The sequence below is a fragment of the Mesorhizobium sp. M5C.F.Cr.IN.023.01.1.1 genome, from assembly GCF_003997585.1.
Lineage (GTDB): Bacteria > Pseudomonadota > Alphaproteobacteria > Rhizobiales > Rhizobiaceae > Mesorhizobium > Mesorhizobium wenxiniae.
Genome location: NZ_RZSU01000014.1, coordinates 1 through 54878, shown reverse-complemented (window position 1 = coordinate 54878; position 54878 = coordinate 1). Strand labels below are relative to the sequence as shown.

The window sequence follows — 54878 nt, the reverse complement described above, 5'->3', positions numbered from 1 at the left end:
GGTCGATTGAAATGCGAGATGCTGAAGAACTTGTCGTTTGGAGTTATCCAGCTATCCAAATCCTCCCAGACAAGCTGCTTCTGGATACCGACCGGATCGGGATTTTCGGTCGGCTGATCCAGCCACGGAATAACTTCCTCGCTCGGCCGTGTTGGAAAAGCGTAAGCCCGACGCGAGGTATAGAGAGCAGCAATTGCGGCAAGAGCCGCGCTTCCTTGGACAAGAAGTTCTCTGCGCTGAAAATCAGGCATGTTGATTACCTCCCAATTGATCCGGAACGGGCTGCAACGTGCCTTAGGCCGTAGCCTGATCACGGATGGGCGACACAATGTGAGGTCTGCCCAGCCGGAAGTATCCGGACAGGTCAGACAATCACCGACGCAAGTCAAGCATGTGAAGCATTGGACGAAACACTAGCTCGCGTTTCGCACGCTAAGAGTGCGCCTTTGAGAAGGAAGTGTCCACAACCTGGACGGGACATGTGATGATTGTAGCATTCGAGACCGATTTTTCCAGTCCTGCCAAAATCGTGGCCGCTCGGATCGTTATCGAAACGACCGCTTTCGGGGACGTTTCCGGACCTTCGCGGGTGCGATCGGAAAGGCCCGGTCCGACCGCATTTCTCCGTTCCAATGTTGGCCTCACGATCTCCAAGGCGCACGTTCACCCATTATTCAGCGAGAAGGCGCGATGGGCTGCCGTCTTCCATGGCGCGACAGGATGGCGGTGAGGCCGGCGCAGGTGTATGTTGATGGTCTAATATTTCGATATCAGGGAGGACAGCATGACGTCTTGGGAAATCAAGGGACGCGAACTCGTCAATTGCACCTGCGAATATGGCTGCAACTGTCAATTCAATGCGCTGCCCGACAAAGGCCATTGCCATGCGGTGGCGGGCATCCAGATCGACGAGGGTCATCATGGCGAGACCGCTCTCGATGGCCTCCGGATCGCCGCGATCTTCAAATGGCCTGGCGCGATCCACGAAGGCAATGGCGAAGCCATCGCCTTCGTCGACGAGAATGCAACCGAGCGGCAGCGTAACGCGCTGCTGCGCATCATGACCGGCCAGGACACCGACCCGTTCGCGACGATGTTCGCCGTCTACGCCTCAACCGTGACAAAAATGAATGAGCCGGTTTTCACCAAGATCGATCTCGACCTCGATGTCGACGGCCGCAGGGGCCGCATCTTCGTCAAGGACTACATCGAAACCGTCGGCGAACCGATCCGCAACAAGGTGACGGGCGCGGACTCGCGCGCCCAGATCGTGTTGCCGAACGGCTTCGAATATGCCGTCGCCGAGATCGGCAGCGCTTCGAGCACAACCAGCGGGCCGGTTCAGGTGAACATGAAGGACAGTTACGGCCAGTTTGCCCGGCTGCATCTCAACAATCACGGGGTGGTGCGCGCCTGAAGCGCCACATGGACGGCGGGTCGCCACTGGAACGGCTGCTCAGACGCGACCGCGTCATCACGATTGCGGGCGTGGTGGCGCTGTGCCTGCTGGCCTGGCTTTATATCGTCGCCGGTGCAGGGCTCGGCATGAATGCGTGGGAGATGACGAGGCTCGCGCTATTCCCCCACCAGCAAACTGCCGACGTGACCTCCGATATGTCTGGCATGGATATGTCTGGCATGGATATGCCCGGCATGGACATGAGCGCGACGGCCATGGCAGCCGAACCGCGGGCCTGGGGGCCGGCGATCTGGACGCTGATGATCGCCATGTGGTGGGTCATGATGGTTGCCATGATGTCCCCGAGTGCGGCGCCGACTATCCTGCTCTATGCGCGCGTGCATCGCCATGCGCTCGCACAGGGTCAGATCCAGGACAAGCTCGCGCCCACCGGCGTATTTATGGCAGGCTACCTCCTGGTTTGGCTGGGGTTTGCCGTCGCGGCCACCGCGTTGCATTGGCTGCTCGAACGCGAGGCCTTCGTTTCCGCGACGATGATGAGTTCGCAGAGCCGCTGGCTTTCCGGCATCGTCCTGATCGCCGCGGGCCTGTATCAGCTCTCGCCGCTCAAGAACGCCTGCCTGTCGCATTGCCGGGCACCGACGGCGTTCCTTGCCCGCCACTGGCGTCCCCACGCAGTTGGCGCGCTGCGTTTGGGCGCATTGCACGGGGCGTTTTGTGTCGGATGCTGCTGGATGCTGATGGCGTTGTTGTTCGTGGGCGGCATCATGAATCTGGTGTGGGTTGCCGGGCTCGCTATTCTGGTGCTGGCTGAAAAGCTGTTTCCTGCCGGCCAGTGGGTTGGCCGGGCAGCCGGCATCGCCCTGATCGCCTGGGGCAGCGCAACGCTTTTGGTCTGACGACCAGGGCCGCCTATGTCGGCATTCAAAGGCGTGAGGAACTTTGAATCCTCGCATTCGTTTACCCGAATGTTGGGGATGGGAGGTTCCGCCAATGAATGTCAGCGACGAAAGGACTGTATCCCTCTGGGCGGCGACCGAAGTAGCGCCCGACGCGGTGCCGCTCGGGCAGAGCGAACAGGTCGATGTCGTCGTCGTCGGGTCTGGAATTGCCGGACTGTCGGTCGCCTACGAACTGGCCGTGGCCGGGCAAAAGGTGGCCGTCGTCGATCGCGGTCGGATTGGAAGCGGCATGACGGCTCGCACCACTGCGCACCTGTCATCCGTCTGCGATGACTATTTTTCGGAACTGGTCAAATTGCGCGGTGAGGATCTGGCGCGGATTTTTTATCAAAGCCAATCGGCCGCTATCGACCGGATCCAATCAATCCAGGAGACGGAGAGTATCGCGTGCGATTTCCGACGCCTCTACGGCTTTCTGTTTCCGGCTTCCGGCAGGCAGGAATCCGACATCAGGCGCGAGCTGGACGCCGCTCTGAAAATCGGGGTCGACGTCGAGAAGATCAGGAGTGTGCCGTTTGCAGGCTTTTCGGATGCGCAGGCCCTTCGATACGCCAATCAGGCAACCTTCCACCCGCTCAAATATCTCCGCGGGCTGGTCGCAGGCATCCGTGCGCGCGGCGGCGCGCTTTATGCCAACACCATTGTCGAAAACGTCGAGGAGATTGACGGCGGCGTGCGCGTAACCACGGTTTCGGGCTTAACCGTGTCTGCCAAATCGGCCGTTGTCGCCACCAATTCGCCGATCAACGATCGGGTCGCGCTCCATACCAAGCAAGCGCCCTATCGGACCTACGCGATGTCGTTCGAGATCGCCCGCGATATCATACCGGATGCCCTGTATTGGGATACTGAGGACCCTTATCACTACGTTCGGCTTCAGCCTGGCGAAGATCGGACCGACTTCCTGATCGTCGGAGGTGAAGACCACAAAACAGGGCAGGCCGATGATGCCGGTGATCGCTTCGCGGCCCTGGCGGCCTGGACCAAAAGGCTGGTCCCCGATGTCGGCGTGGAAACCAATCGGTGGTCGGGGCAGGTGATGGAGACCGTCGATTATGCGGGGTTCATTGGCCGCAATCCTGGCAACCAGCGTGTCTTTGTGGCGACCGGGGATTCCGGCCAGGGCATTACCCATGGCGTCGTGGCCGGCCTGTTGGTTTCCGACCTGATTCTAAAGCGGGAAAGTCCCTGGCGCGAACTTTACGAGCCGTCTCGCAAGACGGCAGGCGCGATCGGCGATTACCTGGCGGAGAATGCGACGGCGATCAAGAGTTTTGCCGAGTATATCGCGCCTGGCGAAATCGATTCTGCCGACAAGCTGCGCCCGGGTGAAGGTGCCATCGTCCGCGAAGGACTCGCCAAAATCGCCGCATTTCGCGATGAGGACGGCACGCTCTACAAGCGCTCGGCCGCATGCACCCATATTGGCTGCCATGTCCATTGGAACTCCCTCGAGCGCTGCTGGGACTGCCCGTGCCACGGCTCGCATTTTGCTATCGATGGCACGGCTTTGAACGGACCGGCCGTGTCGCCCCTGGCTTCGGAGTAGGGCAGTAGGGCAGTAGGGCAGTAGGGGAATAGGGAGCCGGCTCACAATTCCTTTTCGGCCAGCTCGCGAAAGGCATCGGGAACCGATCGCGACAGTCCGAACGTGACCGAGGCATAGCCGACCGCCTGCCAGCCGAAACGGTCGCGGATCGTGTCGATGGCGCGGTCGGCGGTCCAGCGCGCCGCGCCCTTCCTTGTGCCGGGGAGGCACCTGTCGTCGTCGAGGCCGAGCGGCAGTTCCAGCTGCAGGCCCGGTTGCTTCTCCAGATGCGAAACGGCGATCGCCAGCAGCGAAATGGTCTTTTCGTGCGGATGATCGACAAGCACCTTGCGCACCAGCGCCTCGGCGATCTCGGCCAGCATCGCGGTTGCCGAAATAGGCTGGTCGAGCGTGATCGAGCGCGTCACCGAGCGCAGGTCGGCGAAGCGGACACGGACCGTCACCGTGCGGCCGGGCCGGGATTTCGCCCGCAGCCTGGTGGCGACCCTGTCGGCCAGATGCAGCAGGGTCGGCACGAAGACTTCCTCCTCGGCCGGTTTCCTGCCGAGCGCCGACTGCGCGCCGGCCGATCGCGCCCGGCGCTGCGTCTCGAGTTTGCGCGGATCGCGGTTCCAGGCCAGCGCGTTGAGCTTTTCGCCCGCCGCCGGGCCGAGCAGGCGCTCCAGCGACCAGCCCGGCGTCTTCGCCAGCTCGCCGATGGTGTTGACGCCGATGCCGGCCAGCCGCTCCCTGGTCACCGGGCCGACGCCCCACATCAGCTCGACCGGAAGATCGTGCAGGAACTCCAGTTCGTGACGCGGATCGACCACCACCAGCCCGTCGGGCTTGGCCACTTGCGAGGCGATCTTGGCCAGATGCTTGGTGCGCGCCACGCCGACCGAGATCGGCAGGCCGAGCTCGGCGCGCACGCGGCGGCGGATCGTGCCGGCGATCTCGGCTGGTGAGCCGAACAGATGGGTGCAGCCGGCGACGTCGGCAAAGGCCTCGTCGATGGAAATCCGCTCGACCACCGGCGTGAAATCGCCGAGCACTTTGATGGCCGCATCGCCCAGCCGCTGGTAGTCCTTGAAATGGCCGCCGACGAAGATCAGCCCGGGGCAAAGTTCCCGCGCGCGCCGCCCCGGCATGCCGCCACGCACGCCCAAAGCCTTGGCCTCGTAGGACGCGGCCAACACAACGCCGCCGCCGACGGCGATCGGCTTGCCGCGCAGGGCCGGGTCGAGCAACTGTTCGACCGAGGCATAGAAGGCGTCGAGATCCGCGTGGAGGATGTTGGCTTCCATCCGGCCCGTTCGCCCGCGGCGGTTCGAACGCCGCATTGTCTTGAGGTGTTTCGTATGGAACATAAAGAGAACATCGTGAGTGGATTGTCAAGGAGCGCTGATTGTCAAGGAGCGCTAATGACAGGTGCCGCGACCTACAACGCCATCTTGTAGCCGCGATGGCTGGCGGTGAAGCCGAGGCGCTCGTAGAAGGCGTGCGCCTCCCGTCGGCTCTTGTCAGTCGCGAGCTGAACGAAGCTGCAGTTGCGCGAGCGGCACTCTTCAATCGCCCACTCGATCATGCGTTTGCCGACGCCGTCGGACCGGCGGTGCCGGGTAACGCGAACGCCTTCGATCTGGCCGCGCCAGACGCCTTTCCTGGAAATGCCCGGAATGAAGCTGAGCTGCAGGGTTCCGATCACTTGCCCGGCTTCGACGGCCACCGCCAGCAGCTGGTTGGGATCGGCTTCGATTGCCTGGAAGGCATCGAGATAGGACGGCGCGAGCGGCGTCGACGGGTCTTCCCGGCCGGCGCCAAGCGCATCGTCGGCAAGCAGTGCGACAATCGCCGGCAGATCGGGCGCTTGTGCGCGACGGAACTCGATCTCGCTCATTGAGGGGATGACATACGGCGCGGGCCTGGCGACGGCAAGTGCGGTCCAGCCATTCGCGGCCGATGGCGTCGACGACCTCCGGCTTACGCGGCCTGCTGCGCCCAGAGGCGGTGGCCGTAGCGGCGGAAGAAGCGCGCCAGGAGCCGCTGCTGCCTGGCGCGGGCGAGGTCGGCGCCGCGCCTTTCCTGGCGCCAGCGCGGCATGTTGCGGAACAGCGCAATGAAGCGGGCGGCGTCCTCGAGCGCCTCCTCGGCCGACTGCGCCGGGCGGATCGCCGCCAGGAACAAGGCCTCGCCGTGCTTCAGCCCGTCGACCACCGCCTTGCGCTGCTCATGGCCCAGGCGGGCCTTGCCTATGCCGTCGAGGCGGATGGCGGCGAAGGCTGCCAGCATAGCCGGGCTGTCGCCGGTATAGCCGCAATCACGGGCGAATTGAGCGGAGAGGGCGTCCATCCTGGTTTCCTTGGCTGAGCGGCCGCGACGGATGCCCGGTCTTGCCGCCCATGCGTACGTCTGCGGCGCTAACTATCCATCGGTAATATCCTATACGAGCATAACTCAAAAATATGCGCAAGTTAAACTTTACACGGGCTTGGGCAGATCCGACTCGACTCTTCGGAAAAAACCCATAATGTGCGAACAAAACAGGAACATGAGGCATCAGGAACAATGGCATTGCCGGGCAAGGAAGCGACGATCGCCGAGGTTGTCTCGATCGCGGTCGAGTGTATCGATTGCGGCCGCAACAGATGGTGGAAGCCGGCTGAGCTCAGGCGCTTCGGGGTAACTGCGCAGACGCCGCTGGCGTCCCTTTCGGGGCGCCTCATTTGCTCGGCCTGCCGCGCCGATGGCCTGCCGGGCGCAGCGGTCGTGATCCAGGCGGCATTCGTCGACGAGCAGCAGCGGCGCCGCGCCGAGGCGCGGATGCTCAGCGAGCGCGAGGTTCCGCTGGAGAGATCCTTGCGGGCTTGATGGCGGAGACCGACCCCTTCTCCCCTTGTGGGAGAAGGTGGCCGAGCGAAGCTCGGTCGGATGAGGGGTGTTGGACGGATCGCCAACGCCTGCCTTTGATCTGCTCCCCGGGGGGAGTGAAGGGCGGACGATAGCCAATGCTTCATTTCATCCAGCACCCCTCATCCGGCTCGGCGCTGCACGCCAATCCACCTTCTCCCACAAGGGGAGAAGGGAAGGGCGCTTCAGTAGCCCAGCAGTTCCTTGAGCGGGATGACGCGGAAGACGGCCTTGATCGCGTAGCGGTTGAAGGTCAGCGTCTTCGGCGGATTGTACTGCTCGACGACCAGCTCGGCAGCGGTGCGCTTGACAAGCTTCTTGATGAAGGCCTTGCCGTTGCGTTCGTTTTCTTCGGGGAACATCTCGATCACCACATGGTCGCCTGGCACGGCGTCGCGGCCGCCGCAATAAAGCATCTCGCCGGGCTCGTAGCGCGGCACCATCGAGTCGGAGAGCACATGCAGCGCAAACACCTTGCGCAGATGGGCGATGCCGGGCGGGCGCTGGACGTAGCCGGCGACCTCGCCGTTGAAGGTGAAGTCGCCGTCGTCGCCGCCAACCGCAGCACCCAGAAGCTCGATGTCCATCGGGCCGGCGGGCAGAGGGGCAGCGTCGGTGACGATCTCTGCGTCGGCGACATTGTCGGCGTCGTCGAGGAAGACGACCTCGCCCTTGCCGAGCGCCACCGGGTCGACGCGCAGGAAGGCGGCGGTCTTCAAAAGGTTCTCGGTTTTTGGCAGGTTGCGGCCGGTTTCCCAATTGCCGACGGCGGCGACATCGGTGTCGTTGTGCTCGGCAATGTGGCGCATCACCAGGCCACGCTGCTTGCGCGCCTTGCGGATCGCCGCCCCGACCTTGATCGACAATGAGGTTTTCGCCATGGCGCCATCTGAAACATAAGAATCGGTTTCGTCCATGAAAGAATGGCTTGCATAACTTTTTGAGTTATGCTTATATTCAGCCATGCACAAGCCCCGTTGCCCCATCTCGTTTTCCCATCCGTCCCGGCTGTCCTCCTCCCCGGCCTGGACGACGCCCGAGGCTAACGCCTCGGCTCCGGTCGCCCTGCCGTCATCGCAGGCGACCGGAACGGCCGGAGCCGTTCCCGTCACGGCTCCGGCCACGAATTTCGGCGCGTGCAATGCGGGCCTTTCGTGCATCCGCACCGAGGATGGCACGCTCATCATCATCGACCGGCGCACGGGCAGGGCGGTTTCCGGCGCCACCCGCGAGGCGGCCGAGGCGAAGCTTGGCCGCCGGTGGTGATCTCCCCTCTCCCTCGTTCACGGGAGAGGGGCAGCCTCGACACCTACGCAATCCTTTTAATTTCGATGGAAGAACACCATGCCCGACCACACCGATCCGGAATTGCAAAGCATCGCCCGCACTCCGGCCAGGCTGGCGCCGCCGGTCTGGCTGCCGCAGCGCCAGTTCGTGCGCGAGATCCACGGGCCGGACGGCGAGGCCTTCAAGCTGCCGGCGCCGCGCCCCGTTGCCGCCGGGCGCCAGCCGCACGTCGCGGCCATGCGCTTCATCGACTGCCTGTTCAACCGCTGCCGCGCACCGCTCGATCTGACGCTGGAGGAAGATCCCGAGAACGACGCGCCCGGCAGCCGGCCGGCACTGGACATGCTGTGCTGCGGCCTGCGTACACGGCCGCTGAAAAGCTACTGCGCCTATCACGCGGCGCGCTTCTGCGACCATCGCCCTACGGCTGTGGCGGATGCGGCGTGAACTGGGTCTTGCGTTCCTCGCCCCGCTACGTGGGGCGAGGAACCCAGGTTCTGCGAAGGCAGCCATTTAAACGAGGAGACTGTCCATGAGCAAGAAGACCGCCAAGGTCAAGGCGCCGAAGGCGCCCAAACTGGCAAAGGGCGAGGCCGAGCAGGTGCGCATCCGCAAGGAGGTCGGTCATGATTTCGCGCTTAAGGACGACGCCTTCGGCCGCAAGCGGCTGGCGACCGGCACGCTGGAGGCGAGGCGCATCTATGAGGTTTCCAATGACGGCCACACCTCGACCGGCGGCATCGTGCGGGTGCGCAACGTCGACCCGCTGACCGGCATCACCTCGCTGTCGCGCCAGCAGCGCGAGGCGGGTATGCGCTACCGCGAGGATTTTCGCGTCTCGGCACAGGACGGCGTCAAGCCGATGGCGCTGACCGAGCGCGTCGACGGCGGCCGCATCGGCGGCGGCGTTGCCGACCGCATCCTGTCGGCCGGCCGCGCCTATGCCGATGCCACCAGGGCGCTTTCGCATTGGGAGGTGTCGGGCGTGGTGCAAAAAGTCTGCTGCCATGGCGAAACGGTGAAGAGCCTGGCCGAACAGACGGGCGAGCCGCGGGACGTTGTGTCCAAACTGCTCAAGGTCGGGCTGGATTTGTTGGCGGTGCATTACGGGATGATGCTGATGCGGCGGCCGCGGGGGTAGGGCGCGAACGGATGGCGGGACGCCGAACCGATGGGTGATCAGGCTAGAGGCGAACCTCGATCCGCCAGCGTCCTCCAATTGAAGGGCGCGGGCTTCTCGACGGCCTGTTAGGGTGCGCCATTGCTGGTAGATCGCAATGCCAAAGCCACCGCTAGACCCTCATTTCGCAGACGTGGCGCCGACGTCTTCGGTGCTGACCGCCTATGACGAGCACTGCATGCTGACTTACATCCGGCTGCTCGATGCTTCGGCGGACGGGGCCGATTGGCGTGAGGTCGCCCACACCGTTCTGCACATTGACCCGGAGCAGGAGCCGGAACGGGCATTCCGGGCTTGGGCGACGCATCTGGCGCGTGCCCGGTGGATGACCGGAAATGAGGGTTGGTGTCGATCGGCGCGATGAGCGGCATGGAATGACGCCGGAGATTTTTCGTGGAACTGCCATCCCGGTCTGCCCGTTTAGATAGGAAACCAACTCGGAAGCGCCCGATGAACTCTTGGCAAATCAACACTTTGGAGGCGTGCTGCCTTCTTGCCGTTCCGCTGTCGATGATCCTTACGGTTCTGGTAGCGGGTCTCATCCTTGGCTGAATCCCCGCTGCATTGTCCAGTGAAGAAGGTTCGTCCCGGCCCGCATACCTTGATTTCGCGCCGACGAGGCGCCGTAGCGAGTAGATGGTCTCGCTCATCGTACTTATGGGGACTGTCAAGAGAGAGAATTTAGAGGTATTAGCGAGCAGGGTTAACAAAGGGTTTTTCCGGTGACGCTGCTTCAAATCTCCTCGATCGTGGCCGAACTCGCCGTCTCCTACGTCACGATTGCACTCACATATCTGGCAGCTGTGTACGCGATTTGCTCCCGCTACTAGAGCGGTTCATCGTTTCACGGAAACGCCGAACCGCTCTATCTCTTTGTTTTTGCGCAATTCCGGACGGAAAACCGTTCACACTTTTCCTGGAATTGCTCTAGTCGCCGCGCGCCCAGTCGGCTTCCAGCACGCGACGCCTGTCGCCCGCCTGGCGCCAAATTGCATCACGGGCGCCTATCGCGACAGCGTCTTGTTGGACGCACATTGCCCAACCTCTCAATCCTTCGCGCGTTCCACATACGCGCCGTCCGCCGTCATCACCACCACGCGGGTGCCGGCGCCGATGTGTGGCGGTACCAGCGTGCGCACGCCGTTGGACAGCGTCGCCGGCTTGTAGGACGAGGATGCCGTCTGGCCCTTGGTCACCGGCTCGGTCTCGACCACCTCGAAGGTGGCGCGCTGCGGCAACACCAGCGAGATGGCGATGCCATTGTGCTGCGAGATCTGCACCGCCATGCCTTCCGTGAGATAGGGCGCCATTTCGCCGACCACGGCTTCCGACACCGCAACCTGGTCGTAGCTTTCCGGGTTCATGAAATGGAAGCCCTCGCCATCGCGATAGAGGAAAGTGTGCTCGCGCTCCTCGACGTAGGCACGCTCGACCTGCTCGGTGGTGCGGTAGCGCTCCGAAACCTTCACTCCATCGGAGATGCGGCGCATGTCGAGCTGGGTCACCGGCGTGCCCTTGCCCGGATGGATGTTTTCGGCAAAGAGGATCACATAGAGCTTGCCGTCCTTTTCGACGACATTGCCTTTGCGTAGGGAACTGGCGATGACCTTCACGGGCTTTATTCCTAAGAGCGTTGACTGGCCTGGGAGCGCCGACTGGCGCAAATCGGCTGCGGGAGCCGTCCGGTGCGGCCTAGCGCATCTTGGCGGCAATCGCCAGTCCTCCATGCAAATCCGTCTGTCATGACCGCCGCCTCGCCCTGGTGGACGCCTGATGTTCACGCCGACCGGCGGCCGCGGCTGATCCTGCGCAATGCCATCACTGCGGCGCTGCGCGACTGGTTTGCCCGCCGCGACTTCGTCGAGGTGGAGACGGCGGCGCTGCAAATCTCGCCCGGCAACGAGGCGCATCTGTCGGCCTTCGCCACCGAGGCGATCGGGCCGGATGGGCAGCACCTGCCGCTCTATTTGCACACCTCGCCGGAATTCGCCTGCAAGAAGCTGCTCGCCGCCGGAGAGAAGCGCATCTTCAGCCTGAATGCCGTCTATCGCAACCGCGAGCGCGGCCCGTTGCACCATCCATCCTTCACCATGCTCGAATGGTACCGGGCTGATGAGACCTATGAGAGCCTGATGGAGGATTGCGCCGGGCTTGTCGCGCTGGCCGCCGAGCGCGCCGGCACAAAACGTTTCGTCTTTCGCGGCTGCGCGGCCGATCCGTTCGCCGAGCCCGAACGGTTGAGCGTCGCCGAGGCCTTCACGCGCCACGCCGGCATCGACCTGCTGGCCACGGTTTCCGCCGACGGCAGCACCGATCGCGAAGCGCTCCACGCGGCTCTGGTGCGGGCCGGCTTACGCACCGCGCCCGACGACAATTGGGCCGATCTGTTCAGCCGGGTGATGGTGGAAAAGATCGACCCGGCGCTGGGGCAGGGGCGCGCCACCATTCTTTACGGCTATCCGATTTCGGAGGCAGCGCTCGCCCGGCCGAGCGCGGATGACCCGCGGGTCGCCGAACGCTTCGAGCTCTATTGCTGCGGCGTCGAGCTGGCCAACGCCTTCGGCGAGCTGACCGACACCGTCGAGCAGCGCCGGCGCTTCATCCTCGAGATGGACGAGAAGGAGCGCATCTATGGCGAACGCTATCCGATCGACGAGGATTTCCTCGCCGCACTGGCCATCATGCCGCAGGCAAGCGGCGCCGCGCTCGGCTTCGACCGGCTGGCGATGCTGGCAACCGGGGCGATGCGGGTTGAGGATGTGATGTGGACGCCGGTGGCGGAGTTGTGAGGCGAGGCCGGTGCTCTATGGCGCCCCCTCTGTCCTGCCGGACAGTGGGGGCGCTGTCCCGCCGACCTGTCCGCCACCAGCTTGCCGCGACCTCCAACTTCCAACTACCGCCCCATCAGCAAAGCGACGATGAGCTGCTGTAGATTGCCGCGCGGGGCGAATTCTATTCGGTCGAAATCGCGGCTTGCCTGCCGCTGTGCCTGGGAGAGTTCGGCAAGCCGCTTGGTCATTTCGGTCCTGATCTTGCTGCAGCCGGGATCGTCGGGGACGGACAGGCCGATGGTCGCCGTCTCGATCTTGCGCACCATGTCGACGATGATGTCGCCATGCACCTTTTCGTGGGCGGCGAGTCCGGCGGCGAAAACGTCCCAACTCTTCTGCACGGCGGTTGGCACCGGCCCGGCTGTTTTGGGCAAGGTGTAGGTTATGATGAGCTTGGGCCGCGCCGACGCCAGCACGCAGGCATTGCCTTGTCGCTGATAGTCCCTGACCCAGGTCAGCTTGAAATCGGTGTAGGCCATGGCGCGAACTTTGCCTTTGCCGATCATCGGCCCGCGCTCGCCCATCGAGGCATGGAGCTGGGGACCGGTCTGCCCTGAAACGGCGTAGGTCTCGACCTTCTCGATCGGCTTCCATCCCGCCTGCGCCGGCGATGCCAGCAAACAGGCCAGGAGCAGATGCGTCAGAGCGGCTGTTTTCATGCGAATCCCCGGGCCGATGCTTTGGTGCGCTGAGATCATCAACGCATGGCCGGAATGCGGTCAAGGCACCTAGCCAAACTCGCCGTTCGCATTTCGCGTCGAAAGAACCAATCGACGGCGATGTGCCGCAAACTCAATCCGCTTGGCGGGCTCGTTTTGAAACCTTCTTTCTCACTAATCTCTACAAACTTACTAGAGTTAATCCACGCAAGCGCTTTGCGAGGAGCTCAAATGTCGAAAAAGCTGGTGGTGGGGCTGTCAGGCAACCTGACCCGTCCGTCGAAGACCAAGGCGTTCATCAGCCACATCGTCGCGGAGGTGGCGAGCAGCACCGGTGCAGCCTCGACCGTTTTCGACCTAGAGGATCTCGGTCAGTCGTTCCCGCTGGCAAGGCGCATTGGCGATCTGGATCCGTTGGCCAGAAACATCGTCGAGCGATTGCTGGGCGCCGATGTCCTGGTGGTTGGCTCGCCGACTTTCAAAGGCAGCTACACCGGGCTTTTCAAGCATTTCTTCGACCTGCTCGACCCGTCATCCCTGAGGGGAAAGCCGGTCATCCTTGCTGCGACCGGCGGCGGCGATCGTCATTCTCTGGTGGTCGAACATCAGCTGCGGCCGCTGTTCGGCTTCTTCGAGGCGCTGACCCTGCCGACCGCGATTTACGCCTCCGACAAGGACTTCGCCAACGGCGTGCTGGTGTCCGAAGCCATCCATGCTCGCGCCAGGCAAGCGGTCGCCGAAGCGTGCCGGGCGATGCCACGCAGCGTCGGTCTTGCCGCCTGAACGCCCATCAATGACCCTCAATCCCTTTCCGCACAGTCAAAAGGAACCCGCAATGACCAGACCCAGCAAGTCCAGGCAGATCAAGCTTGGTGCTTTCCTGCCCGGTGGCGGACAGCATATCGCAGCCTGGCGCCACACTGACGCGCCGGCGGACGGCGCGACGAATTTCGAGTTCCACAGGCAGCTCGCGCTGACTGCCGAACGCGGCCTGTTCGATGCCTATTTCCTCGCCGACAATCTGACCGTCGGCCTCGGCGCCCGCGAAGGCGGCAATGCCAAGATCGCCGGGTTCGAGCCGGTGACGCTGTTTGCCGCATTGGCGCCGCTCACCACGCATCTGGGCTTCATCGCCACCGCCTCCACCACCTATGAGGAGCCGTATACGCTCGCCCGGAAGTTCGCCTCGCTCGATCTTCTGTCGAATGGCCGGGCCGGCTGGAATGTCGTGACCTCGGCGGGCGACGAGACCGCACGCAATTTCAATCGCGAGACGCAGCCTGCCCACGCCGAGCGCTATGCCCGGGCGCACGAGCATGTCGAGACAGTCAAGGCGTTGTGGGACAGCTGGGAAGACGATGCCTTCATCCGCGACAAGAAGTCGGGCCGCTTCTACGATAAGGACAAGCTTCACGACATCGACCACAAGGGCCGGCATTTCAGCGTCAAGGGTCCGCTCAATGTGCCGCGTCCGGTGCAAGGGCACCCGGTGGTGGTGCAGGCCGGGCAGTCGGAGGATGGCCGCAAGCTCGCCGCCCAATCGGCTGAAGTCATCTTCACCGCCCATCAGAATCTGGCCTCGGCGCAAGAATTCTACCGCGACATCAAGGCGCGCGTGAAGGCTGCCGGCCGCAATCCCGGACAGGTGCTGATCATGCCGGGCGTGGCACCCTTCGTCGGCCGCACCGAAGAGGAAGCCCGCGCCAAGTACCAGCAGCTGAACGATCTGATCCTGCCCGAGGATGGCGTGGCCCTGCTCAACGGGCTGGCGGGGCAGACGCTCGACATCGGGGGTTACCCGCTCGACGGACCGCTGCCGCCGAGCAAGGAAACCGAAGGCATGAAGAGCCGCCAGGCGCTGATCTGCCAGATCGCCGACGAGCACAACTTCACAATCCGCCAGCTCTACCAGTGGGTGGCGACGGCCCGCGGCCATTACACCGTCATCGGCAGCGCCACCCAGGTCGCCGATCAGCTGGAGGAATGGTTCGGCAACGAGGCCGCCGACGGCTTCAACATCCTGCCGCCCTGGTTGCCCGGCGCGCTCGACGACTTCGTCGACCTGGTGATCCCCGAGCTGCAGCGCCGCGGCCTGTTCCGCGCCGCCTACGAAGGCACGACGCTGCGCGAGAATCTCGGCCTCAGGCGGCCGGAAAACCCATGGACCGCCGCCCGCTCGAAGGTGCTGGCCGCCGAATAGATTCTCTTGAAGCAAAGGGCAAGACGATGAGTTTGCAACACATCGAGCGGCCGGTCACGATCGCCGCACATGACGGCAGGACCAGCCTTGGCGCCGATTTCCCGCGCCTGGCCAACCGGACTGTCGTCCGCTTCCTGTCCCGTTTCGGCATCCTGATCGCCTTCCTCGCGATCTGGCAGCTGTCGAGCAGCGCGGGATGGGTCAACGCCGCGGTGCTGCCGCCGATCGACACGATCGTCTCCGCATTGTGGAATGGTCTGGCCGGCGGCACCTTGCTTGGCGACATCGCCATCAGCCTGCAGCGCGCCGGCCTCGCCTTCGCAGCGGCGGTGGCGGTTGCCATCCCGCTTGGTCTGTTCATGGGCCAGGTGCGCGCCGTCGAAACCGTGCTTGATCCGATCCTGCAGGTTTTTCGACAGACTTCTGCGCTGGCCCTCTACCCGGTGTTCATCCTGCTGCTCGGGCTAGGGGAGGCATCAAAGGTCTTCGTCATCTTCTGGGCGACGCTGTTTCCGCTGCTGCTCAATACCATCAGCGGCGTCAAGCAAGTCGATCCGAAACTGCTCGAAATGGCCCGGGTCTATGGCGCCACGCGGCTCACCGCGTTTCGCCGGGTCGTGCTTCCGGGGGCCGTCCCGTCGATCTTCGTGGGCTTAAGGCTGAGTGCGACCACGGCGCTCTTGCTGCTGATCGCCTCCGAAATGATCGGGGCCAACAAGGGCATCGGCTTTCAGGTGATGAACGCGCAGTACAACTTCCAGATCCCGCTGATGTTTGCGGCGATCGTCATCCTCGCCGGCCTCGGCCTGATCGCCAACCAGGCGCTGGTCAGCCTGCAGCGGCGGCTCTGCCGCTGGAGCAATCCCATCGACTGAGCAGCTTTTTACCATCCTCTCCAACAGGCCATCCTCTTCAACAGGAAAGACCGGACCATGCCAATTACTCGCCGTTCCCTGCTTGCGGGCGCTCCCTTTGCCGCCGGCGTCATCGCCACCGGCCTGCCTCGCTTTGCCGCTGCGCAAGCCGCGCCGGTCACGTTGCGCTACCTCGCCAGCCGCGGCAGCATCTCGCCGCATGAGCTGGCGGACGAGCTCGGCTATTTCAACGACCTAGGCGTCAAGCTGGAGAATGTCGGCTACTCCGGCGGCGGCCCGGAATCGCTGTTCGCGCTCGCCTCCGGCAGTGTCGATCTCGGCTCGGCCGCAACCGCTGCGGTGATCAATTCGATCTCCGGAGGCAACGACTTCATCGCCGCCTATCCAAGCAACGGCATCAACAGGCAAGTGCACAGCGTCTTCTACGTGCTGGAAGACAGTCCGATCAATTCGATTGCCGACGTCGCCGGCAAGACCATTGCGGTCAACACGCTCGGCGCCCATCTCGACTACACCGTGCGCGAGGCGCTGCACGGCGTCGGCCTGCCGCCGGATGCGGCCAAGCTCGTCGTGGTGCCCGGGCCGCAGCTCGAACAGACCTTGCGGTCGCGCCAGGTCGACATCGCGGCACTGGGCTATTGGCAGGCGACGTTTGCCGGCGCGCTGGTGGACAAGGGCGGCGTGCGGGGTGTGTTCAACGACACCGACGTGCTGGGCGAACTGGCCGGCGGCTTCATTGTGCTGCGGCGCGACTTCATCACGGCGCATCCGGAGGGCGCCCGCAATTTCGTCGAACAGTCGGCCCGCGCCGCCGACTGGTCGCGCCAGAACCCGGACGAGGCGCGCAAGGTGCTCGCGGAGATCCTCGACAAGCGCGGCGAAAATGGCGAGCTGGCGCGCTACTGGACCGGCTTCGGCCTGCGCGAAGCGGCCAAGGCTGACGACCGCGACATCGACTTCTGGGTCAGCGTTCTCGAGCGCGACGGCCGCCTGCCCAAGGGCAGGCTGAAGGCCGCTGATATCCTTTACCGGCGCGGCGAAACGAAAATCAACTGACCGGGAGACGGGTGCCATGGCCACCACAAGCGGCGGCGAGGTCACGATACGCGACCTGTCCAAATCCTTCAGCCTCGGCGGGCGTCCGCTTGCGGTCCTGAGAGCTCTCAACCTCGATATCCGCTCCGGCGAATGTCTCGTCATTGTCGGCGCCAGCGGATCGGGCAAGACCACGCTGCTGCGCATTCTTGCCGGGCTGGAGACCGCCGACAGCGGCGGTGTCGCGATCGACGGCAAGCCGGTCCATGGCGTCGGCGCCGAGCGCGCGGTGATTTTCCAGGAACCGCGCCTGCTGCCCTGGCTGACGGTACTCGGCAACGTCGCCTTTGGCCTCGAAGTGCGGGGCATGCCCAAGGCGGAGGCCGAGGACAAGGCCCGCTTCTATACCGCGCTCGTTGGTCTGGCCGAATTCAGCGATGCCTTTCCCAGGCAGCTTTCGGGCGGCATGGCGCAGCGCGTCGGCATCGCCCGGGCCTTGACCGTGCAGCCTGAAATCCTGCTGCTCGATGAGCCGCTGGGCGCGCTCGACGCTATGACCAAGATCGGCATGCAGGAGGAACTGGCGCGCATCTGGAGCGAGGAGAACGTCACCATGGTCATGGTCACCCATGATCTGGAGGAAGCGATCTATCTCGCGGACAGGGTGCTGATCCTGCCCAGGGAGAAGGGCGGCACAGCGCGGCTGGTCGAGGTTGAACTGCCGCGCCCCCGCGATCGTAGCGAAGGCCGGTTCGTGCGCTATCGCGAAGAACTGCTGCGTGAGTTTGGCTTGCACTGAGACGCGGTGACAGGCGCGTCTTGCGTCGCCTTATTTCGCCGCCCCCCGTCGAAAACAGTGCGCGCTCGACGGGCGGCTCCAGCGTTTGCGCAAAGGGCGTCGCCAAATGGTGGCGATCACGGTAGGCCAGCTTGCCGCCGATGAAGACATGGCAGGTCTTGGCGTCGCAGAACCGGTCGGTCATGTCGATATAGGTCGCGTTGGGGACGGTGCGCACGATGTCGCGCTCCACCGCGGCCATGGCGTCGTTGGCGGCGTCGGTTCGCGGCGCGTCACATACCGACGGCGCCTGTTCCCGCCACAGCGCGCGGGCAACGCAGGTGTCGGCAAACGTGCCGTTGAACGGCACATCGCGAATGAAGGCGACTTCCAGCCCGGCCTGGGTGAACGCCTCCAGCGTTGCGCGCAGGCCGGCCTGCCAGTCCTGAACCTGGCTGTCGGGCACCTTCACGTCGGGGGACAGTTTGTGCGAACTCGTCAGCGAGATCTCCGAGATCACCACCAGGCTCGGGCGCAGGGCGATGATCTCCTTGATCGATTGCTCGCGCCATTGATCGCACTCGGTGTAGTCGCGCTTCAGCTTCGAGCTCCAGAACGTCAGCCGCGAGGCCCGGCAGGCGGATTTGAGCCAAGTGACGACCTTGTAATCGTTCTTCTTCGCCGCCTCGATCAGCGGCGTCGACCAGTGGTCGGCATGCGAATCGCCAAACAGTGCGATCGAGTGCTCGGCATTCTTGGCGCCGAACACGCAGGGCTTCGGCGTGATGGTCTCGTAGTCGAGAACACAGCCCTTGGCGCGCGCGGTGGAGGGCTGTGCGGCAGTTTCGGCAATGATGCGTTGTGTGGGATCGAGATCGTGCACGGCAAGGCGCGCATTGGCGTAGGTCGCCACCACGCTGGCGCCGGTCAGCATTGCGGCGGGGACAAGCGCGCGCGCCGCATTCGCCATCAGCCAGCCGTTGCGGCGGATCGGGTTCTCGATGAAATTATAGGTGAAGATCGACAGCGCCAGCGTCAATGCCGCGCAGGCAAGCCGCCCAGGCCAGGAGAGATCGGGAACCATCATCGTCGCATAGACGATGACCGGCCAGTGCCAGAGGTAGAGCGAGTAGGAAAGTTTCCCCACCCATTGCAGGGGCGGCAGCGCCAGCATGGCGCTGGGCCCTCTTTGGACATTGCCGGAACCGCTGAGCAGCAGGAGCACGGCGCCGGCCACCGGCACCAGCGCCATCACGCCGGGGAAGGGATCCCGCTCGTTGAAGGTCAGATAGGCGCCGGCGATCAGCGCCAGGCCGAGCCACGCCAGTGCCGCGCCCAGTTGCGGGCGCTCGCGCCAGAATTTAGCCGGCGCCATCGTCGCCAGGCCGCCGGCGGCGAATTCCCATGCCCTAAGCGGTGAGAAATAGAAGGCCCAGGGCTGCGCCACGGTGGTGAGCCAGGCGCAGACGACGAACGACACCGCGCCGGCGAGGCCGATCACCAGGATCGCCGTGCGCTTGCCCGGTCGCAGCCATGCCGCCAGCAGAAGCAGCGTCGGCCATACGAGGTAGAACTGCTCCTCGACGGAGAGCGACCAGAAGTGGATAAAGGGGTTGTTCGCCGCATCGGGGGCGAAATAGTCGAACGACCAGCGGATCAGCCAGAAATTGATCGCATAGGCCGAGGCGAACATGGCGCCTTTCGAATAGAGCGCCTGTTCGTCCGGCGACAGGATGAAATAACCCGTGACAAGCGTGGCGAAGATGACGAACAGCGAGGCCGGCAGCAGGCGCCGGGCGCGCCTTGCGTAGAACCGCCACAGGTTCAGCCTGCCGTCGTCGGCGATTTCCCGCAGCAGCTGGCCGGTGATCAGATAGCCGGAGATGACGAAGAAGATGTCGACGCCGGTGAAGCCGCCCGGCAGGTCCGACAGACCGAAATGGAACGCGACGACGCCCGACACCGCCAGTGCACGCAGCCCTTCGATATCAGGCCGAAACGATGCTGACACGGCAAAACCTCGTGTGGTCGTTAAAAAAGCCACCCGTTGCGAAGACTCGACGCGATGTGCCGATATTGCAATGTAACAAATCTAACGCAGTGCAACATAAGTGGAGTTCGCGGCGTGCAGCGGGGTGTGCTCGTCGGCGTCCAGACCACGAAGCGCCGCGGCGACGCCGCCATATTCACCCGGCGCGGCGGGGTGTTTTTTGAGCACAAGGAAGACAATCGGCCCGGCTAGCGGGCCTGCTTACCCATCTCAGGCTTAGAAGGAGCCCGCCGCTCGCGCGCAGGGCTCCTCCCCTTGGTGGTCACCAATCACGCATGCGCTGGCGGATGATGACGGGAGTCCCAGACCGCCCAGGCCGATGCCGCAACCACCAGCACGCCGAGGACAACATGGGTCGCCATCGCGTTGGCGTTCGCCATGAAGCCGAGCAGCCAGGGCGAGGCGATCAGCCAGAGCCCAACGACAAGGTTCACCCACTCTTCCCATTCGGCGAATACCGAAAGCGCCGCGAGAGCCAGGGCGCCGAGCACGACTGCGGCAATCCAGGCGTTCCACGCAGGAGCGGTTTCAGCAGCGAAGCCGATGACCCAGGGTGAGATGAACAGGCATGCCGCAAGGATCAGATTGATCCAATCCTGGGCCTTCTTTCCTTCCATCACATTGTTTGCCATGACAATCTCCACAGATGAAGCTTGACCAAAGCACCACGTCGCGTGCAACGCACGCTTAGTCATTGATATATCGTACTTTCGACGGCTTTCAAGGAGTGGCCCGGAGGGGCCGGCCCCAGCGTCGGTTCCGTACCGCGGCGATGCCTGCCATCCGCCTGCGCAATTCAGAAGCGCGGGTTCCCGGAGGCTTCGGCTGCAAGCTCGGGGGATGAGGGCAACGTCAAGCGTAGCGGCACGTGGGAAACCGTGCCATTGCTTGCTGATATTGCGGGCAGGCCCGCGTTGCTCATGTCAGGTGCTTCGGCTATTGACCGGCAGCCAATGCCGGCACAGTTCCGAAACGGAGCCCGACCATGACAGAGAAGACCATCCTCAAATTCGGCGCGGTCGAAAACGCCGAGGCGGGCGATCTCGCGGGCTGGGTCGTGGTCGACGGCAACCCAACCATGAAGACCGCCGTCCAGCACACCACAGAGGACGGCAAGGTCCTGTCGGGAACATGGCAGGCTACTCCCGGCACCTATCACGCGACCTACAGCGACTATGAATTCGTGCACATGATATCAGGCCGCATCGTCATCACGCCCGATGGCGGCGCGCCGGTCGAAGTCGGTCCCGGCGATGCCTTTGTGGTCGAGGCCGATTTCAAGGGAACGTGGAAGATCATCGAGCCGGTGACGAAGCATTTCGTCGTCAGGGTCGGCTGAGGCCGGAGGCGAACGGAACACGGCCTGGCGCGCCGCCGCCAAGCTTGTTGATGCGGGGCCTGTCAATCCCAGAGCCTATGAATCCAGGGCACCGCAAGCGTCGAGCGGTCGAATAAAAGGAAGAGCCCCATCCATTAGGGGATGGATGAAACTCTAGAAATCGAAATAGATCGCCGGCGGATACGGACTGGACGCATTTTTGTTGGCCGGCGCCGCCATCGCACCGGACGGGGCGTTGATCCCGCCGGTGGACTTATTGTCAAGCGGCGGCCGGGTTTTCTCGGCTGTGGCCGCTTTCGCGTCTGTCGCAACGACTTTCGTTTTAGCCTCCACGGTTTGCGAAAGTGCGAGCACGGCGAGAAGTGCAGACAGGGCAAGTTTCATGACGGCGTCCCTCAATGGTTAACGTTAGGTTAACCCCAGTCGCCGGCCCGAACACCGCCGCTGTGTGGAACGGCGTGGAATTCTCCGGAATTCCTGGAATATGGCTTGTGGAAAAGTGCGGCTGCGGGCAACGGAGCAGTTGCCGGCGCGTGTAGGCTTGCAGCCGCATCAGGTGCCCGAAGCCTGGACCGGCCGCGACCGAACCCAGACGTCCCGTCGCGCTTGGCCGCTCAATGTCGCGGCCAGCGCTGGTGTGAAGATCAATCCCTGAAGCCGGTCGAGTCCAGCAGGGCGACCTGCTTGCCGTCGATGAAAAAGCGTATCACGTGCGCGCCGCCGTCGACTTCAATGCGCGTCGGTTCGATGGCCGGCGACGCAGGAGCCGCCTTGCCATATGTCGCTGCCGCGCGCGAGCCGGCAGCAGCACGCGACGGTCCGTCCGGCCCGAAGGTCAGCAGCAGCAGTGCGGCGGATCCAGCCGCGACCGCGGTGAAGGGGATCTTGGGAGAAGCAGTCCGGGACATCGAATTATTCCTTCCTTGTTGAGGCGGCATCTACGCTGGTTTGTGCTGGTTGCGAGAGCTCGGCTTCGCTGTCGTTCAAATGACTGAGGAAGGGTGTTGGTATTCAAGCCTAGATAGCGTGAGTTTCATAACTTGCCCTTGCCCTGCGCGACCTTAGTGCCGCCCGGCAGGGTGAAAAGGGTAGGCGCGTGGAGCGGCGTGGAATTCTGCGGATTTCCTGGAATATGGGACTTTAGGAGAAGTCCGGCCCGCAATGAATGCGGTGGGAGCAAGTGCTGGCACATGTTATGCCTCGCGGTGGCATAAAGGGGCGGGTGGGATGGCACAGCATATCGCGCAGAAATTACGGTTGACTGCGGCCCTGCTGGGAACCGTCGCTCGCAAGGATTTGGCAGCGGCGTTCCGAGGCGTCAACCCGAAGACGGCGTTCGATCTCGGCCGTGCCGACAAATGGCTGCAGGGCCGCGCCCAGCCGCGCGAGCTCAGCGTCTACGACGACTGGTCGAAGCTTCTCAAGCTGGAGCAGCCCGGCGCCTGGATCGCAGAGAGCGACCTGCCAGGCTTCACGGCGGCGATCTGCGCCCGCCACGGCATCGAGAGGGCCGAACTGGAACGCCGCGTCGGCGCGCAGTTCGAGACGGCGTCCGGGCATGAAGAGCGAAGCCTTGGACTGGCCCTTGCCGGAACCTATGCATGTTATTCGCGCGCCTTGTCGCCCTATTATCGCGGCCTGTTGATCAGGGGCAGTCTTTCGATAGAGATCGGGCCGGGCGCGCACGGCCTGACTGCAGCCTATCGCGAGGCACTGCCGACCGGGCAGCTGCTGCTCGGTGGGCTGATGACGTCGGCAAAACGCGGCCTATATGCGCATCTGAAGGAAACCAGCGGCGAAGCCCAATTCTTCCTCTGCCTGTTTCCGCACTCGCGGCCCGGAAGCGTGCTTGGCGGCTATCTGTGCGGCACCACCATCATCGGCCCGGAGCCGCAGCCGTCCCTGACCAGGATCCTGATGATCCGCTTGCGCAATCCGGCGCCCGAGAGATGGGGTGGATATCTGCCGCCCGACGGGTCGATCGTCGATGATCTGGCTTCGCTCGGCGTGGCAATTGAGCAGCCGGAAATGGTCGACCGGCAGCTGGCGCAATTCCTCGCCGGAGACAGCAAGGACGGCGGTGCCAGCCAGATCCCGCCGGCCGAGTTCCGAGGCATCCTCGACGTGTTCGACCGTCATTGGCTGCGTCATTCGGATTAAGCCTGACCTCGTCTTCTGCCTGTGCGGAACCGATCACCACGTCAGTTGTTTTGTCCGGCGACAAAAGCGCCCGTCCGGCTGTCCAGTTGGGCCGCAAAGCGCCGCCCTTGCCGATCGCGTCTTCGAACTCGCCGGCGCGAAGAAGCGAAAGTTGCAGGCCGGCTCGATATGCCTGATCATGGCTACGGCAGGGCGGAGGTATCAAGTGGCGGCCAATCGTCGAAACGGCATGCACCCCGCCGAGGCCGGGGTGATGGGCGTTGTTTCCTCTGCCAGAACCCTCCCGCGCATGTCACTGCCCACCGTCGCGACTGTCGTGGCGGCGGTTGCGGCCCTGTATTTCGGGCGCGAGGTTTTCCTGCCGATCGCAATCGCTCTGCTGCTTACCTTTGCGCTCGCGCCCATGGTTTCCGGACTCAAGCGAGTCGGCCTTCCCCGCCTCCCGGCCGTCATGGCCAGCGTGCTGAGTGCATTCACGGTCCTCGCGCTGTTCTCCTTCATTGTCGCCACGCAGGTGAGCGAACTGGCGCAGAACATCCCGCTTTACCAGTCGAATATCCTGACCAAGGTCCGATCCCTGAAGGAGACCGGCGTCGGCGGAGGCATCATCGCCAGGCTGAGTGGGGTGATCGAACGCATCGGTCAGGAACTCGACCGGCAGGAAACCTCACCGCCTACCGCAGGTGAGCCAGAGCGCGAGCCGGTACCTGTCGAGATCATCGCGCGCGAAAGGCCGCTCCAGGTTCTCCAGAACCTGATCGGCCCGCTGATCAGCCCGCTGGCATCGGCCGGCCTGATCATCGTCGTCGTCATCTTCATGCTGCTCGAGCGCGAGGACCTGCGCGACCGTTTCATACGCCTCGTCGGGTACGGCGATCTTCATCGGACCACCGAGGCGCTCCAGGAAGCGGGCAAGCGGGTCGGCCGATATCTGCTCATGCAATTGGTGGTGAACATCGTCTATGCCGTGCCGATTGCATTCGGGCTTTGGGTTCTCGGCATACCCAATGCACTGCTGTGGGGTTTGCTGGCGTTGGCGCTGCGCTTTGTTCCCTATATCGGCCCGATCATTGGTGCGTTGCTGCCTTTGTTCCTGGCGCTTGCCGTGGCTCCCGGCTGGTCGCTCGTGCTGTGGACCGCCGGGCTGTTCGTGGCCATGGAAATGATAACCGGCAACGTCGTCGAACCGTGGCTCTACGGTTCACGTACGGGGCTTTCACCATTGGCCATCATCGTTGCGGCTATCTTCTGGACCTGGCTCTGGGGGCCGCTGGGTCTGGTTCTGTCCACGCCGCTCACTGTCTGTCTCGTCGTGCTCGGCAGGCACGTGCCGCAGTTCGAATTCCTCGACGTTCTGTTCGGTAACGAACCGGTGCTCGAACCGCATGCGCGGCTCTACCAACGGCTGTTGGCCGGCGATCCAGAGGAAGCCACTGATCACGCCGAGGAGATCCTGGAGGAAAAATATCTGTTCGAATTCTATGACAAAGTCGCCATTCCCGCACTACTGCTCGGCGAACAGGATCGCGTGCGGGGCGTCATGGGCGATGAGCAAAGACGGCAGGTGGCGGCCAGTGCGCAGACGCTGGTGGCGAACCTCGACGACAGCGCACGGGAGGAAGCGGAGGAGGACGATGATCCGGCCGCGGCCGAGCCTGCCACAGCAGATGAGAACAAGCAGGCTCAAGGGGTGATCGAAGACGACATCGAACTCCCGGATGGTACGGACATCTCAGTGCTTTGTGCCGGCGGCCGCGGGGAACTTGATGATGCCGCCGCCGCCATGCTGGCGCAGGTGCTCGAAGTCCAGGGTGCGACGGTCTCGAAGGCGAGCTTTACCGACATGGAACCGGCGAGCATTCGCCGCCTCGAGCTCGACGCTGTCGATACCGTGGTGGCCGGATTCCTGAACAGAGACTCCGTGAAACACGCCCGCTTCCTGGTTCGTCGGCTGAAGCGTGCCAAGTCGGCGCTGCGGGTGGGGATCGTGTTCTGGTCGGAGGACGGCGACGACAAAAAGACAGCCGTCGAATTGGCCAATGACATCAACGCCGATTTTGTGGCGTATGGCATGGTCGAAGCCGTTCTGGGCGCGTTGTCGAGCGATCCGCCGGTTGCGCTGAAGATCGCTGCCAAGCGCCGCATGCGCCGCCGGCTGCGTCCTGCCAAGAAGGCGCCGCTTGCCGCTGCAAAATGAGCGCGGGACAGGGCGGCGAGGGCGTGGGCCGATAATCATGTCTGGCGCATTCCTGACGTCTACCGCCGACCTGGCGCGCGCGATCACACCAATCAAAATCAGTCAGTAACCGTAGGCGAGGGCTGAAGTCGCGTGGGGCGTCAAAGGTACGGAGCAGAAATGCCAAATTGGCGGGTCGCCCGCCCAACGAGAAATATTTCAACCGAAGGGAACCTCACGGTCGCAGGCAAGTTCGGTACGCAATGTGGGGGAGATTGCGCCATCTCATCGGCTTTATCATTGTCGTGTTGCGATCTTCTCCTTCCTCGGATTCCATTAGGAGGGACAATGCAGCGCGACGACGATCAACGAGGCTCGGCTTGAGAGCGCCAGTCCGTCATCCTGAGGTCGACCTCTGCTCACCGACAACACCTGGACTCGGCTCCGCTCGCGCTCGCTTGGTCAATATTTCGACGCTTGCACCCGTACCACTCAGAGGCGAGGTGATGGCGGCCCGAAAGAAATTGTGGTGGGGGCCGAAACTGGCAATGGTCGATCGCCTAGCGGGAGCGCTGGCGCGAGCCTTGGCCGACGGGTCGCACGTATGAGCAACGAGCCGGCGCGTCCGCCGGGCGAATATCCGTCCAAGTTTGCCAGCTTCTTCATGGCTGGCTTCGAATGTTCCTCGCATCGGCGCGGCGACGGAGTGCGCCTCGATTTGATTCGCGCAACCGCACACGACAAACACGCTCTCGGCGACTATCGCAGCTGTGCTGCCCTTGGGCTTCGCACGATCCGCGACGGCTTGCGCTGGCACCTGATTGAAACAGCGCCAGGGGTCTTCGACTGGTCGGGTTGGATCTCAATGATCGAAGCGGCTCACGCGGCGGGGGTGCAGGTCGTCTGGGATATTTTCCACTATGGCTCACCAGATCACGTAGACCAAGGCGCCCCAGACTTTATAGAAGCCTATGTCCGCTTCGCCGCTGAAGCTGTCCGGATCCACCGCTCCGTCACAGGAGTAGCTCCCTTGGTGTGCCCGATCAATGAGATCTCATTTTTCGCATGGGCGATAGAGGTCGGCTATTTCCCGCGCGTGGGGCCGAAGAAGCGGGGATGGTTCAAGCGACAGCTTGTGAGGGCAGCGGTTGCGGGCGTCAAGGCGATGCGCGATGCCGAACCCGATTGCCGGTTCATCTGGGCTGAACCGCTAATCCATGTTGCTCCCCGTGACCGTAGTCGTGCCGAGCAGCGGCGCGCGGAAAATGTTCGTCAGGGCCAGTTTGAAGCCTATGACATGCTGACGGGCCGTGCCGAGCCCGAATTGGGCGGCAGCGAGGACTGTGTCGACGTCATCGGACTCAACTTTTATCCGCACAACCAATGGTACTTTCGGGGGCCAACGATACCGATGGGCCACCACGAATATCGGGCGCTTTCCGACATGTTGGTCGAAGTCGCAGAGCGCTACAGAAAGCCCATGTTCATCGCCGAGACAGGCGCTGAAGGATCAGGCCGGCCGGCATGGCTCCATTATGTTTGCGATGAGGTCCGTGACGCAATGAGCCGTGGTGCCCCGGTTCAGGGTATATGTCTGTACCCGGTGACTGCGTATCCCGGCTGGGACAATTCGCGCCACGCGGAAGTCGGCTTGTTCTCCACGATTCATGCCGACGGTTCGCGCAGCCTTCGCCAGCCGGTTGCAAATGAATTGGAGCGCCAGCGCACATTGTTCGCGGCAGGTGTTTCGTAGCGGTCGAAGAAGGGGCGGGCCACGTCAGTAGGTGGGGAACTGCTCCGAATGTTGGCCGAGCATCGTCCGCTGCGTAAGCATCTGCATGGTGCCGTTCGCCGGCAGGCTCTGTTGAATGCGCGCGAACGTCGCCAAAGCCTGACCGACAACCTGATCCATATTGTAGTAGCGGTACGTGGCCAGGCGCCCGACGAACCATACGTCGGGGCACGCCGCTGCCAGTGCTTCATAGCGTTTGTACAGCGCCTCGTTTTCCGCCCGCGGCACCGGGTAATAGGGATCGCCGACATCGGTTGGATATTCGTAAGTCAGGCTGGTCTTCGGGCTCTGCTGACCGGTCAGATGCTTGTACTCGGTAATGCGGGTATAGTTTTCCGTCTGCGGATAGTTGACAACGGCGACCGGCTGAAACTGCTCGCAATCAAGCGTCACGTGCTCGAACCGCAGTGACCGATAAGGCAGACGACCAAGGCTCCAGTCAAAATATTCATCAATCGGCCCGGTGTAGATCATCCGCTGAAAGGGGATCTTGTCGCGGATTTCGCGATAATCGGTCTGCAGCATGATCTTGATCCTTGGGTTGTCCAGCATGCGCTGGAACATGCGTGTATACCCGCCAGCCGGCATATTCTGGAAAGTGTCGCCAAAGTAGCGATCATCACGGTTGATCCGCGTAGGGACCCGCGCAGTCACGGACTTGCTTAGTTGGGCCGGATCGACACCCCACTGCTTCCTTGTATAACCGCGAAAGAATTTTTCGTAGAGTTCCCTGCCGACGGTGCTCACAACCACATCTTCGGCGGTCCGGACTTCCTCGACCGTTTCTCGCCGGGATGCGAAGAACTCCTCCAACTGCTCGGGCGTCAATTCAAGATCGTACAGGCGATTGATCGTGTCGAGGTTGATCGGTATCGGCAGCAGTTTTCCGTCGACCGAAGACAGTACGCGATGTTCGTAAGGCCTCCATTCGGTGAATTGCGAGAGATAGTCGATGATCGATCGGGCGTTGGTGTGGAATATATGCGGCCCATAGCGGTGGACCAGAATTCCAGCTTCGTCGTAACAGTCATAAGCGTTGCCGCCGACATGGTTTCGCCGGTCGATGAGCAGGACGCTTTCCTGCCGTTGCGATGCGATGCGTTCGGCGAGCACGCTGCCGGCGAAGCCGGCGCCGACAATCAACCAATCGAACATGGTCAGGCTCCCCGGCGCAAAGGCACAATGCTTTTCATTGCATAGGCGCGCTGAATATGGGCAGCCATTGCGTCCCACGTTCGTTCCCAGGACATGTGAGCGAGGTAGGCATCGACTTCCTTCAGCAGGAAATTCCGGGGACGTGACAGAACGGACCGAAGCTTGGTTTCGATGTCTTCGGCGTCAACAATGTCGACCAGGCCTTCGGCACCATAGGTGCGCACGACGTCCACAATCGCCGTGGAGACCACCGGCAGTCCGGCGGCCAGGAACTCAGGAGTTTTGGTCGGACTGATATAGCGTGTCGCCTCATTGAGCGCGAAGGGCATCCAGCCGGCGCTCCAGTGCCTGAGATAGCGAGGCAGGTCGGCGTAGGGCTTGGCACCCAGCCAATGTAAGTTACTTGCGCGCGGCAAGCTTAGCGGGTCGATCTTGACCACCGGGCCGAGCATGACGAAATGCACGTCAGGCATTGCCGCAGCCGCCTGCGCGATCATTTCAACGTCGAGCCGTTCGTCGATCACGCCGAAGAAGCCCACTCTCGGGTGAGGTATGTCTGCCTGGTCTACAGGGTCATCGCCGGGCTCTCTTGCCTTGTGAAAATGCGCAACGTCGATGCTGCTTGGGAAGGGAAAGATCGATTTATGGAGGCTTCGCTTGGCCTCGTACAGACTCTGCCCGCCCGTGAACACGACATCAGCGCGCTGGAACAGCGCTTTTTCCATCTGCGTCAACTCTGCCGGTGCGTTCTTGAAGGCGGAGAGTTCATCCATGCAGTCGTAGACGCATACATCGCAGGCTATATGGTCACTGAAACGCAGCGCCATGGGCGTGTAGTACCATATAGTCAGCCGGTCATGTGGCGTTGAGTTGACGATCTGGTCGACGAATCTGCGCTGGATAGCGTCCGCCTTTGTTGCGGAAATGCCGGCCGGAAGAACCGGGGTTACGATTGTGATCATTGCAGATCGATCGTTCACCCGGATCGAAGGATAGCATATTTCCTCGTAGACCGGCTCCTCAAAGTAAATTAGCTGCTGCTGTTTTGAGGCGTGCGTCAGAATATGCTGCGGGCGTTGGTGTACGAAATCCCACCTGAGGTGAGAAAAGCAGAGTAGAATAGACGACTTTATGGGGATATTTGATTTATTTTTTTTGACACCCGCTATTTTCATGTAAGAGTCCTCTGAATGATAGTTCGTAATTCTTCGATTAACATATGTTAATAGAAGCAGGCTCCTGATGAAGCCTTTATCCGCACATCTAACTTTCATTTGAGTAAGTTGTTCCACAATTTTAATTGGCCGTAGCCGCCGAGCCGGCCACTTGCGCAATTGTTCGAAGAGAAGCGGCGCTGCCATCAACACCCGACGGACATGCCGCCTCGGCCAAGGCGGAGGCGCTTGCAGCTTCGTATCTCGCCAAATGTGGCCCATTGCCACAGAACGGCTGAAATCCGCTCAATCGTTCAACAACCATTCATGAGCGCAGGTATAAGAGTTAATGACCCGCGCATGATTCGTTTTGGTCGCCACAGATGGCCGAAGAGGGCAGCCACCGTGAGAGAGCCGCAAGGAATGAAGTTCAACTTTGAAACCAACGTCTTTCCGTTGTTTCACCCGCAGTCCGTGGATGATCTGAAGGATCCTTGTCCGGTGTTCGACGGCGCGCTTTGGCACGTCTTCGGTTCCAGCGGCACTGTCACGACCGAGAGCTGGAAAATACTACATGCCACGGCTCCGGACCTTTACGGGCCGTGGACCGAGCATGAGGCGCTCGACCTGGCGGTAACCGGATCGGGCATAGCTGCGCCCGGCGTCATTCATGAATGCGGCGTCTTCCATATGTTTATCCAGACCGAATTCATGAAGTCGGGCGGACGTTGCGAGCATGCTGTGTCCAATGATGGCTTTCATTGGGTGGTGCTGAAACCGGCGATATTGTCCCTGCCGGACACCGATGAGGACGGGATCTATGATCCCCATCCGGCGATCATCGGCGGCAAGCGCTACATCGTCTATTCAGGCATGCCTAAATTCACCAGGGTGCCGCAGCCTGACGTCTATCTGGCGCGCAGCCAATCCGATTCCTGGTTCGGGCCGTGGAAACGCCTCGGCAAGATATTGGACCATCTCGACGTTCCCCATCACAATGCGCGCGAGCATCCGGACTACGAATGGGGGATCGAGGGCGCCCAACTTGTCGAATTGCCCGACGGTCGCGTGCTTCTCAACGCCACCTGCTTCCTTCCAGACGGTCCGCGCGGAAGTCGTCAGCGCGTATTCTTTGCCATCGCCGACGATGTCCAGGGTCCCTACGTGTCGGTCGGCCCCGTGCTTGATCCTGGTGAGCCTGGGGAGAACGGCCATTCGACGGTAATGATCGAGGGCGGGAAACTGACCTTGTTTTACCAGAGCAGACGTGAGGCAACGAACCATCGCTGGCGTTTCGGACTGGCTAGGTGCGACCTGGATCAGCAAGTCCTTTCACGTGTCGCCTAACAGGAACGACCGGGGCCGAGGCGTCGTGGCTGTGTCATGGCTATTTCATTCGCGTTCCTGCGATCGTCGGCAGCGATAGTCCATAGGTAACGATGATCGCGAGCCGGCTCTGCCGCAAGGGCGCAGCAAACTACGACCATGATCGCGTCCTGGCTCGTTCTTCGTCAGGATCGACCGAGACCTGGATTACCTGGGGATCCACCACGTCGAGGGAGCCTTAGCAACTCATGACTGCCCGAGAAGGGGCTGAGTGGAAGAAAGCGATCCAGTTCCTGCATAGATGGGTTTGGGACGGGGTAACCCCACCGGAGGTGCGTCAGGCCTTCGAGGCCGTCGCTTAGGAGAAGGAGATGTTCCTTCGCTCCGACTAGGGCAGGGGATCCTTGCACCGCAATAGTTGAGAGTCCATTGGCCTGCCAGCCCGGCGAAACATTTTGCCACCGCGGCAGTTATACCGCTCCGGGACGAAATTCGGGGCCTGCCTTTGAACGATATTAGATTGGCGATACCGCTGGTCGGGGAAGTGGAGGACTCTGCGCCGAGATCGGCTGCCGGCCTGCCTTGGATCAAGTTAGCCGGTTCCTATTTCGCAACCGAGGACGGCGAGGCATGGACGCCGATCGGGCAGAATGATGCGGTAAGCTGGCCCGAACTCAATGGCCTGTTCCGGCGCGCCGATATGGCCGGCGTGGAAAATCATCTCCGTTGGCTGAAGGAAAGCGGCGTCACCTGCCTCAGGCTGATGCTGGAATATGCCCAGGTTCGCCACCGCTACTTCGAGAAACCGCAGGGCTGCTTCGTGCCGGCGATGGTGCAATTGTGGGACGACCTCTTTCGTCTTTGCGAAAAACAGGGCTTAAGAATCCTGCTCACCCCCTTTGAACGTTCTGGCAGTGGCTGCACTGGCGCCACCACCCCTACAACCGCAATCACGGAGGCGTGCTAGACCACCCGTCGCGATTCCTGATCTGCGCCGAGACGCGCCGCGCGATCAAGGCAAGGCTGGAATTCGTGATTCGCAGATGGAGCGGCAGCGGAGCCTTCTTCGCATGGGACCTCTGGAACGAGATCCATCCCGAGCAGGCTCAGGGCAGCGCGGATGGCTTCGGCGCCTTCATCAATGATCTCAGCGATTTTGTGCGCCGGCTGGAAACGTCACTTTACGGCCGCTCTCACCCGCAGACCGTCTCGCTGTTCGGACCTGAGCTTCGCTGGCGGCCCCACATGCCGCTGCCCGGGCCGATCTTCCGTCACCCAGACCTCGACTTCGCCTCCCTCCATCTCTACGAGGAGGGGACGATCGACGACCCCAGTGATACGGTGGCGCCGGCGCTCGGCATGGCGCGGATCGTCGGAGAGGCGCTCGGCGAAATCCGTGACGGCCGCCCTTTTCTCGATTCCGAGCACGGCCCGATCCACTCGTTCAAGGACAAGAAGAGCACGCTTCCGGAACCTTTCGATGATGAATATTTCCGCCATTTGCAATGGGCTCACCTGGCGGCGGGGGGCGCCGGTGGCGGCATGCGGTGGCCAAACCGCACCCCGCATGTGCTCACCCCCGGCATGCGGCGGGCGCAGCGTTCGCTGGCCGATTTCCTCCCTCTAATCGACTGGGTTTCGTTCCGGCGTGCCCATCTCGGCAACAAGATGCGGGTTTCCGGTTCCGACGCCGCGGCTGTTGCGTGCGGTGACGATTCCCAGGCAGTGGTCTGGCTGGTTCGCCGCGACACGATCGGGGGGAACGGTATGCTTCGCGCCGGCGCTGCGCCGGTCCAGGCCGCCTTGGAGCTGCCCGGGTTGGCTCGCGGCACCTATCGCGTCATCGCCTGGGATACTACTGCCGGTAGGCAAACGGCGGAATGGCAAGCGAATTCGGACGGCTGGCTGAAGCTTGATGTGCCGCCGTTCTCCGCCGATGTCGCCCTTGCCATCCGCCGAGGCGTTCTGGCTGCGCCATAACTATTTCATCCGCTGTCGCGTTGGTCCAAGCAGAGCCACGGGAACATCTCTCACGACCTGCGGCAAGACTCGAAGGGGTAGCGTGGTCGAGCGATCCGCAGGTTGCGCTCAAGGTCGCTGGCAGGCGCCGCATTCGCCGCCGGCTGTCAAGAAAGCGCCGCTTGCGGCTGCAAAATAAGGCTGTAGTTCGCTGTCACGTCCAGAAATAGCGCACGGTGTGGAAGAAAACCGGGGCGGCGAAGACCAGGCTGTCGGCGCGGTCCATCATGCCGCCATGGCCCTCGATCAGATGGCCCCAGTCCTTCACCCCCTGATCGCGCTTGATGGCGGAGGCGACCAGTCCCCCGAGGAATCCCATCAAGCAGGCGATGAAGGCGACGCCCGCCGCCTGGAGCGGCGAAAACGGCGTCAGGAACGACAGCAGCGCGCCAAGCAGGCTCGACGTCGCCAGCCCGCCGACCAGCCCTTCCCAGGTCTTCGACGGCGAAACCTTCGGCGACATCAGGTGCCTGCCGAACAGCTTGCCGAAGATGTATTGCAGCACGTCGCTGCCTTGCACGGTGATGATCAGGAATGCGATCAGCAACACATTGCGGCCCTCGAAGCCGGGTACCTCGAGCGTCAGCAGCGCCGGCACGTGGCTGACGCAGTAGACCGAGATCATGACGGCCCATTGCTGCGCCGAGACGCGCTCGAGAAAGCGCTCGGTATCGCCATGAAGCGCGGTGATCGCCGGCATCAGCAGGAAGCAGTAGACCGGGATGAAGATGGTGAAGAGGCCGTACCACGCGGTCCACACCAGCCAGTACTGGAACGGGATGATGATGCCAAACATGCCGAGCAGCACCCAATGGTCGCTGCGTCGGCTGTGCGTCAGCGTCACGAATTCACGCAAGGCCGCAACCGAGATCAGCGCGAACAGGATGGTCATGCCGGAGCGGCCGAAGAAGAAGGCGACGGTGATCGCCACCACCATCACCCACCAGGCGTTGATGCGCTGGTTGAGGTTGACCAGCGTCGAGGACAGCGGCTTCGGCGCGCGCCACGACAGGATGCCGGCAACCAGGCTTGCTGAGGTCAGCACCGCAGTGAGGCCGACAACCAGAATGAGGGTCTCGTGCATTGGCATGTTGTTCTAGTCGTCTCTTAGCGGGCGGGGATTGAGCGCAAGCAGCGCCTTGCGGGCGCGGTCGAGAAAGGCGCGGCGTTCCTCGCCGGGCGCTATGGCGATCGGCGCGCCGAAGACCACGCGGCAGAGCAGCGGCACCGGCACGAATTGGCCCTTGGGCAGCACCCGCGACATGTTCTCGATCCAGCACGGGATGAGTTCGACGTCGGGCCGCGCCATCGAGAGATTATAGAGGCCGGAGCGGAACGGCAGCAGTGGCTCGTCTGTCATGTTGCGCGTGCCTTCGGGGAAGATGATCAGCGAATGGCCCTCGTCGAGCACCGACAGCATGATCGAGATCGGATTCTCAGCCTCATCGATCCACTGTCGGTGGATGAGCACCGAGGACAGCATGTCCTGCGCGATGAACCGGCGCAGCCGCGATTTTCCCCAATAGTCGGCGGCAGCGACGGCATGGGTGCGGGCGCGCTCCTTCTCGCTGAGGCAGGCAGACAGCAGGATGAAATCGCCGTGGCTGGCATGGTTGGCGAAGTAGATGCGCTGCCGGTCCGACGGCTGGCTGCCGTTCCAGATCGGCCGCACCCCGGTCACCGCCCAGGCCAGCGCCGACAGGCCGACCGAGGTCACGGTCTGCAGCAGGGTGAAGGTCCTTGTGCCGAGCTTGCTCATCGTCCGGCTCAGAAAGACAAGGCGACAGCGGATGCCGCCACGAACAGGCCGAGCGCGATGCGCTGCTTCATCAGCAGGCGCTGCGTGCCCGCGATGCGCCGGTCGAGCGAGCGGATGCCGGCGGCGGCCGGTTTGACGCGCATGCGCGCCAGCACGTCGTCGACCGAGGCACCGCCGGCGGCTTCGCTGATGTGGCTCGCCATCAGCCAGAACAGCAGCGCGTCGAAGACAAGCAGGGCCGAGACGGCGAGGGTGACCATGCCGCTCGCTGCCGCGACCAGCCAGGCCGCCGACGCCAGCGTCGTCGACTGCGGCTGCGCTGCCACGGCAATGAACGGCGCGGCCACCAACGCGGCCAGCACCACCAGCAGCGGCCACACCGCCTGCGTCATCAGGCTGGCGGCGAAGGCCTCGGCTTTGTCTCGATGGGCACTCATGCCGGCTCGTCCGCCGCGATCCGAAGATGCACCGGACGGCCCGACGCCGCTAGCCGCTTATGCGCCTGCGCCGGCGTTGGCGAGCGACCGCTGGCAACCAGCCAGTTGGCGACGATGGCGGCGCTGCGCTGGAATCCGAGCGCGCAGCAGACCAGGACGGTGCCTTGGCCGCGCGCCGCCTCGATCGCCGCCACCGCTTGCGCTTCCTCCGCTTGCGAGGGCGGCAAAAGATCGACCATGGCGACAGCCGTCCAGCGGCAGGTGACGCCGCGCGGGCTTTCCAACTCGCCGGCAAGGTCGATCACCGTGCCGAAAGCGTCGGCCTCGGCGGCGGTGGGAAAGCGGCCGAGGAAGACGCCGTCGGCGATCGCGACATGCGGCGGCAGCTTGCGCGTCCACGCCCACACATTGATCCTGGCGCCAAGCCGGTAAGGCAGCAGCAAAACACGGCTGGCCAGCGAGACGCTGCCATCGGTCGCTTTCTGGAACACTTTGGCGCCGGCTCCGGCATAGGCGAAGGCGACGATGGCCAGCGCCAGCGCCGGCCACAGCAGGATGAGCCACAGCGCCAAGACGAAGGCGCCGGCAATGGCGCCGCCCAGTGCCAGCGCTGCGACGAGCGCGTAGAACAGCGCCAGCCGCCGTGCCTTGGGATCGGCGGTCAGCCGGAAGCCGGCGAACGGCAATTCGCCATCGCGCGGGAACAGCCACAGGGCGAAGAAGCCGAGCAAAGCGCCGGTCGGGATATCGATGACATGGTGCTGCCATGTCGTCAGCACCGAGGCGCCGATCAGGAAACACCAGACGTGCCAGACGATGGCGGCCATGCCTTTGAGCCGACAGCGCCAATGATCCCAGATGATGACAAGCAGCGCGACGTGCAGCGACGGCGCCTGGTTGAACGGCTTGTCGAAGCCGCCGAGCACCGCGAACATGAACCCCGGCAGGCCTGATGTCTGCGGCCGCATGAAGGTCGCCGTCAACGGGAACAGGATGAAGCAGGCGACGGCGACGATCTGCGCCGTGAGGTAACGGCCGGCGAGCCGGTCGACGCCGCGCTTGGTATCGTTCAACAGCAGCGACAGGCCGTAGAACAGGTTGATCGACCAATAGGGCACGATCGTCCAGGCGATGAACGGGATGCCGCGCTCCCAGGCAAAGACGATGCTGCCGACATCGTCGCGCTGCGACGCCAGCCAGTTGGCGAAGCCGTAGGTCACGTAGAAGAACGGCGCCAGAAACGCCAGCCACAACGCAGCGCGCAGCACGATTCCGGCGTACGGCTCGCGCGCGGAGGCAGAAAGGGCAGGGGCAGCGGCAACGGCGGGACCAAGCACCGGCAAGACCATGCTCAGACGCGCCGCGCGATCGAGACGGTGAAGATGCCCCACTGGTCGATGCGCTGGTCGAGCTTTTCGAAGCCGGCCGCCGCTACCAGCTGGTCCATCTCGCCTTGCGTGCGCCGGCGCATCACCCAAGCCTGGCCGCCGCGATGCGAGGTCAGGCTGCGCGCGATCATTTCGAGCTGCGGATGCCAGGGCTGGTTGGTGTAGAGAAGCAGGCTGCCGGACTGCATCGCCTTGGCCAGCCCGCCGAGCGAGCGGGCGATCATGGCGTTGTCGGCAAACAATTCGTAAAGCCCGGAGACGATGGCGAGGTCCGGCGCCGGATCGAGCCCGGCAAGCATTTGGGCGTCGAATGCGTTGGCCTGGTGGAACGAGACGCTGGTCGGCAGGTGCCGCTCGGCGATCAGCTTGCGGCCGAGCGAAACGTTGAGGTCGGAAAAATCCTGCAGCCGCACGCTGGCCGGCGGCTCAGTGCATTTGGCGACGGCGTCGAGCACGTAGCGGCCGTGGCCGGCCGCGATATCGACGATATGGACCGGCCGGCCGGCCTTCAGCGTCCGAGTGGCGCTGCCGATCAGCTCTTCGAGGTGCAGCTTGCGCTGGCGGATGCCGCGCCAGCCGATGGCGTCGAGAAAGGTGCGGTCGATCATGCGGCCGAGCGGACCGTGGCCCCGCGCCTCGTTCTCGTAGACATAGTCGAGAGTCGAGCCGGAATCGAAGCCGGTGGCAATTCCCGTCTTCATGCCTGACGACAGCCAGGCGCCCATGCGGATCGAGGCGCGGCTCATTGCCCAGTAGAGGCCCCTTGGCGACAACAGGGCGAGCGGCGAGGCGAGCCGGTCGGCCTCGTCGCGTGTGTAGCCGGCGCGGTCGGCCGCGGTCAGGTCGACCGGCTTCTCCGGGGTCGCGAACTGTCTTTCGAGGAACGGCTTGATCAGGTCGAGTGCCTTGCGGCGTTCGCGTTCGCCGAGCGTGTCGTGGAAGAAGCCGGGCAGCACATGCCGCTCCTTGGCCGGGCTGGCGAGATTGACGAAGAACTCGTGCTGAGGTCCATGCTGCACCACCCAGTCGCTGCCGGAGATCAGCAATTGCGTCGGCACGGTGATGGCGCGGGCGTCGGCGACGATACGCGCGGCGTGGTCGTAGAGCTCGACCAGGATGTTGGAGGCGATTGGCCGCGTGATCAGCGGATCGGCCTCGAAGGAGGCGATGCGCTCGGGGTCATGGGTCAGGAACTTGGCCTTGACGTAGGAATTGACGAAGAAGCGGCCCTTGACCTTCTGCCACAGCGCGATGCCTTGCTTGGCGAAGGGCACGTAGAGCTTGACCGAAAAGGCCGGCGAAGCCAGCACCAAAGCGCGAATCTGCGGCGCATAATCATGTACCCAGGCGGCGCCGAGCACGGCGCCGAAAGATTGCGCGATCAGCGCGATGTCGCGCTGGCCGAACCCGTGTCTGCCGATCTCGCGCACGAAACAATCGATGTCGCGCACCAGCGCGGCAAAGGACGGCGCATAGCCGCGCTCGCCGGCCGAGCGGCCATTGCCGCGCGCGTCCCAGGCGTAGAAGGCATGGTCGGGCATATCGAGTTCATCGACCAGATGCGCCATGCGGCCGCCATGCTCGTGGCCGCGGTGGAACAGCACAACCGCGCCCTTGGCAGGTTGCTCGACCGCCGGCCAATAGCGGTAGAAGATCTCAGTGCCGTCATGCGTGCGGAAGGTGCGCTCCTGCGCCACCCGCTGCTCACTTGCGGAAGCGGCAATCGTTGGTTCATGAAGCATGTTGTTCCCCTGGCGGATGCGACCGGAATTTCAGCCACCGCTCCCGTTAAGGCCGCTGCGTATCCGGTTGATGGCGGTCACCAGCGAGAGTGTAGCCATTGCCGGAAACACAAACGGCCTGATCGCTTCCACCCATAGGCCGCAGGCGATGAGAAAGGCGATGATGCCGAGCGCCAGCGCCCGATCGCTCTTGCCGAACGGCCCGGCATAATTGCGCCCCGTGCCCGCCGCGATGCCGAGCACACCGGCGAATTCCACAAGCACTGCCGTGATGGCAAAAGCGACGACGCCCCAGGCAGGGAAGAGAGCGGCAAAGGCCAGGATCAGCGCCAGGTCGGAAACGACGTCGCAGAGCTCGTTAAGGTACATGCCAAGCTTCGAGGCCTGGCCATGTTCCCGCGCGAGCATGCCGTCGATGGCGTTGAGCGCCATGCGCGCAAACAGCACCACCGGCATCAGCAGGAAGATCGCGCGATGGCCGGCAAGGGCCGCGACCACAACGCCGGTGGCGACCGACAGGGCGGCGGCCAGCAGCGTAATCTGGTTGGCGGTGACGCCGGCCCCGGCCAGCCGGTCGGCAAACGGCCGCAGCTTCGCCTGGAAGGCTGGTTTGAGCGCATAAAGCGTCGGCATGTGCAACCCCCCGGCCGCGGTGCAACTAACGTCTGCGAGCATGGTCAATTGGCGCTCAAGACGCAAGGGCGGCGAGCGGTTGTACATCGTTACGATTAGCAGCGCTGGCCGAGGTAACAAGCGACCGCTGTCGGAGCTCGGAATAGAGCGCCTGATATGTGTGGGGAATCTGCTTCAGGTGCGTTGTTACCGTTTTCGCCGAAAGCGGTAACAACTCTGCTTCTAGCTGCGTGGACGCGGGCCGAAGATTAGCTGTCGGCAGCCCGCTTTTCCTTCCCGACATATCCCTCCGATGCGCGCACTGCGGCCACCGTCATCCGGGTCGAAACAACCCCGCCGTTTGGTGGGCATGGTTCACGTCTCAAATGGCTACTTTACAAATATTCAAAAATATGTGAAGTTATGTCCACTAAAGGGTTTTCCATGACAGCCAATCGTTTCGCCACACGCCTCAATTCCTTTGCCTCGCGGCCACAGGCCGAATGGCCGGATCTTGTCGGCAAGCCGTCCATGCTGCAGATGGCGGCGCGTGCGGCGAAGGTTGCGGGGCTGACCGACCTCGACCTCAACTTTCCCGATCATGTCGATGAAAAACCTGCGGAAATGGCGCGAAAACTCGGCGATATCGGCCTTTCCGTCAATGGTTTTGCCATGCGCTACTACTCCAATCCGGCCTTCAAGCTCGGCGCCTTCACCAATCCTGATCCCGCGGTTCGCCGCGAAGCCATCGACCTAACCAAGGCTGGCATTGATGCCGCGCGTGAGGCCGGCTCCAATCTGATGACCCTGTGGCTCGGGCAGGACGGCTTCGATTATGCCTTCCAGGCCGATTATGCGGCGCTCTGGCAACACGAGATCGATGGGATTCGTGAAGTTGCAGCGCACGACCCCGATTGCCAGATCAGCCTGGAATACAAGCCCAACGAGCCGCGCTCCTACAGCCTGATGCCCGACGCGGCGACGACATTGCTGGCCATCCGCGAGATCGGCCTGCCCAATCTCGGCGTGACGCTTGATTTCGCCCATGTGCTCTATGCCGACGAGCAGCCGGCCTTTGCCGCAGCACTTGTGGCGCGCCACAGCAAGCTGCTCGGCGTCCATCTCAATGACGGCTACGCCAAGCGCGACGACGGCCTGATGGTCGGCGCGGTGCATACGCTGCAGACGATCGAGCTGCTCAGGCAGATCCGCCGCGACGGCTACGCCGGCGCCATCTACTTCGACACGTTTCCCGACATGACCGGGCTCGATCCGGTCCACGAATGCGAAGTCAACATCGCGACCGTCAAGCGCATGCTGCGCGTCGTCGAGCGGCTGGAGAAGGACAATCGCCTGTCCACCGCCGTCGACCATCAGGACGCGGTTGCCTCGCAGGCCATCATCCAGGAAGCCATGCTCGGGCCGGACAGTTAGGCTCGGCCTCAACATCGTTCAACAAGGGAGGAAGACCATGAAATTTCTGCTCGCCACCGCCACTGCTGCCCTGATGGCCTTGTCCATAGGCTCGGCCTTTTCCGCGGACCTCGCGCCGCTCAATTCCGACACCGAGCAGGACCGCATCGACTGGTCGCAGCTCGAGGCAAAGTTCGGAGCGTTTCCCAAGCTGCCCGACGGCACCAGGGCGGGCGCCGTCTCCAAGACTCTGACCAACGAATACTGGCGCTCGCTGGGTGAGGGCTACAAGTCGTTCGGCGACCGCGTCGCCGTTCCCGTCGTCTACCAGGCGGCGCAGAGCGAGGGCGACCAGCTCGGCCAACTCGCAATCGCCGAAGGCCTGGTCACGCAAGGCTACAACGTGCTTCTCGTCTCGCCGCAGACCGACTCCAACCTGCAGCCGATCATGGAACAGGCCAAGGCCGCCAACGTGCCGGTGGTCAACGTCAATGACGCGGTCATCCCGCAGGCCGAGCACTATGTCGGCAATGTCCAGCGCGACAATGGCGTGCGCGTCGCCAGATGGTTCATCAAGAACCGGCCGGATGGCGGCAAGGTCGCCATCGTAGAAGGCCAGGCCGGCGTCTATGCCGCCGTCCAGCGCACCGACGGCTTCAAGACCACGATCACCGAGGCCGGCAAGTTCGAGGTCGTCGCCAGCGTCCCCGGCAACTGGGATCGCCAGACCTCCTACGACGCGGCCACCAACATCCTGCAACAGCACCCCGACCTGATCGGTTTCTATGCCAACAATGACGGCATGGCGCTGGGCATCGTTGAGGCGGTCAAGGCCGCCGGGCTGCAGGACAAGGTCGCCGTCTTCGGCACCGACGGCATCTCCGACGCCTATGCCTCGATCCGCGCCGGCGAACTGACCGGCACCGTCGATAGTTTCCCGGTGCTGACCGGCGAGGTGGCGCTGGAATCGGCGCTGCGACTGGTGGCCGGACAGAAGCTGCCGCGCGTCGTCGCTACGCCGCAGGCGCTGATCACCAAGGACAATGCCGACCGTTATTCCGGCGCCGGCGACGCCGTGCGCAAGGCGCTGCTCGAGGACGCGGCAGCGGGCAATTAAGGGGCAGGACCACGGGTGCCGGCCCTTCGGCTGGCGCCCTTTGCCTGGAGAATAGAACCAATGTCCGTGATCCCCCGGCTGCAATTCGAGGGCATTTCCAAGATGTTTCCGGCCGTGCGGGCGCTGGGCGATGTGTCTTTTTCGGTCGGCGGCGGCGAAATCCATGGCCTGCTCGGTGAGAACGGCGCCGGCAAATCGACATTGCTGCGCATCCTGTCTGGTGTCTACCGGCCGACGGCAGGCAGCGTGCTGATCGATGGCAAGCCGGTGACGCTGAACAACCCGGTCGCGGCGCGCGCCGCGGGCGTCGCCATGATCCATCAGGAATTGCAGCAGGTTCGGCATCTCAGCGTCGCCCAGAACATGTTCCTTGGCCATCCGCTGACGCGCGGCGGCATCTTCGTCGCACGGCGCGAGCAGGAACGCCGCGCTGCGGAAGCCCTTGCCGCCATAGACCCGACCATCGATCCAGCAGCCCCGCTCGGCAGGCTGAAGGTCGCGCAGCGGCAGATCGTCGAGATCGCCCGGGCGCTGCTCGATCGGGCGCGCATCGTGGCGATGGACGAGCCGACATCGAGCCTGACGCCGAAAGAATTCGAGCGGCTGGCCGAAGTCATTGCCGGCCTGGCGCGAGACGGTGTTGCGGTTGTCTATGTCTCGCACAAATTGGACGAGGTGTTCGGCATCTGCCAACGCGCCACCATCATGCGCGACGGCGTTGTGGTCGGATCCGTCGATCTCGCGCAGGTGTCGGAAAAGGCCGTCGTTTCGATGATGGTCGGCCGCGAGCTTGCCCAGGAACAGCACCGCTCGCACGCCTCCAGCGAGGTCAGGCTGAGCGTGCGTGGCCTCGCCTCGGCAACCAAGGTCCATGACGTCTCGTTCGACCTGCATCGCGGCGAGGTGCTGGGCGTTGCCGGCCTGGTCGGCTCGGGCCGCACCGAACTGCTGCGGCTGCTGGCCGGCGCCGACCGCGCCTCGTCAGGCACAATCAAGATCGACGGCAAGGCCATGAAGCTTTCCGGTCCGCGCGACGCCATCGCCGCCGGGATCGGCCTGGTGCCGGAGGAGCGCAAACGCGAAGGCATCGTGCCGTTGCGGTCGATCTCCAGCAACATGGCGCTGGCGTCGATGGGCGTGTTCGCACCGCGCGGGTTCATCGATCACACCAGGCTGAAACGGGTCGCGGCCGAGAAGATGAAGCGGGTCAATTTGCGGCCGTTCCTGCTCGACCGGCCGATCCGGCTGTTCAGCGGCGGCAACCAGCAGAAGGCGATCATCGGCCGCTGGCTGGCGGCGGGAACGCGTATTCTGCTGTTCGATGAGCCGACGCGCGGCATCGATGTCGGCGCCAAGGCGGAGATCTATCATTTGATCGAGGAGCTCGCCGGCGAAGGTCATTCGGTAATCGTCGTATCGTCCGAGCTTCCCGAGGTGATCCGGCTCGCCGACCGCGTGCTGGTCATGCGCGACGGCACGGTTGCGGCCGAACTCGGCCGGGCTGATCTCAGCGAACAGGCAATCGCGGCGCACGCCATACCCCAATCGGAGACTCAGGCCGGCACGGCGCAAGCTCAGCGGGCCGGTGCATAACGGACAGGACCAGCGGATGACTGATGTAACGGAACATACAGCAGCCCGGCCACGGGCGGATTTCCTGCACCGGTTTTCCGTGCGCGACGCCGGCACGCTGATCGGCCTGGTGGTGATCCTCGCCGTCTTCGGTGCGCTGGTCCCTGGCTTCTTTGCCGAGCGCAATCTGATCAACATCCTGCAGCAGTCGAGCATCAACGCCTGCCTGGCGTTGGGTATGACGCTGGTGATTATCTCAGGCGGCATCGATTTGTCCGTCGGGCCGACGGCAGCCCTTTCGGCCGTCATCTCGGCCTCGATGCTGGTTGCCGGCGTGCCGTTTCCGCTGGCCATCGCCGCCGGCTTCGCCATCGGCCTCGTCTGCGGGCTGCTCAACGGCGTGCTGGTCGCCTATGTCGGCCTGCAGCCTTTCATCGTCACGCTGGGAACGCTCAGCACCTACCGGGCGCTGGCGCTGATCTATACCGGCGGTAATCCGGTGCTCGGCTTGCCTGCTGGCTTCCGCGCCATCTTCAACGGATCTCTGTTCGGGCTGCCATTGGCGGTCATCATCGTTGCCGTGGTCGCGCTGATCGCCTGGATCATCCTCAAGAAGACGCCTTTCGGCGAATATCTGCTCGCCGTCGGCGGCAACGAGGAGGCGGCCTACATAGCCGGCGTGCCGATCGCCCGCACCAAGATCGCGGCCTACATGATCTCGGGCCTGCTGGCCGCCCTTGCCGCGCAGATCCTGATTGGCCGGCTGGGGGCTGCTGAGCCCATTCTCGGCAATCTCTGGGAGCTCGATGCGATTGCCGCGGCGGCCATCGGCGGCGCCTCGCTGATGGGCGGCAAGGGCAGCGTGGTCGGCACCATTCTGGGCGCCGTTATCCTCGGCACCATGCGCAACGGCCTGACGCTGATGAATGTTCAGTCCTTCTATCAGCTCCTGGCAACTGGTCTTATAATCCTCGCCGCGATGCTTATCGATCGCGTGACGAGGGGACGTGGATGACCTTGACCAGCCTAGATCTGAAAGCAGTAGGACCGCGGATTCGCATGATGATGCCGCACCTGACGCCGCTCGAGGCCAAGGTGGTGGAAACCGTGTTCGGGCGGCGCGGCTTCGACGAGAGCATTCCGCTCAAGCAGATCGCCGAAGAAGCCGGCGTGTCGGAGGCGATGGTGGTCAAGATCGCCAAGAAGCTGGGTTTTTCCGGCTATCGCGACTTCCGCACCGCCGTCTATGAATATAGTCGCCTGCCGACCGCCGAAATGCATCAGGAGCTGTCGGTCGACGACAGTTCGGCCGAGATCGTGCAGAAGGTGTTCCGCACCTCCATCCAGGCGCTGGAGGAAACGCTGGCGATCCTCGACATGCACGATTTCGACCGCGCCGCCGATCTTCTCTACCGCGCCAAGAACCGCGATTTCTATGGCGTCGGCGGTTCGGCGCAGATCGCGCGCGACGTCTCGCACAAATTCCTGCGCATCGGCATCCGCGCATCAGTCTACGACGATTCGCACATGATGCTGATGTCGGCATCGCTGCTTGGCGCCGACGACATCGCCGTCGGCTTCTCGCATTCCGGCAACACCAGCGCCGTCATCGACGCCATCCACCTCGCCCGCAAGAGCGGGGCGCGGACGCTGGCGATCACTAACTACGACAACTCGCCGCTGGCCGCCGTCGCCGACATCGTGCTGTGCTCGACCGCGCAGGGCTCGCCATTGATGGGCGAGAACGCGGCGGCACGCATTGCCCAACTCAACATTCTCGACGCGCTGTTCGTCGCGGTGGCGCAGCGCGACTACCAGGCGGCGGAGCGCAATCTCGGCCGCACCATGTCGGCGGTGACGTCGAAACGCCGGGACAGGGGCACATGACGGCTTCCCCGCCGCTGGTCACCGTGTTCGGCAGCCTGCATTACGACATCATGGTCGAAGCCCCCGACCGCCCGCGCAAAGGCGAAACTGTGACCGGCCATGCCTGGCAGCCGAAATGTGGCGGTAAGGGCGGCAATCAGGCGGTGTCGGCCGCGCGGGCCGGCGTGCGCTCGGCGATGATCGGCGCCGTTGGCGATGACGATTTCGGCCGCGTGCTTCTCGGTAATCTCGAACGCAAAGGCGTCGACAGCCGCTTCGTGCGTGTCGCGCCTGGCGCCGGCTCCGGCATGAGCGTGGCGATCTTCGACGACGGCGGCGACTATGGCGCGGTGATCGTCTCAGGCAGCAATCTAACCTTGGGCGAGAAGGACATCGCCGCCGCGACCGAGATAATTGCGCACACGGCGGTGCTGCTGCTGCAGAACGAGGTGCCGGAAGCCGCCAACATTGCCGCAGCGCGGGCGGTGAGGAGACACGGTGGTCGGATCGTGCTCAACGCCGCGCCCGCACGAAAGCTGTCCGGCGAACTGATCGCACTCACCGATATCGTCATGGTTAACGCCATCGAGGCGGAATTCCTGGCCGGCGTTCCGGTCGTCGATACGCTCGAGGGTGCTGCCCAGGCGGCACGCATGCTGGTCGATTTCTACCCGGCCGCGATCGTCACGGCCGGCGGGGAGGGCGTTGCCTATTGCGACCGCGACGGCCAGGCGTTCGCGCTGGCGGCGATCCCGGTGAAGGTCGTCAGCACCCATGGCGCCGGCGACGAGTTCGTCGGCGCGTTCGCGGCAGGCCTTGCCCGCGGACATCAGATCGAGTCCGCTATTGCTGCCGCCAACGCCGCCGCGGCGTTGCTGGTCGCCACACCGGAACGGGAGCGCGAGGCGATCTGAGACGAGCGCGCTGAGAAGGGGGGCGCATCGGACTGGCGAGCCACTTACGGCAACCAGGTTAGTTCGGTGCACCACCAGCAAGAAGGTATCGAAAGCCGTTCGTGGTCATCCAGCGGCACGTGCCAGATGCGTTGCCGACGCGCGGAATGACTCCCGGTTTGGGGGTCTGTCCATATGCGGCTTTAGCATGGCGACTTGCCAGCAATGGCGCCCGGGATAGGCGATAGAAAGGCCCGCGCCATTTAATTGGAGGACGCGGGGCAGGGTATTGCGGCCCAGGATTGTTCACGCCTGGTCGCAAGACGACCGGGCCGGCCGCAACCGTCGGCACTTTAGTGGAACCTAATTTAAATGACGCTATTATCGTGCATGGGAGAACGCGAGGTCCAGACGGTTACTGAATACCGAATAGCTGGAGATCAGCTGACCGATGATCCAGTGATCGCTCTCGATATCGAGGAACGGATATTGCAGGCAGCCGAGCACGACCGGATTGTCTATGTCGTCGCGACAGCAGGGCCACCCCAAGTCGACCTTATCGAGAAAACAGAGCCTCAACAGATCAGGGCTACCACAACCTCTTTCCGCGACTTTGAAGTTTTGCTGCTTGTTCTCTATGCGGCCTATGCACTCGTCGTGCTGGGTGTCACCGCTTTCGTGGTGATGGAGTTAGGCCCTGTTCTGTAGACGTGCTTCAGCAGTTCGACAATCGAAACGAAAGCCCGCCACCCTTTCGGATGACGGGCTCCGTTGCCTGGATGCCAGGAACGCCACGGTAGCGACTTCTGCTACTAATGCTCCCGTAGATATTCAATATGCGGCCTTTGCGCCGCCTGGCGCATCGGCTGAACAAATGAAGCCCGCGCCTCTGGCGGAGAGCGCGGGCCCGATCGGGTTGCAGCCCGATCCGCAGCCGGAACCCGGAGGTTCCGCCGCTCGGGAATAATTATTAGAACTTTCTAAATATCCATGCATCGTCCGGATGAATGATGTAACCGCCCTCGTAAACGAACACCTTGTCAGGAGATTCTTTTGCCTGAGTCATGTTTGCTCCCTCTCCGCCGGGCCTCAAGCAAACTTTTGAGACAAACGTTCGTATTGGTGGATGGGATGCGCTTTCAGGGAGAAAGCCGTGGGCAGACAGCAACGCACCGTCTTTTTGGTCGCGGTCTTTGCGTGTGTCCTTGGCTTTGTGCTGTTGGTCCTAATCCTGCAAATATTGAGTTTGCTTGACTAGATAAGACACCGAAACCGGCTGCCGGTGTGAATATTTCGCCGGCGCGCGTAGGGGGTTTCCTGCGTCTCGGTCGTTTCCGTGGCCGCTCGGCCCGCAGTTTCACCGGCCCGGACAGCAACACGGTTTTCGCCCGAGGTGAGGAAGGAATTTCGCAGCATCCGCCTCGCAAATTGTCCGCGCACCTTGGCGGCACTGCGCGAGCTGCGCATTGCGCGGGCCAATCTGGCGGCGGCGCAGCAGGCTTCGCCCTTCGACGAAGCGGCGGTGAAGGACGCGATGGCGGCGGTGCGCACCGCCACGACGAACGTTCAAGCGAAGGTGCAGGACTATCTCTTGACCGCGCTGAAGAGGCCAAGCCCGCTGCCGGAAGTTGATGCTGGCGGGGCTTGTCCTCCCAAGGTATCAGACCATCGGCGGACGGCTGGATTGCAAACGCGGTAGTCGGTGGCGTATCCACCGACTGAGCGCAGCCGGGCGCGTGCGCGTCCGGCTGCCGATGTCGTCAGTGCTTGCTTCCGCCAGCACTGACTTTGCTGCCACTGATGGCGATGCGCTTGGCCTTCGTCTGCGCGCGCTGGGTCTTGGGCAGCGTCACGCTGAGCACGCCGTTGTGGAAGGCGGCGTTCACCTTGTCCTCTTCTACCTCGTAGCCGAGCGGGATGCGGCGCTCGAAGCGGCCGTAGAACCGCTCGGAGAAGTGCCTGTCCTTGTCCTCGGTCTCCGAGCGCTTCTCGCCGCGCAGCGTCAGCACGCCGTCCTCGAGCAGCACCTCGACGTCCTTCTCGTCCATGCCGGCGATTTCGGCGGTCACGCGGATCTCCTTCTCGCCGTCTGAGATTTCAACACTCGGCCAGCTGGCGCGTGCCGACGAAAATCCGCTGAGCGACGGCATGCGCGTTTCGAAACCGCGGAACGCGTCGTCGATCATGCGGTTCATCTCACGATGCAACGCCATGAACGGGTCCCGGTCATCGTCACGATAGAAGCTAGGAACCGGACTGTTCTCCCGGCCCCACGGAATGAGATCACGAATAGCCATTGACGTTCTCCTTTCTCGACTGGTTGTGCCAAAGGCGCCAGAGCTCGCCCTCGCTCAGGCGGCCTGCTTCGGCTTCTCGACCTGCCCGCCCTTCGGCGCGCCGTCTTGCTTGGGGATTGCAATGCGACGCGGCTTCATCTCCTCGGGCACTTCGCGCACAAGGTCGATCGTCAGCAGGCCGTAGTTGAGCGACGCGCCGGTGACCGTCATGTGATCGGCAAGCTCAAAGCGCCGTGTGAACGGCCGCACCGGAAGGCCGCGATGTAGATATTCCACCGTGCCCTGTTCCTTGCGCTCGCCCGAGACGATCAGAAGGTTGGGCTCGTGGCTGATGTCGAGATCGTCTTCGGAAAAGCCGGCGACGGCGATCGTCACGCGATAGGTGTTCTCGTCGCTTCGCTCGATGTCATAAGGCGGCCAGGTTTCCGCTGCCTGAGGCGCGTTTTCCAGCAGGTTGAAGATGCGGTCGAAACCGATGCTCGACCGATAGAGCGGGGAAAAATCGAATGCGGTTCTCATAGCTACATCCTCCATTGAGCAACATAGTACGAGGGACGCCAAAGAGCTTGGCGCTCCCTGGGTTCTGCCGGCCCCATTCGGCAACCGGCAATGTCGATTTGGTTATTGCCAGCCCGAAATCAAGACCCAGATTCTGTCCCGCTGCCAGATTTTTTGTTGCCAGATTGTAGCTGGAAATGCCGTTTCAACCGTCATTTGAGGGTCGCGCCGGCCCGCCGCATGGAGGATATCATGACCATGACACGCGACGAGATCATTTCGGTGCTGGGCCCGGTGGACGACGCCGTTATAGCCGACATTGCCTCGACCGGCGCGACGATCGAGGAGTTGCGGGAGGCCTTTGCATGGGTCGGCGCCGATGAGGCGCTGGTGAACGAGGGCCGCCCCCTGCCGTCGGCTAGGGTGGCGACGCTGATCGGGCTTCTCGAGCCACCGGACGACGACATATAGCCGGCCGCTGCGTCTGGGCGGGAGACAGGGTTTGGGCAGGAGGTCTTGAAGCGCGCAGGCAGACGAACCATCTCGTTTGCCGGCGCCGATCGGGCCGCCCTCCTGCTTAATCGAGGATGTTACTTGCTCTAAAAAACAGAAAGAAGGAGGAAGTGATGAAGGACGTCCCATTTTCCGAGCCGATCACGCTCAAGCTCCAATCCGTCGGAGAGCGCAAGGTCGCCAGCAGCTGGGAAGCCATCGAATGCATGCAGCAGTGGCCGGACCGGGCGCGCGGCCGGAGCTGGCGCGCAGCCTATCGAGCCTGCCGCGACGCGCTCGACGGTTGGCGCACCGCCCGCGAGGCCCGCACGGCCTTCGTCAAGGCGGCTCGCACGGCCGGACTGCTTGTCACGGGACGTAAATCGACCTGAGCATCAATCCACCTGAACGCCAATCCACCTGAACGCCGGGGGCGGACGCTGTGCTGCTGAGGCGGCGCTTTCATGAAAGGCCGCCTCTTCCTGTGTCACTGGAGCGTAATGACGCCATCCACCGCCCGCCATTCGGAGGGCTGGATCAGACGGTGATGAGCAACGCGCACGGAATGCAGCGGGCCTTCGATCTCACGTTCCCAATATTCGAGGAAATGCTTCAGCGTCGGGAAATCCGGGGCGATGTCGTATTCCTGCCAGATGAAGAGCTGCAGCAGGTCCCGGTAGTCGGGAAGACGATAATGGATCTCGGCCGTTGTCAGGCCAAAGCCCTGCATCTGGAGCCGGAACGCGTTGCTGACCTGGAACTCATTGCTGACCATGCCGTCTCCTTTCCGAACGATCTGGCGTCCATCCTGCGCATGGAAAAACGCCTCCGCTTCCTCATCGGTTCCGGCCGCCGGCAGGCGGTGCCGGGATCGACGCCGATGTCGGAAGGTTGCGCCGCGATTTCAAGCCGCATCCGACGTGTCAACTTCTGGAATAGCGCCATTATTACAGTGCGTTGGCACTCGACCACGGCGAGTGCTAAAATTTTTTCGACGGCCTCTTGAAAGCCTCGATCGGCAGACTAACTCGATATGCGCGCTGCCTGAACAGGCGTCGCGCACCGTCGCATCGGCCGTTGTACCGGTCGGCTGCGAAGGGAGGTCCAAGAAAATCTGTTTGTCCTATGAGGAGAACGACATGGCGTTCCGTCCATTGCATGACCGTATCCTGGTCCGCCGCATCGAGGTCGACGAGAAGACCGCGGGCGGCATCATCATTCCCGACACTGCCAAGGAGAAGCCGCAGGAAGGCGAGGTCATCGCCGTCGGTCCCGGCGCGCGCGACGACAGCGGGCAGTTGCAGCCGCTCGACGTCAAGGTCGGCGACCGCATCCTGTTCGGCAAATGGTCGGGCACCGAGATCAAGCTCAACGGCGAGGACCTGCTCATCATGAAGGAAAGCGACGTGCTGGGCGTGATCGAATTGACAGACAAGATGCAGAAGGCCGCCTGAGCGGGCCTGGACAAGCAACCCAGTCAACGAAAAGCTGCCTTTGAAGGAGTTATCCAATGGCTGCCAAGGATGTGAAATTCCATACCGAAGCCCGCGAGAAGATGCTGCGCGGCGTCGATATCCTCGCCAATGCGGTGAAGGTGACGCTCGGTCCCAAGGGCCGAAACGTTATCCTCGACAAGTCATTCGGCTCTCCGCGCATCACCAAGGACGGCGTTACCGTCGCCAAGGAAATCGAGCTTGAGGACAAGTTCGAGAATATGGGCGCGCAGATGGTGCGCGAGGTCGCCTCGAAGACCAGCGACACCGCCGGCGATGGCACCACGACCGCGACGATTCTTGCTCAGGCCATCGTCAGGGAAGGGGCCAAGGCCGTCGCTGCCGGCATGAATCCGATGGACCTGAAGCGCGGCATCGACAAGGCGGTCGACGCCGTCGTCGCCGACCTGAAATCCAATGCCCGCAAGGTGACCAGGAACGACGAAATCGCTCAGGTCGGCGCCATCTCTGCCAATGGCGATGCCGAGATCGGCCGCTTCCTCGCCGAGGCGATGGAAAAGGTCGGCAATGAGGGTGTCATCACGGTCGAGGAGGCCAAGACCGCCGAGACCGAGTTGGAAGTGGTCGAAGGCATGCAGTTCGACCGTGGCTACCTCTCGCCTTATTTCATCACCAATCAGGACAAGATGCGCGTCGAGCTCGAAGAACCCTATGTGCTGATCCACGAGAAGAAGCTGTCCAATCTGCAGGCCATGCTTCCCGTACTCGAAGCCGCCGTGCAATCCGGCAAGCCGCTGCTGATCATCGCCGAGGACGTCGAAGGCGAGGCGCTGGCGACGCTGGTCGTCAACAAGCTGCGCGGCGGCCTGAAGGTTGCAGCCGTCAAGGCGCCGGGCTTTGGTGATCGCCGCAAGGCCATGCTGGAAGACATTGCCATCCTGACCGGCGGCACGGCGATCTCGGAAGACCTCGGCATCAAGCTTGAGAACGTCACATTGGAGATGCTTGGCCGCGCCAAGAAGGTGCTGATCGAGAAGGAGAATACCACCATCGTCGACGGTGCCGGCCGCAAGGATGAAATCCAGGCGCGCATCAGCCAGATCAAGGCCCAGATCGAGGAAACCACCTCCGACTACGACCGCGAGAAGCTGCAGGAGCGGCTGGCCAAGCTCGCCGGCGGTGTCGCAGTCATCCGCGTCGGCGGCTCGACCGAGATCGAGGTCAAGGAGCGCAAGGATCGCGTCGACGACGCCATGCACGCCACACGCGCGGCGGTCGAGGAGGGTATCCTGCCCGGCGGCGGCGTGGCGCTGCTCAGGGCGGCGAGGGCGCTCGATAACGTCGCCGTTGACAATCCTGACCAGAAGACCGGCGTCGATATCGTGCGTCGCGCCATCGAAGCGCCGGTGCGCCAGATCGCCGAGAACTCCGGTGCGGAGGGTTCGATCATCCTCGGCAAGCTGCGCGAGACGACCGACTTCGGCTATGGCTGGAACGCACAGACCAACGAGTTCGGCGACCTCTACGGACAGGGCGTCATCGATCCGGCCAAGGTCGTGCGCACCGCGCTGCAGGGTGCCGCCTCTGTTGCCGGCCTGCTGGTGACCACCGAGGCGATGGTGGCCGAGAAGCCGAAGAAGGAAGCGGCAGCCCCGGCGATGCCCGGCGGCGGCGGCATGGACTTCTGACGCCAGCTTCTGAGGACAAACGGCCGTGCCCGCCGACGCGAAGTCGGGCACGGCCTTGCCCGGATCATAAGCAGGTGTTGCCATGGACATGATGAACAGCTTCGGAAAGATCGCGGCGCCGACCCTTTCCAAGACCGATTTCAACTATGAAACGGAGTGCAAAACGGCGCTGGCGCCGCTTGTCGACGGATTGCTGGACGCAGTCGAGTCGGCCGGCTGGGATCGCCGCAAGGCGGCCTACACGCTGATGTTCCTGTCGGCTCAGCGATTGGGAGCCGGCAAGGAGGAGCGCAAATGATTGCGGCGCGGATGCGTGAATGCTTGCGCCTGCTGAGGTGGTCGGAAACCGATTTCGCCAAAGAGGCGGGCTATCCGGTCGCAACGGCAAGGAACTGGCTCTGCGGGTGCGAGCATCCGCCTCTCGGCGTGGTGGCCTGGCTGGAGGCGCTCGCCAAGGCGCATCAGGCGCTGCCGCGGCCGAGCATTCTGGCCACTCCGACCTGCCGACGCGCCGACGCTGCAATGTCAGCTGCGCCCGAAATTCGCACGGTTCCGACAATTGAACCAGGCCCGATACTAAGAACCGGCCCGGTTGTTGAACCCGGCCCGGTTTTTGGACCTGGAATGGAGACAGTTGAACCCCGAAAGGAGAGTGTCATGGATCGTTCTTCTTTTGAAAAGCCGGTCACCATCCTTACCGGCCTCGGCACACCGACGAAGATAGAAAGCGCGTCTGAAGCCTATGCGCTGCTGGCCGACTGGCCGCGGGCGAGCCGGACGGCAGCGCACGACATCGCGGCCAAGGCCTGCCGGGCCGCGATGGACGGAGAGATCGACGCCGAAACGGCGCGGGCGACCTTCGTTGCATTTGCCCGACGCAACGATCTTCTCGCGCCGCGGACAAGCTCTACAGTTGCGGGTGGGCGCGTCGCGGATTGGGCGACGCGTTCGCAGCGTGTGAACGCACCCGCCTGAGGGCGCCTTTCAGCCAACGTTAGAGACTGGCGAAAGCCGAGGTGAACATCCATCTCCCCCTCGAGGGGGAGATGTCCGGCAGGACAGAGGGGGGCGCTGTCCCGCCGAGCCCTAGATAGGTACTATCTCTCAACCCTCACCGTCTCACCCGCGATTTCAGCCAGCGGTCGAAGGCCACGGCGAGGATCAGGATCAGGCCGATGACGATGCTTTGCGTGTAGGACGAGACGTTGTTGAACTGCAGTCCGTTCTGCAGCACGCCGATCAGTGCTGCACCCACCACCGTGCCGCCGACGCTGCCGATGCCGCCGAACAGCGAGGTGCCGCCGATTACAACGGCCGAGATCACGTCAGTTCGTAGCCGATGCCGGCGACGGCTTCCGAGGAATTGAGCCTCGCCGACAGCACGAAGGCGGCGAGGCCGGCGAAGAAGCCGACGATGACATAGACCGAGATCAAAATGCGGTCGACGCGCAGGCCCGACAGCCGCGCCGCCTCGGCATTGCCGCCGACCGCGTAGACGGCGCGGCCGTAGCGCGTGTAGCGCAGGACGATGTGGCAAAGGATCGCCGCCGCCGCGAAGATGATCGCCGGCACAGGGACCGGGCCGATAAGGCCGGTGCCGAACCAGCGCATCGAGGCGTCGAAGCCGGAGATCGGGCCGCCGTTGGAGATCGTCAGCGTCAGGCCGCGAAAGACGGTGAGGCCGCCGAGCGTGACGACGAAGGGCGGCACCTTCAGCCTGGTGATGGCAAAGCCCTGGACGCTGCCGGCCAGGGCGCCGACGACGACGGCGGCCAGAAGGGCAGCGACCCAGCCATAGCCTTGCGTGCCGGATGTGGCCAGCGACAGCGTGTTGGCGGTGCCGCCCTTGGCCACCACCGCCGCGACCATGCCGCAGAAGGCCAGCAGCGAGCCGACCGACAGGTCGATGCCGGCGGTAAGGATGACGAAGGTCATGCCGAGCGCGATCAGCCCGGTAATCGAGATCTGCCGCATGATGTTGAAGATGTTGATGGGGTCGATGAAGCTCGGCTTCAGGACGGTAAAAACGACGATCAGCAGCGCCAGGAACATCAGCGGGCCAAAGCTCATCAGCAGCCGCGCGACATTGATGCCGCCGCGCTGGCTCGGTTCGGTCGTGCTGGTCATTGCGTCGCTTCCTGCGTTTGGTCGAGCGCCATCAGTTCCATCAGTTTTTCCTCTGTCGCCTCGATGCCGGGCATCTCGCCGGTGATGCGTCCGCGCCGCATGGTGACGATCCTGTCCGACACGGCAAGCACCTCGGGCAATTCGGACGAAATCATCATGATGGCGATGCCGCGCGCGGCGAGCTGCACCAGGATCTGGTGCACCTCGGCCTTGGCGCCGACATCGACGCCGCGCGTTGGCTCGTCCACGATCAGCACCTTGGGGTCGCGCGCCAGCCAGCGGGCGAGGATGACCTTCTGCTGATTGCCGCCGGACAGCCCCTCTATGGGTTGCTCGGGTGAGGCCATGCGGATCGACAGCGTCTTTCTGTAGCTTGCCAGCGCCTCGCGTTCGCGCCTCTCGGTCATGAAGCCGGCGGCGTTGGAGTAGCGGCCGAGCGCGGCGATTGAAAAATTGGTCAGGATGCCGAGCGCGGCGAAGATCGCCTGATGCTTGCGGTCTTCCGGCACAAGGCCGATGCCGAGCGCGATGGCGTCGGCGGGTGTTTCAGGCGCGATCGTCTTCCCGTCGAGCGTGAGGGTGCCGGCGGCAATGCGGGCGGCGCCGAAGATGGCACGGGCGAGCTCAGTGCGGCCGGAGCCGACGAGGCCGGCGACGCCGAGAATCCCGCCCGCCTTAAGATCGAGGGCG

General features: G+C 63.3%; 58 protein-coding genes and 2 pseudogenes (1 of these 60 running past the window's edge). 36 read left to right on the top strand and 24 right to left on the bottom strand.

The window, feature by feature from the left end; translation table 11 throughout:
* Window positions 1-251 carry the 5' portion of a sulfite oxidase gene (locus EOA78_RS08425; RefSeq protein WP_127314732.1) on the bottom strand. It extends 907 nt beyond the left edge of the window, so only the first 251 of its 1158 coding nucleotides appear in the window; its start codon is at window positions 249-251; its stop codon lies off the left edge, out of view.
* Between the two features lie 533 nt (window positions 252-784).
* Here EOA78_RS08425 and EOA78_RS08420 point away from each other — a divergent pair.
* The 3 genes from EOA78_RS08420 (at window position 785) to EOA78_RS08410 (ending at window position 3931) form a co-directional block, all read left to right on the top strand.
* The gene (locus tag EOA78_RS08420) at window positions 785-1417 is read left to right on the top strand and encodes a DUF1326 domain-containing protein (protein WP_127314731.1); all 633 of its coding nucleotides are present in this window, start codon (window positions 785-787) and stop codon (window positions 1415-1417) included.
* An 8-nt stretch (window positions 1418-1425) separates the two neighbouring features.
* On the top strand, window positions 1426-2319 hold the full coding sequence (locus tag EOA78_RS08415) for a DUF2182 domain-containing protein (RefSeq protein WP_127314730.1): 894 nt from the start codon (window positions 1426-1428) through the stop codon (window positions 2317-2319).
* A 94-nt stretch (window positions 2320-2413) separates the two neighbouring features.
* Window positions 2414-3931 (top strand): FAD-dependent oxidoreductase, encoded by a 1518-nt coding sequence (locus EOA78_RS08410; RefSeq protein ID WP_127314729.1) that lies wholly within the window; start codon window positions 2414-2416, stop codon window positions 3929-3931.
* Between the two features lie 41 nt (window positions 3932-3972).
* On the opposite strand, the gene dinB is transcribed toward EOA78_RS08410, so the two are convergent.
* The 3 genes from dinB to EOA78_RS08395 form a co-directional block, all read right to left on the bottom strand.
* Window positions 3973-5214, bottom strand: coding sequence for a DNA polymerase IV (gene dinB / locus EOA78_RS08405; RefSeq protein WP_127314728.1), 1242 nt, complete (start codon window positions 5212-5214; stop codon window positions 3973-3975).
* 134 nt (window positions 5215-5348) lie between these two features.
* The gene (locus tag EOA78_RS08400; RefSeq protein WP_127314727.1) at window positions 5349-5807 is read right to left on the bottom strand and encodes a GNAT family N-acetyltransferase; all 459 of its coding nucleotides are present in this window, start codon (window positions 5805-5807) and stop codon (window positions 5349-5351) included.
* 83 nt (window positions 5808-5890) lie between these two features.
* On the bottom strand, window positions 5891-6259 hold the full coding sequence (locus EOA78_RS08395) for a hypothetical protein (protein WP_127314726.1): 369 nt from the start codon (window positions 6257-6259) through the stop codon (window positions 5891-5893).
* Between the two features lie 216 nt (window positions 6260-6475).
* Between EOA78_RS08395 and EOA78_RS08390 the strand changes: the two genes are divergently transcribed.
* Window positions 6476-6778, top strand: a complete 303-nt coding sequence (locus EOA78_RS08390; RefSeq protein WP_127314725.1) for a hypothetical protein — start codon at window positions 6476-6478, stop codon at window positions 6776-6778.
* 224 nt (window positions 6779-7002) lie between these two features.
* On the opposite strand, the gene EOA78_RS08385 is transcribed toward EOA78_RS08390, so the two are convergent.
* A complete protein-coding gene (locus EOA78_RS08385) occupies window positions 7003-7698 on the bottom strand; it encodes a helix-turn-helix transcriptional regulator (protein WP_029351184.1) in 696 nt (231 codons plus the stop codon).
* An 82-nt stretch (window positions 7699-7780) separates the two neighbouring features.
* On the opposite strand from EOA78_RS08385, the gene EOA78_RS08380 reads away from it, so the two are divergent.
* The 4 genes from EOA78_RS08380 to EOA78_RS08365 all read left to right on the top strand — a co-directional run bounded on the left by EOA78_RS08380 (window position 7781) and on the right by EOA78_RS08365 (window position 9648).
* Window positions 7781-8083: a hypothetical protein gene (locus EOA78_RS08380; RefSeq protein WP_127314723.1), complete on the top strand. Its 303-nt coding sequence runs from the start codon at window positions 7781-7783 to the stop codon at window positions 8081-8083.
* A 78-nt stretch (window positions 8084-8161) separates the two neighbouring features.
* Entirely contained in the window at window positions 8162-8551 is a 390-nt protein-coding gene (locus EOA78_RS08375) for a hypothetical protein (RefSeq protein ID WP_348628468.1), read from the top strand.
* Window positions 8552-8636: 85 nt separating this feature from the next.
* Entirely contained in the window at window positions 8637-9245 is a 609-nt protein-coding gene (locus tag EOA78_RS08370) for a DUF6456 domain-containing protein (protein WP_127314722.1), read from the top strand.
* A 136-nt stretch (window positions 9246-9381) separates the two neighbouring features.
* On the top strand, window positions 9382-9648 hold the full coding sequence (locus EOA78_RS08365; protein ID WP_127314721.1) for a hypothetical protein: 267 nt from the start codon (window positions 9382-9384) through the stop codon (window positions 9646-9648).
* A gap of 682 nt (window positions 9649-10330) precedes the next feature.
* On the opposite strand, the gene efp is transcribed toward EOA78_RS08365, so the two are convergent.
* Window positions 10331-10897: an elongation factor P gene (efp, locus tag EOA78_RS08360; protein ID WP_127314720.1), complete on the bottom strand. Its 567-nt coding sequence runs from the start codon at window positions 10895-10897 to the stop codon at window positions 10331-10333.
* Between the two features lie 129 nt (window positions 10898-11026).
* On the opposite strand from efp, the gene epmA reads away from it, so the two are divergent.
* The gene (epmA, locus tag EOA78_RS08355; protein WP_127314719.1) at window positions 11027-12073 is read left to right on the top strand and encodes an EF-P lysine aminoacylase EpmA; all 1047 of its coding nucleotides are present in this window, start codon (window positions 11027-11029) and stop codon (window positions 12071-12073) included.
* Between the two features lie 104 nt (window positions 12074-12177).
* Here the strand turns inward: epmA and EOA78_RS08350 are convergent, their stop codons facing one another.
* Window positions 12178-12774, bottom strand: a complete 597-nt coding sequence (locus EOA78_RS08350; RefSeq protein ID WP_127314718.1) for a DUF922 domain-containing protein — start codon at window positions 12772-12774, stop codon at window positions 12178-12180.
* A 231-nt stretch (window positions 12775-13005) separates the two neighbouring features.
* Between EOA78_RS08350 and msuE the strand changes: the two genes are divergently transcribed.
* Genes msuE through EOA78_RS08325 form a run of 5 tightly spaced genes read left to right on the top strand, consistent with a single transcriptional unit; the run spans window position 13006 to window position 17683 of the window.
* Window positions 13006-13557, top strand: a complete 552-nt coding sequence (gene msuE, locus EOA78_RS08345) for an FMN reductase (protein WP_127314765.1) — start codon at window positions 13006-13008, stop codon at window positions 13555-13557.
* 52 nt (window positions 13558-13609) lie between these two features.
* Window positions 13610-14974 (top strand): LLM class flavin-dependent oxidoreductase, encoded by a 1365-nt coding sequence (locus EOA78_RS08340; protein ID WP_127314717.1) that lies wholly within the window; start codon window positions 13610-13612, stop codon window positions 14972-14974.
* 26 nt (window positions 14975-15000) lie between these two features.
* Window positions 15001-15849: an ABC transporter permease gene (locus tag EOA78_RS08335; protein ID WP_127314716.1), complete on the top strand. Its 849-nt coding sequence runs from the start codon at window positions 15001-15003 to the stop codon at window positions 15847-15849.
* 57 nt (window positions 15850-15906) lie between these two features.
* Window positions 15907-16905 carry an ABC transporter substrate-binding protein gene (locus tag EOA78_RS08330; protein WP_127314715.1) on the top strand — a complete coding sequence of 333 codons (999 nt, stop codon included), beginning with the start codon at window positions 15907-15909 and terminating at the stop codon, window positions 16903-16905.
* Between the two features lie 16 nt (window positions 16906-16921).
* On the top strand, window positions 16922-17683 hold the full coding sequence (locus EOA78_RS08325; protein WP_127314714.1) for an ABC transporter ATP-binding protein: 762 nt from the start codon (window positions 16922-16924) through the stop codon (window positions 17681-17683).
* 52 nt (window positions 17684-17735) lie between these two features.
* On the opposite strand, the pseudogene EOA78_RS08320 reads toward EOA78_RS08325, so the two are convergent.
* Window positions 17736-19673, bottom strand: a pseudogene (locus EOA78_RS08320) (acyltransferase family protein); the annotation flags it as partial.
* Window positions 19674-19981: 308 nt separating this feature from the next.
* Window positions 19982-20344 carry an SPW repeat protein gene (locus tag EOA78_RS08315; RefSeq protein ID WP_127314713.1) on the bottom strand — a complete coding sequence of 121 codons (363 nt, stop codon included), beginning with the start codon at window positions 20342-20344 and terminating at the stop codon, window positions 19982-19984.
* Window positions 20345-20697: 353 nt separating this feature from the next.
* Here EOA78_RS08315 and EOA78_RS08310 point away from each other — a divergent pair, with 353 nt between their 5' ends.
* Window positions 20698-21051 (top strand): cupin domain-containing protein, encoded by a 354-nt coding sequence (locus EOA78_RS08310; protein ID WP_127314712.1) that lies wholly within the window; start codon window positions 20698-20700, stop codon window positions 21049-21051.
* A gap of 153 nt (window positions 21052-21204) precedes the next feature.
* Here the strand turns inward: EOA78_RS08310 and EOA78_RS08305 are convergent, their stop codons facing one another.
* Window positions 21205-21435: a hypothetical protein gene (locus EOA78_RS08305; protein WP_127314711.1), complete on the bottom strand. Its 231-nt coding sequence runs from the start codon at window positions 21433-21435 to the stop codon at window positions 21205-21207.
* A gap of 260 nt (window positions 21436-21695) precedes the next feature.
* A complete protein-coding gene (locus tag EOA78_RS08300; RefSeq protein WP_127314710.1) occupies window positions 21696-21959 on the bottom strand; it encodes a hypothetical protein in 264 nt (87 codons plus the stop codon).
* 319 nt (window positions 21960-22278) lie between these two features.
* Here EOA78_RS08300 and EOA78_RS08295 point away from each other — a divergent pair, with 319 nt between their 5' ends.
* The 3 genes from EOA78_RS08295 to EOA78_RS08285 all read left to right on the top strand — a co-directional run bounded on the left by EOA78_RS08295 (window position 22279) and on the right by EOA78_RS08285 (window position 27140).
* A complete protein-coding gene (locus EOA78_RS08295) occupies window positions 22279-23211 on the top strand; it encodes a hypothetical protein (protein ID WP_127314709.1) in 933 nt (310 codons plus the stop codon).
* A 205-nt stretch (window positions 23212-23416) separates the two neighbouring features.
* Entirely contained in the window at window positions 23417-25408 is a 1992-nt protein-coding gene (locus EOA78_RS08290) for an AI-2E family transporter (RefSeq protein WP_164783677.1), read from the top strand.
* A gap of 583 nt (window positions 25409-25991) precedes the next feature.
* Window positions 25992-27140, top strand: coding sequence for a beta-glucosidase (locus EOA78_RS08285; RefSeq protein ID WP_127314708.1), 1149 nt, complete (start codon window positions 25992-25994; stop codon window positions 27138-27140).
* A 24-nt stretch (window positions 27141-27164) separates the two neighbouring features.
* Here EOA78_RS08285 and glf read toward each other — a convergent pair whose 3' ends face one another.
* Both glf and EOA78_RS08275 read right to left on the bottom strand, forming a co-directional pair.
* Complete coding sequence (gene glf / locus EOA78_RS08280) at window positions 27165-28334, bottom strand: UDP-galactopyranose mutase (protein ID WP_127314707.1); 1170 nt, start codon at window positions 28332-28334, stop codon at window positions 27165-27167.
* Window positions 28335-28336: 2 nt separating this feature from the next.
* A complete protein-coding gene (locus EOA78_RS08275; protein WP_127314706.1) occupies window positions 28337-29509 on the bottom strand; it encodes a glycosyltransferase in 1173 nt (390 codons plus the stop codon).
* A gap of 402 nt (window positions 29510-29911) precedes the next feature.
* On the opposite strand from EOA78_RS08275, the gene EOA78_RS08270 reads away from it, so the two are divergent.
* The 3 genes from EOA78_RS08270 to EOA78_RS08265 all read left to right on the top strand — a co-directional run bounded on the left by EOA78_RS08270 (window position 29912) and on the right by EOA78_RS08265 (window position 32794).
* Window positions 29912-30835, top strand: coding sequence for a hypothetical protein (locus EOA78_RS08270; protein WP_127314705.1), 924 nt, complete (start codon window positions 29912-29914; stop codon window positions 30833-30835).
* A 499-nt stretch (window positions 30836-31334) separates the two neighbouring features.
* Window positions 31335-31781: a hypothetical protein gene (locus EOA78_RS36415; RefSeq protein WP_206533416.1), complete on the top strand. Its 447-nt coding sequence runs from the start codon at window positions 31335-31337 to the stop codon at window positions 31779-31781.
* Window positions 31775-32794 (top strand): hypothetical protein, encoded by a 1020-nt coding sequence (locus tag EOA78_RS08265; RefSeq protein ID WP_206533415.1) that lies wholly within the window; start codon window positions 31775-31777, stop codon window positions 32792-32794. The genes EOA78_RS36415 and EOA78_RS08265 overlap by 7 nt, the downstream gene beginning before the upstream one ends.
* Before the next feature lie 193 nt (window positions 32795-32987).
* On the opposite strand, the gene EOA78_RS08260 is transcribed toward EOA78_RS08265, so the two are convergent.
* Genes EOA78_RS08260 through EOA78_RS08235 form a run of 6 tightly spaced genes read right to left on the bottom strand, consistent with a single transcriptional unit; the run spans window position 32988 to window position 38792 of the window.
* Entirely contained in the window at window positions 32988-33917 is a 930-nt protein-coding gene (locus EOA78_RS08260) for a phosphatidate cytidylyltransferase (protein ID WP_127314704.1), read from the bottom strand.
* Window positions 33918-33929: 12 nt separating this feature from the next.
* Window positions 33930-34592: a lysophospholipid acyltransferase family protein gene (locus EOA78_RS08255; RefSeq protein WP_127314703.1), complete on the bottom strand. Its 663-nt coding sequence runs from the start codon at window positions 34590-34592 to the stop codon at window positions 33930-33932.
* A gap of 8 nt (window positions 34593-34600) precedes the next feature.
* Window positions 34601-35029: a hypothetical protein gene (locus EOA78_RS08250; RefSeq protein ID WP_127314702.1), complete on the bottom strand. Its 429-nt coding sequence runs from the start codon at window positions 35027-35029 to the stop codon at window positions 34601-34603.
* Window positions 35026-36378 (bottom strand): phosphatase PAP2/dual specificity phosphatase family protein, encoded by a 1353-nt coding sequence (locus tag EOA78_RS08245; protein WP_127314701.1) that lies wholly within the window; start codon window positions 36376-36378, stop codon window positions 35026-35028. The genes EOA78_RS08250 and EOA78_RS08245 overlap by 4 nt, the downstream gene beginning before the upstream one ends.
* A 2-nt stretch (window positions 36379-36380) precedes the next feature.
* Window positions 36381-38159, bottom strand: a complete 1779-nt coding sequence (locus EOA78_RS08240; RefSeq protein WP_127314700.1) for a bifunctional alpha/beta hydrolase/class I SAM-dependent methyltransferase — start codon at window positions 38157-38159, stop codon at window positions 36381-36383.
* A gap of 30 nt (window positions 38160-38189) precedes the next feature.
* The gene (locus tag EOA78_RS08235) at window positions 38190-38792 is read right to left on the bottom strand and encodes a CDP-alcohol phosphatidyltransferase family protein (RefSeq protein ID WP_127314699.1); all 603 of its coding nucleotides are present in this window, start codon (window positions 38790-38792) and stop codon (window positions 38190-38192) included.
* A gap of 423 nt (window positions 38793-39215) precedes the next feature.
* On the opposite strand from EOA78_RS08235, the gene EOA78_RS08230 reads away from it, so the two are divergent.
* The 8 genes from EOA78_RS08230 to EOA78_RS08195 all read left to right on the top strand — a co-directional run bounded on the left by EOA78_RS08230 (window position 39216) and on the right by EOA78_RS08195 (window position 47331).
* The gene (locus EOA78_RS08230; protein WP_127314698.1) at window positions 39216-40205 is read left to right on the top strand and encodes a TIM barrel protein; all 990 of its coding nucleotides are present in this window, start codon (window positions 39216-39218) and stop codon (window positions 40203-40205) included.
* A gap of 37 nt (window positions 40206-40242) precedes the next feature.
* Complete coding sequence (locus tag EOA78_RS08225) at window positions 40243-41301, top strand: substrate-binding domain-containing protein (RefSeq protein ID WP_127314697.1); 1059 nt, start codon at window positions 40243-40245, stop codon at window positions 41299-41301.
* 66 nt (window positions 41302-41367) lie between these two features.
* Window positions 41368-42894, top strand: coding sequence for a sugar ABC transporter ATP-binding protein (locus EOA78_RS08220; RefSeq protein ID WP_127314763.1), 1527 nt, complete (start codon window positions 41368-41370; stop codon window positions 42892-42894).
* A gap of 16 nt (window positions 42895-42910) precedes the next feature.
* Entirely contained in the window at window positions 42911-43888 is a 978-nt protein-coding gene (locus EOA78_RS08215; protein WP_127314696.1) for an ABC transporter permease, read from the top strand.
* A complete protein-coding gene (locus EOA78_RS08210) occupies window positions 43885-44760 on the top strand; it encodes a MurR/RpiR family transcriptional regulator (protein WP_127314695.1) in 876 nt (291 codons plus the stop codon). Before EOA78_RS08215 ends, EOA78_RS08210 begins: the two co-directional genes overlap by 4 nt.
* Complete coding sequence (locus tag EOA78_RS08205) at window positions 44757-45653, top strand: ribokinase (RefSeq protein WP_127314694.1); 897 nt, start codon at window positions 44757-44759, stop codon at window positions 45651-45653. The genes EOA78_RS08210 and EOA78_RS08205 overlap by 4 nt, the downstream gene beginning before the upstream one ends.
* A 351-nt stretch (window positions 45654-46004) precedes the next feature.
* On the top strand, window positions 46005-46340 hold the full coding sequence (locus EOA78_RS08200; protein WP_245477432.1) for a hypothetical protein: 336 nt from the start codon (window positions 46005-46007) through the stop codon (window positions 46338-46340).
* 628 nt (window positions 46341-46968) lie between these two features.
* Window positions 46969-47331 (top strand): periplasmic heavy metal sensor, encoded by a 363-nt coding sequence (locus EOA78_RS08195; RefSeq protein ID WP_127314693.1) that lies wholly within the window; start codon window positions 46969-46971, stop codon window positions 47329-47331.
* Between the two features lie 61 nt (window positions 47332-47392).
* Here EOA78_RS08195 and EOA78_RS08190 read toward each other — a convergent pair whose 3' ends face one another.
* Both EOA78_RS08190 and EOA78_RS08185 read right to left on the bottom strand, forming a co-directional pair.
* Window positions 47393-47929 carry an Hsp20/alpha crystallin family protein gene (locus EOA78_RS08190; protein ID WP_127314692.1) on the bottom strand — a complete coding sequence of 179 codons (537 nt, stop codon included), beginning with the start codon at window positions 47927-47929 and terminating at the stop codon, window positions 47393-47395.
* A 54-nt stretch (window positions 47930-47983) separates the two neighbouring features.
* The gene (locus EOA78_RS08185) at window positions 47984-48448 is read right to left on the bottom strand and encodes an Hsp20 family protein (protein ID WP_127314691.1); all 465 of its coding nucleotides are present in this window, start codon (window positions 48446-48448) and stop codon (window positions 47984-47986) included.
* 237 nt (window positions 48449-48685) lie between these two features.
* On the opposite strand from EOA78_RS08185, the gene EOA78_RS08180 reads away from it, so the two are divergent.
* Window positions 48686-48898 (top strand): hypothetical protein, encoded by a 213-nt coding sequence (locus tag EOA78_RS08180; RefSeq protein WP_065009118.1) that lies wholly within the window; start codon window positions 48686-48688, stop codon window positions 48896-48898.
* A gap of 155 nt (window positions 48899-49053) precedes the next feature.
* Entirely contained in the window at window positions 49054-49311 is a 258-nt protein-coding gene (locus EOA78_RS08175) for a DUF982 domain-containing protein (protein WP_095482768.1), read from the top strand.
* A 95-nt stretch (window positions 49312-49406) separates the two neighbouring features.
* Here EOA78_RS08175 and EOA78_RS08170 read toward each other — a convergent pair whose 3' ends face one another.
* A complete protein-coding gene (locus EOA78_RS08170; protein WP_127314690.1) occupies window positions 49407-49694 on the bottom strand; it encodes an usg protein in 288 nt (95 codons plus the stop codon).
* Between the two features lie 39 nt (window positions 49695-49733).
* Here EOA78_RS08170 and EOA78_RS08165 point away from each other — a divergent pair, with 39 nt between their 5' ends.
* The 5 genes from EOA78_RS08165 to EOA78_RS08145 all read left to right on the top strand — a co-directional run bounded on the left by EOA78_RS08165 (window position 49734) and on the right by EOA78_RS08145 (window position 53036).
* Window positions 49734-49925, top strand: coding sequence for a hypothetical protein (locus EOA78_RS08165; RefSeq protein ID WP_127314689.1), 192 nt, complete (start codon window positions 49734-49736; stop codon window positions 49923-49925).
* A 133-nt stretch (window positions 49926-50058) separates the two neighbouring features.
* Window positions 50059-50373 (top strand): co-chaperone GroES, encoded by a 315-nt coding sequence (gene groES, locus EOA78_RS08160; protein WP_127314688.1) that lies wholly within the window; start codon window positions 50059-50061, stop codon window positions 50371-50373.
* Between the two features lie 56 nt (window positions 50374-50429).
* Window positions 50430-52061, top strand: a complete 1632-nt coding sequence (groL, locus tag EOA78_RS08155) for a chaperonin GroEL (protein ID WP_127314687.1) — start codon at window positions 50430-50432, stop codon at window positions 52059-52061.
* A gap of 82 nt (window positions 52062-52143) precedes the next feature.
* Window positions 52144-52359: a hypothetical protein gene (locus tag EOA78_RS08150; RefSeq protein WP_127314686.1), complete on the top strand. Its 216-nt coding sequence runs from the start codon at window positions 52144-52146 to the stop codon at window positions 52357-52359.
* Window positions 52360-52718: 359 nt separating this feature from the next.
* Complete coding sequence (locus EOA78_RS08145; RefSeq protein WP_127314685.1) at window positions 52719-53036, top strand: DUF982 domain-containing protein; 318 nt, start codon at window positions 52719-52721, stop codon at window positions 53034-53036.
* Window positions 53037-53172: 136 nt separating this feature from the next.
* Here the strand turns inward: EOA78_RS08145 and EOA78_RS08140 are convergent.
* Both EOA78_RS08140 and EOA78_RS08135 read right to left on the bottom strand, forming a co-directional pair.
* Window positions 53173-54188: pseudogene (locus EOA78_RS08140) on the bottom strand (ABC transporter permease).
* Window positions 54185-54878, bottom strand: a 694-nt coding sequence (locus EOA78_RS08135; RefSeq protein WP_164783674.1) for an ATP-binding cassette domain-containing protein, incomplete at its 5' end; no start/stop codon positions are given. The pseudogene EOA78_RS08140 and the gene EOA78_RS08135, both read right to left, overlap by 4 nt.

Bases quoted from the DNA above. Each gene is read 5' to 3' on its own strand.
- EOA78_RS08420 (WP_127314731.1), top strand. From the start codon at position 785: ATGACGTCTTGGGAAATCAAGGGACGCGAACTCGTCAATTGCACCTGC.
- EOA78_RS08415 (WP_127314730.1), top strand. From the start codon at position 1,426: ATGGACGGCGGGTCGCCACTGGAACGGCTGCTCAGACGCGACCGCGTC.
- EOA78_RS08410 (WP_127314729.1), top strand. From the start codon at position 2,414: ATGAATGTCAGCGACGAAAGGACTGTATCCCTCTGGGCGGCGACCGAA.
- dinB (WP_127314728.1), bottom strand. From the start codon at position 5,214: ATGGAAGCCAACATCCTCCACGCGGATCTCGACGCCTTCTATGCCTCG.
- EOA78_RS08400 (WP_127314727.1), bottom strand. From the start codon at position 5,807: ATGAGCGAGATCGAGTTCCGTCGCGCACAAGCGCCCGATCTGCCGGCG.
- EOA78_RS08395 (WP_127314726.1), bottom strand. From the start codon at position 6,259: ATGGACGCCCTCTCCGCTCAATTCGCCCGTGATTGCGGCTATACCGGC.
- EOA78_RS08390 (WP_127314725.1), top strand. From the start codon at position 6,476: ATGGCATTGCCGGGCAAGGAAGCGACGATCGCCGAGGTTGTCTCGATC.
- EOA78_RS08385 (WP_029351184.1), bottom strand. From the start codon at position 7,698: ATGGCGAAAACCTCATTGTCGATCAAGGTCGGGGCGGCGATCCGCAAG.
- EOA78_RS08380 (WP_127314723.1), top strand. From the start codon at position 7,781: ATGCACAAGCCCCGTTGCCCCATCTCGTTTTCCCATCCGTCCCGGCTG.
- EOA78_RS08375 (WP_348628468.1), top strand. From the start codon at position 8,162: ATGCCCGACCACACCGATCCGGAATTGCAAAGCATCGCCCGCACTCCG.
- EOA78_RS08370 (WP_127314722.1), top strand. From the start codon at position 8,637: ATGAGCAAGAAGACCGCCAAGGTCAAGGCGCCGAAGGCGCCCAAACTG.
- EOA78_RS08365 (WP_127314721.1), top strand. From the start codon at position 9,382: ATGCCAAAGCCACCGCTAGACCCTCATTTCGCAGACGTGGCGCCGACG.
- epmA (WP_127314719.1), top strand. From the start codon at position 11,027: ATGACCGCCGCCTCGCCCTGGTGGACGCCTGATGTTCACGCCGACCGG.
- EOA78_RS08350 (WP_127314718.1), bottom strand. From the start codon at position 12,774: ATGAAAACAGCCGCTCTGACGCATCTGCTCCTGGCCTGTTTGCTGGCA.
- msuE (WP_127314765.1), top strand. From the start codon at position 13,006: ATGTCGAAAAAGCTGGTGGTGGGGCTGTCAGGCAACCTGACCCGTCCG.
- EOA78_RS08340 (WP_127314717.1), top strand. From the start codon at position 13,610: ATGACCAGACCCAGCAAGTCCAGGCAGATCAAGCTTGGTGCTTTCCTG.
- EOA78_RS08335 (WP_127314716.1), top strand. From the start codon at position 15,001: ATGAGTTTGCAACACATCGAGCGGCCGGTCACGATCGCCGCACATGAC.
- EOA78_RS08330 (WP_127314715.1), top strand. From the start codon at position 15,907: ATGCCAATTACTCGCCGTTCCCTGCTTGCGGGCGCTCCCTTTGCCGCC.
- EOA78_RS08325 (WP_127314714.1), top strand. From the start codon at position 16,922: ATGGCCACCACAAGCGGCGGCGAGGTCACGATACGCGACCTGTCCAAA.
- EOA78_RS08315 (WP_127314713.1), bottom strand. From the start codon at position 20,344: ATGGCAAACAATGTGATGGAAGGAAAGAAGGCCCAGGATTGGATCAAT.
- EOA78_RS08310 (WP_127314712.1), top strand. From the start codon at position 20,698: ATGACAGAGAAGACCATCCTCAAATTCGGCGCGGTCGAAAACGCCGAG.
- EOA78_RS08305 (WP_127314711.1), bottom strand. From the start codon at position 21,435: ATGAAACTTGCCCTGTCTGCACTTCTCGCCGTGCTCGCACTTTCGCAA.
- EOA78_RS08300 (WP_127314710.1), bottom strand. From the start codon at position 21,959: ATGTCCCGGACTGCTTCTCCCAAGATCCCCTTCACCGCGGTCGCGGCT.
- EOA78_RS08295 (WP_127314709.1), top strand. From the start codon at position 22,279: ATGGCACAGCATATCGCGCAGAAATTACGGTTGACTGCGGCCCTGCTG.
- EOA78_RS08285 (WP_127314708.1), top strand. From the start codon at position 25,992: ATGAGCAACGAGCCGGCGCGTCCGCCGGGCGAATATCCGTCCAAGTTT.
- glf (WP_127314707.1), bottom strand. From the start codon at position 28,334: ATGTTCGATTGGTTGATTGTCGGCGCCGGCTTCGCCGGCAGCGTGCTC.
- EOA78_RS08275 (WP_127314706.1), bottom strand. From the start codon at position 29,509: ATGAAAATAGCGGGTGTCAAAAAAAATAAATCAAATATCCCCATAAAG.
- EOA78_RS08270 (WP_127314705.1), top strand. From the start codon at position 29,912: ATGAAGTTCAACTTTGAAACCAACGTCTTTCCGTTGTTTCACCCGCAG.
- EOA78_RS08260 (WP_127314704.1), bottom strand. From the start codon at position 33,917: ATGCACGAGACCCTCATTCTGGTTGTCGGCCTCACTGCGGTGCTGACC.
- EOA78_RS08255 (WP_127314703.1), bottom strand. From the start codon at position 34,592: ATGAGCAAGCTCGGCACAAGGACCTTCACCCTGCTGCAGACCGTGACC.
- EOA78_RS08250 (WP_127314702.1), bottom strand. From the start codon at position 35,029: ATGAGTGCCCATCGAGACAAAGCCGAGGCCTTCGCCGCCAGCCTGATG.
- EOA78_RS08245 (WP_127314701.1), bottom strand. From the start codon at position 36,378: ATGGTCTTGCCGGTGCTTGGTCCCGCCGTTGCCGCTGCCCCTGCCCTT.
- EOA78_RS08240 (WP_127314700.1), bottom strand. From the start codon at position 38,159: ATGCTTCATGAACCAACGATTGCCGCTTCCGCAAGTGAGCAGCGGGTG.
- EOA78_RS08235 (WP_127314699.1), bottom strand. From the start codon at position 38,792: ATGCCGACGCTTTATGCGCTCAAACCAGCCTTCCAGGCGAAGCTGCGG.
- EOA78_RS08230 (WP_127314698.1), top strand. From the start codon at position 39,216: ATGACAGCCAATCGTTTCGCCACACGCCTCAATTCCTTTGCCTCGCGG.
- EOA78_RS08225 (WP_127314697.1), top strand. From the start codon at position 40,243: ATGAAATTTCTGCTCGCCACCGCCACTGCTGCCCTGATGGCCTTGTCC.
- EOA78_RS08215 (WP_127314696.1), top strand. From the start codon at position 42,911: ATGACTGATGTAACGGAACATACAGCAGCCCGGCCACGGGCGGATTTC.
- EOA78_RS08210 (WP_127314695.1), top strand. From the start codon at position 43,885: ATGACCTTGACCAGCCTAGATCTGAAAGCAGTAGGACCGCGGATTCGC.
- EOA78_RS08205 (WP_127314694.1), top strand. From the start codon at position 44,757: ATGACGGCTTCCCCGCCGCTGGTCACCGTGTTCGGCAGCCTGCATTAC.
- EOA78_RS08200 (WP_245477432.1), top strand. From the start codon at position 46,005: ATGACGCTATTATCGTGCATGGGAGAACGCGAGGTCCAGACGGTTACT.
- EOA78_RS08190 (WP_127314692.1), bottom strand. From the start codon at position 47,929: ATGGCTATTCGTGATCTCATTCCGTGGGGCCGGGAGAACAGTCCGGTT.
- EOA78_RS08185 (WP_127314691.1), bottom strand. From the start codon at position 48,448: ATGAGAACCGCATTCGATTTTTCCCCGCTCTATCGGTCGAGCATCGGT.
- EOA78_RS08180 (WP_065009118.1), top strand. From the start codon at position 48,686: ATGACACGCGACGAGATCATTTCGGTGCTGGGCCCGGTGGACGACGCC.
- EOA78_RS08175 (WP_095482768.1), top strand. From the start codon at position 49,054: ATGAAGGACGTCCCATTTTCCGAGCCGATCACGCTCAAGCTCCAATCC.
- EOA78_RS08170 (WP_127314690.1), bottom strand. From the start codon at position 49,694: ATGGTCAGCAATGAGTTCCAGGTCAGCAACGCGTTCCGGCTCCAGATG.
- EOA78_RS08165 (WP_127314689.1), top strand. From the start codon at position 49,734: ATGGAAAAACGCCTCCGCTTCCTCATCGGTTCCGGCCGCCGGCAGGCG.
- groES (WP_127314688.1), top strand. From the start codon at position 50,059: ATGGCGTTCCGTCCATTGCATGACCGTATCCTGGTCCGCCGCATCGAG.
- groL (WP_127314687.1), top strand. From the start codon at position 50,430: ATGGCTGCCAAGGATGTGAAATTCCATACCGAAGCCCGCGAGAAGATG.
- EOA78_RS08150 (WP_127314686.1), top strand. From the start codon at position 52,144: ATGGACATGATGAACAGCTTCGGAAAGATCGCGGCGCCGACCCTTTCC.
- EOA78_RS08145 (WP_127314685.1), top strand. From the start codon at position 52,719: ATGGATCGTTCTTCTTTTGAAAAGCCGGTCACCATCCTTACCGGCCTC.